Source organism: Ligilactobacillus sp. LYQ135 (assembly GCF_053711055.1).
On the sequence record NZ_JBSJYT010000002.1, the window covers coordinates 57,672 to 115,342 of the forward strand.

General features: G+C 31.7%; 64 protein-coding genes, 1 tRNA gene, 1 other RNA gene, 1 pseudogene and 1 other annotated feature (2 of these 68 cut by a window edge). Of the genes and pseudogenes, 18 read left to right on the top strand and 49 right to left on the bottom strand.

Features of this window, described 5'->3' with window-relative positions; all coding sequences use genetic code 11:
* From purF to ACWCL1_RS02235, 12 genes are all read right to left on the bottom strand, one after another.
* Nucleotides 1-737, bottom strand: partial view of an amidophosphoribosyltransferase gene (gene purF, locus ACWCL1_RS02180; RefSeq protein WP_454545539.1) — the 5' portion only. 715 nt of this gene lie to the left of the window's left edge; the window shows 737 of its 1,452 coding nt (coding positions 1-737); the start codon lies at nt 735-737; its stop codon lies off the left edge, out of view.
* The gene (purL, locus tag ACWCL1_RS02185) at nt 704-2,929 is read right to left on the bottom strand and encodes a phosphoribosylformylglycinamidine synthase subunit PurL (protein ID WP_454545300.1); all 2,226 of its coding nucleotides are present in this window, start codon (nt 2,927-2,929) and stop codon (nt 704-706) included. Before purL ends, purF begins: the two co-directional genes overlap by 34 nt.
* 11 nt (nt 2,930-2,940) lie before the next feature.
* Entirely contained in the window at nt 2,941-3,603 is a 663-nt protein-coding gene (gene purQ, locus ACWCL1_RS02190) for a phosphoribosylformylglycinamidine synthase subunit PurQ (RefSeq protein ID WP_454545301.1), read from the bottom strand.
* A complete protein-coding gene (purS, locus tag ACWCL1_RS02195) occupies nt 3,603-3,848 on the bottom strand; it encodes a phosphoribosylformylglycinamidine synthase subunit PurS (protein ID WP_454545302.1) in 246 nt (81 codons plus the stop codon). Before purS ends, purQ begins: the two co-directional genes overlap by 1 nt.
* A gap of 2 nt (nt 3,849-3,850) precedes the next feature.
* Nucleotides 3,851-4,564, bottom strand: a complete 714-nt coding sequence (gene purC, locus ACWCL1_RS02200) for a phosphoribosylaminoimidazolesuccinocarboxamide synthase (protein WP_454545303.1) — start codon at nt 4,562-4,564, stop codon at nt 3,851-3,853.
* Between the two features lie 241 nt (nt 4,565-4,805).
* A complete protein-coding gene (purK, locus tag ACWCL1_RS02205) occupies nt 4,806-5,945 on the bottom strand; it encodes a 5-(carboxyamino)imidazole ribonucleotide synthase (RefSeq protein WP_454545304.1) in 1,140 nt (379 codons plus the stop codon).
* The gene (gene purE / locus ACWCL1_RS02210; protein WP_454545305.1) at nt 5,929-6,417 is read right to left on the bottom strand and encodes a 5-(carboxyamino)imidazole ribonucleotide mutase; all 489 of its coding nucleotides are present in this window, start codon (nt 6,415-6,417) and stop codon (nt 5,929-5,931) included. Before purE ends, purK begins: the two co-directional genes overlap by 17 nt.
* A gap of 194 nt (nt 6,418-6,611) precedes the next feature.
* A complete protein-coding gene (locus ACWCL1_RS02215; protein ID WP_454545306.1) occupies nt 6,612-6,995 on the bottom strand; it encodes an EbsA family protein in 384 nt (127 codons plus the stop codon).
* Between the two features lie 13 nt (nt 6,996-7,008).
* A complete protein-coding gene (locus ACWCL1_RS02220; protein WP_454545307.1) occupies nt 7,009-8,130 on the bottom strand; it encodes a THUMP domain-containing class I SAM-dependent RNA methyltransferase in 1,122 nt (373 codons plus the stop codon).
* 79 nt (nt 8,131-8,209) lie between these two features.
* Nucleotides 8,210-8,583: RNase P RNA component class B (gene rnpB, locus ACWCL1_RS02225), an RNA gene on the bottom strand.
* A gap of 26 nt (nt 8,584-8,609) precedes the next feature.
* The gene (gene gpsB / locus ACWCL1_RS02230; protein WP_454545308.1) at nt 8,610-8,951 is read right to left on the bottom strand and encodes a cell division regulator GpsB; all 342 of its coding nucleotides are present in this window, start codon (nt 8,949-8,951) and stop codon (nt 8,610-8,612) included.
* Nucleotides 8,952-9,014: 63 nt separating this feature from the next.
* The gene (locus tag ACWCL1_RS02235) at nt 9,015-9,572 is read right to left on the bottom strand and encodes a DUF1273 domain-containing protein (RefSeq protein WP_454545309.1); all 558 of its coding nucleotides are present in this window, start codon (nt 9,570-9,572) and stop codon (nt 9,015-9,017) included.
* A 91-nt stretch (nt 9,573-9,663) separates the two neighbouring features.
* Between ACWCL1_RS02235 and recU the strand changes: the two genes are divergently transcribed.
* The 3 genes from recU to ACWCL1_RS02250 all read left to right on the top strand — a co-directional run bounded on the left by recU (nt 9,664) and on the right by ACWCL1_RS02250 (nt 13,791).
* Nucleotides 9,664-10,308 carry a Holliday junction resolvase RecU gene (gene recU, locus ACWCL1_RS02240; RefSeq protein WP_454545310.1) on the top strand — a complete coding sequence of 215 codons (645 nt, stop codon included), beginning with the start codon at nt 9,664-9,666 and terminating at the stop codon, nt 10,306-10,308.
* Entirely contained in the window at nt 10,289-12,532 is a 2,244-nt protein-coding gene (locus ACWCL1_RS02245; protein WP_454545311.1) for a transglycosylase domain-containing protein, read from the top strand. Before recU ends, ACWCL1_RS02245 begins: the two co-directional genes overlap by 20 nt.
* 146 nt (nt 12,533-12,678) lie before the next feature.
* Entirely contained in the window at nt 12,679-13,791 is a 1,113-nt protein-coding gene (locus tag ACWCL1_RS02250; RefSeq protein WP_454545312.1) for a baeRF6 domain-containing protein, read from the top strand.
* An 82-nt stretch (nt 13,792-13,873) separates the two neighbouring features.
* Here ACWCL1_RS02250 and ACWCL1_RS02255 read toward each other — a convergent pair whose 3' ends face one another.
* The 4 genes from ACWCL1_RS02255 to ACWCL1_RS02270 all read right to left on the bottom strand — a co-directional run bounded on the left by ACWCL1_RS02255 (nt 13,874) and on the right by ACWCL1_RS02270 (nt 19,372).
* Nucleotides 13,874-14,572, bottom strand: a complete 699-nt coding sequence (locus ACWCL1_RS02255; protein WP_454545313.1) for a DnaD domain-containing protein — start codon at nt 14,570-14,572, stop codon at nt 13,874-13,876.
* 53 nt (nt 14,573-14,625) lie between these two features.
* Nucleotides 14,626-15,927 carry an asparagine--tRNA ligase gene (gene asnS, locus ACWCL1_RS02260; RefSeq protein WP_454545314.1) on the bottom strand — a complete coding sequence of 434 codons (1,302 nt, stop codon included), beginning with the start codon at nt 15,925-15,927 and terminating at the stop codon, nt 14,626-14,628.
* A gap of 79 nt (nt 15,928-16,006) precedes the next feature.
* Complete coding sequence (locus ACWCL1_RS02265; protein WP_454545315.1) at nt 16,007-16,507, bottom strand: cell wall elongation regulator TseB-like domain-containing protein; 501 nt, start codon at nt 16,505-16,507, stop codon at nt 16,007-16,009.
* Nucleotides 16,508-16,576: 69 nt separating this feature from the next.
* Nucleotides 16,577-19,372: a helicase C-terminal domain-containing protein gene (locus ACWCL1_RS02270; protein WP_454545316.1), complete on the bottom strand. Its 2,796-nt coding sequence runs from the start codon at nt 19,370-19,372 to the stop codon at nt 16,577-16,579.
* Between the two features lie 222 nt (nt 19,373-19,594).
* On the opposite strand from ACWCL1_RS02270, the gene mvk reads away from it, so the two are divergent.
* From mvk to fni, 4 genes are read left to right on the top strand one after another with little or no spacing between them, the layout of a single operon-like run.
* Complete coding sequence (gene mvk, locus ACWCL1_RS02275; RefSeq protein ID WP_454545317.1) at nt 19,595-20,545, top strand: mevalonate kinase; 951 nt, start codon at nt 19,595-19,597, stop codon at nt 20,543-20,545.
* A gap of 2 nt (nt 20,546-20,547) precedes the next feature.
* Entirely contained in the window at nt 20,548-21,522 is a 975-nt protein-coding gene (gene mvaD / locus ACWCL1_RS02280; protein WP_454545318.1) for a diphosphomevalonate decarboxylase, read from the top strand.
* Between the two features lie 24 nt (nt 21,523-21,546).
* The gene (locus tag ACWCL1_RS02285) at nt 21,547-22,611 is read left to right on the top strand and encodes a phosphomevalonate kinase (protein ID WP_454545319.1); all 1,065 of its coding nucleotides are present in this window, start codon (nt 21,547-21,549) and stop codon (nt 22,609-22,611) included.
* A gap of 2 nt (nt 22,612-22,613) precedes the next feature.
* Nucleotides 22,614-23,642, top strand: a complete 1,029-nt coding sequence (fni, locus tag ACWCL1_RS02290; protein ID WP_454545320.1) for a type 2 isopentenyl-diphosphate Delta-isomerase — start codon at nt 22,614-22,616, stop codon at nt 23,640-23,642.
* A 108-nt stretch (nt 23,643-23,750) separates the two neighbouring features.
* Here the strand turns inward: fni and ACWCL1_RS02295 are convergent, their stop codons facing one another.
* The 3 genes from ACWCL1_RS02295 to ACWCL1_RS02305 are packed head-to-tail and all read right to left on the bottom strand — an operon-like array spanning nt 23,751 to nt 26,949.
* The gene (locus tag ACWCL1_RS02295) at nt 23,751-25,118 is read right to left on the bottom strand and encodes an RsmF rRNA methyltransferase first C-terminal domain-containing protein (RefSeq protein ID WP_454545321.1); all 1,368 of its coding nucleotides are present in this window, start codon (nt 25,116-25,118) and stop codon (nt 23,751-23,753) included.
* 45 nt (nt 25,119-25,163) lie between these two features.
* Nucleotides 25,164-26,144, bottom strand: a complete 981-nt coding sequence (locus ACWCL1_RS02300; protein ID WP_454545322.1) for an ABC transporter permease — start codon at nt 26,142-26,144, stop codon at nt 25,164-25,166.
* 46 nt (nt 26,145-26,190) lie between these two features.
* Nucleotides 26,191-26,949 carry an alpha/beta fold hydrolase gene (locus ACWCL1_RS02305; RefSeq protein WP_454545323.1) on the bottom strand — a complete coding sequence of 253 codons (759 nt, stop codon included), beginning with the start codon at nt 26,947-26,949 and terminating at the stop codon, nt 26,191-26,193.
* Nucleotides 26,950-27,079: 130 nt separating this feature from the next.
* On the opposite strand from ACWCL1_RS02305, the gene ACWCL1_RS02310 reads away from it, so the two are divergent.
* Entirely contained in the window at nt 27,080-27,889 is an 810-nt protein-coding gene (locus ACWCL1_RS02310; protein ID WP_454545324.1) for a Cof-type HAD-IIB family hydrolase, read from the top strand.
* A 38-nt stretch (nt 27,890-27,927) separates the two neighbouring features.
* On the opposite strand, the gene ACWCL1_RS02315 is transcribed toward ACWCL1_RS02310, so the two are convergent.
* Nucleotides 27,928-28,116: a 2-hydroxymuconate tautomerase gene (locus ACWCL1_RS02315; RefSeq protein ID WP_454545325.1), complete on the bottom strand. Its 189-nt coding sequence runs from the start codon at nt 28,114-28,116 to the stop codon at nt 27,928-27,930.
* Between the two features lie 172 nt (nt 28,117-28,288).
* Here ACWCL1_RS02315 and ACWCL1_RS02320 point away from each other — a divergent pair, with 172 nt between their 5' ends.
* The 4 genes from ACWCL1_RS02320 to ACWCL1_RS02335 all read left to right on the top strand — a co-directional run bounded on the left by ACWCL1_RS02320 (nt 28,289) and on the right by ACWCL1_RS02335 (nt 32,845).
* Entirely contained in the window at nt 28,289-29,041 is a 753-nt protein-coding gene (locus ACWCL1_RS02320) for a gamma-glutamyl-gamma-aminobutyrate hydrolase family protein (protein ID WP_454545326.1), read from the top strand.
* On the top strand, nt 29,031-30,308 hold the full coding sequence (locus ACWCL1_RS02325; protein WP_454545327.1) for an APC family permease: 1,278 nt from the start codon (nt 29,031-29,033) through the stop codon (nt 30,306-30,308). The genes ACWCL1_RS02320 and ACWCL1_RS02325 overlap by 11 nt, the downstream gene beginning before the upstream one ends.
* 128 nt (nt 30,309-30,436) lie before the next feature.
* Nucleotides 30,437-31,873, top strand: coding sequence for a C69 family dipeptidase (locus tag ACWCL1_RS02330; RefSeq protein ID WP_454545328.1), 1,437 nt, complete (start codon nt 30,437-30,439; stop codon nt 31,871-31,873).
* Between the two features lie 15 nt (nt 31,874-31,888).
* A complete protein-coding gene (locus ACWCL1_RS02335; protein ID WP_454545329.1) occupies nt 31,889-32,845 on the top strand; it encodes a hypothetical protein in 957 nt (318 codons plus the stop codon).
* 650 nt (nt 32,846-33,495) lie between these two features.
* Here the strand turns inward: ACWCL1_RS02335 and ACWCL1_RS02340 are convergent.
* The 5 genes and pseudogenes from ACWCL1_RS02340 to ACWCL1_RS02360 all read right to left on the bottom strand — a co-directional run bounded on the left by ACWCL1_RS02340 (nt 33,496) and on the right by ACWCL1_RS02360 (nt 35,948).
* Nucleotides 33,496-33,678, bottom strand: coding sequence for a LysM peptidoglycan-binding domain-containing protein (locus tag ACWCL1_RS02340; RefSeq protein WP_454545330.1), 183 nt, complete (start codon nt 33,676-33,678; stop codon nt 33,496-33,498).
* A gap of 234 nt (nt 33,679-33,912) precedes the next feature.
* Nucleotides 33,913-34,233: a hypothetical protein gene (locus tag ACWCL1_RS02345; protein WP_454545331.1), complete on the bottom strand. Its 321-nt coding sequence runs from the start codon at nt 34,231-34,233 to the stop codon at nt 33,913-33,915.
* A gap of 666 nt (nt 34,234-34,899) precedes the next feature.
* Nucleotides 34,900-35,088: pseudogene (locus ACWCL1_RS02350) on the bottom strand (hypothetical protein); the annotation flags it as partial.
* Between the two features lie 45 nt (nt 35,089-35,133).
* The gene (locus tag ACWCL1_RS02355) at nt 35,134-35,352 is read right to left on the bottom strand and encodes a hypothetical protein (RefSeq protein ID WP_454545332.1); all 219 of its coding nucleotides are present in this window, start codon (nt 35,350-35,352) and stop codon (nt 35,134-35,136) included.
* A 26-nt stretch (nt 35,353-35,378) separates the two neighbouring features.
* A complete protein-coding gene (locus ACWCL1_RS02360) occupies nt 35,379-35,948 on the bottom strand; it encodes a phage tail domain-containing protein (RefSeq protein ID WP_454545333.1) in 570 nt (189 codons plus the stop codon).
* 835 nt (nt 35,949-36,783) lie between these two features.
* Here ACWCL1_RS02360 and ACWCL1_RS02365 point away from each other — a divergent pair.
* Nucleotides 36,784-37,158, top strand: coding sequence for a tyrosine-type recombinase/integrase (locus tag ACWCL1_RS02365; protein WP_454545540.1), 375 nt, complete (start codon nt 36,784-36,786; stop codon nt 37,156-37,158).
* 74 nt (nt 37,159-37,232) lie between these two features.
* On the opposite strand, the gene tsf is transcribed toward ACWCL1_RS02365, so the two are convergent.
* The 5 genes from tsf to ACWCL1_RS02390 form a co-directional block, all read right to left on the bottom strand.
* On the bottom strand, nt 37,233-38,108 hold the full coding sequence (gene tsf / locus ACWCL1_RS02370; RefSeq protein WP_454545334.1) for a translation elongation factor Ts: 876 nt from the start codon (nt 38,106-38,108) through the stop codon (nt 37,233-37,235).
* A gap of 107 nt (nt 38,109-38,215) precedes the next feature.
* Nucleotides 38,216-39,010 (bottom strand): 30S ribosomal protein S2, encoded by a 795-nt coding sequence (gene rpsB, locus ACWCL1_RS02375; protein WP_454545335.1) that lies wholly within the window; start codon nt 39,008-39,010, stop codon nt 38,216-38,218.
* Nucleotides 39,011-39,156: 146 nt separating this feature from the next.
* Nucleotides 39,157-40,155 (bottom strand): D-2-hydroxyacid dehydrogenase, encoded by a 999-nt coding sequence (locus tag ACWCL1_RS02380; RefSeq protein WP_454545336.1) that lies wholly within the window; start codon nt 40,153-40,155, stop codon nt 39,157-39,159.
* A gap of 36 nt (nt 40,156-40,191) precedes the next feature.
* A complete protein-coding gene (locus ACWCL1_RS02385) occupies nt 40,192-40,476 on the bottom strand; it encodes a GIY-YIG nuclease family protein (RefSeq protein ID WP_454545337.1) in 285 nt (94 codons plus the stop codon).
* The gene (locus ACWCL1_RS02390) at nt 40,466-41,215 is read right to left on the bottom strand and encodes a tRNA1(Val) (adenine(37)-N6)-methyltransferase (RefSeq protein ID WP_454545338.1); all 750 of its coding nucleotides are present in this window, start codon (nt 41,213-41,215) and stop codon (nt 40,466-40,468) included. Before ACWCL1_RS02390 ends, ACWCL1_RS02385 begins: the two co-directional genes overlap by 11 nt.
* Nucleotides 41,216-41,318: 103 nt before the next feature.
* Here ACWCL1_RS02390 and ACWCL1_RS02395 point away from each other — a divergent pair, with 103 nt between their 5' ends.
* Nucleotides 41,319-41,954, top strand: a complete 636-nt coding sequence (locus ACWCL1_RS02395; RefSeq protein ID WP_454545339.1) for a lysophospholipid acyltransferase family protein — start codon at nt 41,319-41,321, stop codon at nt 41,952-41,954.
* A 60-nt stretch (nt 41,955-42,014) separates the two neighbouring features.
* Here ACWCL1_RS02395 and ACWCL1_RS02400 read toward each other — a convergent pair whose 3' ends face one another.
* A complete protein-coding gene (locus tag ACWCL1_RS02400; protein ID WP_454545340.1) occupies nt 42,015-42,254 on the bottom strand; it encodes a YneF family protein in 240 nt (79 codons plus the stop codon).
* Nucleotides 42,255-42,333: 79 nt separating this feature from the next.
* A complete protein-coding gene (locus tag ACWCL1_RS02405) occupies nt 42,334-42,591 on the bottom strand; it encodes a DUF896 domain-containing protein (RefSeq protein ID WP_454545341.1) in 258 nt (85 codons plus the stop codon).
* A gap of 146 nt (nt 42,592-42,737) precedes the next feature.
* On the opposite strand from ACWCL1_RS02405, the gene lexA reads away from it, so the two are divergent.
* Nucleotides 42,738-43,361, top strand: a complete 624-nt coding sequence (gene lexA, locus ACWCL1_RS02410; RefSeq protein WP_454545342.1) for a transcriptional repressor LexA — start codon at nt 42,738-42,740, stop codon at nt 43,359-43,361.
* Between the two features lie 44 nt (nt 43,362-43,405).
* On the opposite strand, the gene recN is transcribed toward lexA, so the two are convergent.
* The 13 genes from recN to rplU all read right to left on the bottom strand — a co-directional run bounded on the left by recN (nt 43,406) and on the right by rplU (nt 52,952).
* Nucleotides 43,406-45,097: a DNA repair protein RecN gene (gene recN, locus ACWCL1_RS02415; protein WP_454545343.1), complete on the bottom strand. Its 1,692-nt coding sequence runs from the start codon at nt 45,095-45,097 to the stop codon at nt 43,406-43,408.
* Between the two features lie 24 nt (nt 45,098-45,121).
* The gene (locus ACWCL1_RS02420) at nt 45,122-45,940 is read right to left on the bottom strand and encodes a TlyA family RNA methyltransferase (RefSeq protein WP_454545344.1); all 819 of its coding nucleotides are present in this window, start codon (nt 45,938-45,940) and stop codon (nt 45,122-45,124) included.
* Nucleotides 45,941-45,943: 3 nt separating this feature from the next.
* Nucleotides 45,944-46,837: a polyprenyl synthetase family protein gene (locus tag ACWCL1_RS02425; protein ID WP_454545345.1), complete on the bottom strand. Its 894-nt coding sequence runs from the start codon at nt 46,835-46,837 to the stop codon at nt 45,944-45,946.
* The gene (locus ACWCL1_RS02430; RefSeq protein WP_454545346.1) at nt 46,830-47,060 is read right to left on the bottom strand and encodes an exodeoxyribonuclease VII small subunit; all 231 of its coding nucleotides are present in this window, start codon (nt 47,058-47,060) and stop codon (nt 46,830-46,832) included. Before ACWCL1_RS02430 ends, ACWCL1_RS02425 begins: the two co-directional genes overlap by 8 nt.
* On the bottom strand, nt 47,060-48,400 hold the full coding sequence (xseA, locus tag ACWCL1_RS02435; RefSeq protein ID WP_454545347.1) for an exodeoxyribonuclease VII large subunit: 1,341 nt from the start codon (nt 48,398-48,400) through the stop codon (nt 47,060-47,062). The genes ACWCL1_RS02430 and xseA overlap by 1 nt, the downstream gene beginning before the upstream one ends.
* Nucleotides 48,387-49,247 (bottom strand): bifunctional methylenetetrahydrofolate dehydrogenase/methenyltetrahydrofolate cyclohydrolase FolD, encoded by an 861-nt coding sequence (gene folD, locus ACWCL1_RS02440; RefSeq protein ID WP_454545348.1) that lies wholly within the window; start codon nt 49,245-49,247, stop codon nt 48,387-48,389. The genes xseA and folD overlap by 14 nt, the downstream gene beginning before the upstream one ends.
* Before the next feature lie 121 nt (nt 49,248-49,368).
* Nucleotides 49,369-49,767, bottom strand: coding sequence for a transcription antitermination factor NusB (nusB, locus tag ACWCL1_RS02445; RefSeq protein ID WP_454545349.1), 399 nt, complete (start codon nt 49,765-49,767; stop codon nt 49,369-49,371).
* Nucleotides 49,764-50,195, bottom strand: coding sequence for an Asp23/Gls24 family envelope stress response protein (locus ACWCL1_RS02450; RefSeq protein WP_454545350.1), 432 nt, complete (start codon nt 50,193-50,195; stop codon nt 49,764-49,766). Before ACWCL1_RS02450 ends, nusB begins: the two co-directional genes overlap by 4 nt.
* A 19-nt stretch (nt 50,196-50,214) precedes the next feature.
* Complete coding sequence (gene efp / locus ACWCL1_RS02455; protein ID WP_454545351.1) at nt 50,215-50,772, bottom strand: elongation factor P; 558 nt, start codon at nt 50,770-50,772, stop codon at nt 50,215-50,217.
* A gap of 108 nt (nt 50,773-50,880) precedes the next feature.
* Entirely contained in the window at nt 50,881-51,939 is a 1,059-nt protein-coding gene (locus tag ACWCL1_RS02460; protein ID WP_454545352.1) for a M24 family metallopeptidase, read from the bottom strand.
* A gap of 60 nt (nt 51,940-51,999) precedes the next feature.
* Nucleotides 52,000-52,281, bottom strand: coding sequence for a 50S ribosomal protein L27 (gene rpmA / locus ACWCL1_RS02465; protein ID WP_057827775.1), 282 nt, complete (start codon nt 52,279-52,281; stop codon nt 52,000-52,002).
* Nucleotides 52,282-52,303: 22 nt separating this feature from the next.
* Nucleotides 52,304-52,624 (bottom strand): ribosomal-processing cysteine protease Prp, encoded by a 321-nt coding sequence (locus tag ACWCL1_RS02470; RefSeq protein ID WP_454545353.1) that lies wholly within the window; start codon nt 52,622-52,624, stop codon nt 52,304-52,306.
* A 19-nt stretch (nt 52,625-52,643) separates the two neighbouring features.
* Complete coding sequence (gene rplU / locus ACWCL1_RS02475; protein WP_454545354.1) at nt 52,644-52,952, bottom strand: 50S ribosomal protein L21; 309 nt, start codon at nt 52,950-52,952, stop codon at nt 52,644-52,646.
* A 15-nt stretch (nt 52,953-52,967) separates the two neighbouring features.
* Nucleotides 52,968-53,042: a sequence feature (ribosomal protein L21 leader region), on the bottom strand.
* A 132-nt stretch (nt 53,043-53,174) separates the two neighbouring features.
* Between rplU and ACWCL1_RS02480 the strand changes: the two genes are divergently transcribed.
* Nucleotides 53,175-53,251 (top strand) — tRNA-Arg (locus ACWCL1_RS02480).
* An 80-nt stretch (nt 53,252-53,331) separates the two neighbouring features.
* On the opposite strand, the gene ACWCL1_RS02485 is transcribed toward ACWCL1_RS02480, so the two are convergent.
* The 4 genes from ACWCL1_RS02485 to ACWCL1_RS02500 all read right to left on the bottom strand — a co-directional run bounded on the left by ACWCL1_RS02485 (nt 53,332) and on the right by ACWCL1_RS02500 (nt 56,942).
* Nucleotides 53,332-53,793: a hypothetical protein gene (locus ACWCL1_RS02485; RefSeq protein ID WP_454545355.1), complete on the bottom strand. Its 462-nt coding sequence runs from the start codon at nt 53,791-53,793 to the stop codon at nt 53,332-53,334.
* A gap of 19 nt (nt 53,794-53,812) precedes the next feature.
* Complete coding sequence (locus ACWCL1_RS02490) at nt 53,813-54,784, bottom strand: hypothetical protein (RefSeq protein ID WP_454545356.1); 972 nt, start codon at nt 54,782-54,784, stop codon at nt 53,813-53,815.
* Nucleotides 54,785-54,794: 10 nt separating this feature from the next.
* Nucleotides 54,795-55,667: an exonuclease SbcC gene (locus tag ACWCL1_RS02495; protein ID WP_454545357.1), complete on the bottom strand. Its 873-nt coding sequence runs from the start codon at nt 55,665-55,667 to the stop codon at nt 54,795-54,797.
* Nucleotides 55,668-55,778: 111 nt separating this feature from the next.
* Nucleotides 55,779-56,942 carry a hydroxymethylglutaryl-CoA synthase gene (locus tag ACWCL1_RS02500; RefSeq protein ID WP_454545358.1) on the bottom strand — a complete coding sequence of 388 codons (1,164 nt, stop codon included), beginning with the start codon at nt 56,940-56,942 and terminating at the stop codon, nt 55,779-55,781.
* Nucleotides 56,943-57,059: 117 nt separating this feature from the next.
* On the opposite strand from ACWCL1_RS02500, the gene ACWCL1_RS02505 reads away from it, so the two are divergent.
* Together ACWCL1_RS02505 and yidC are read left to right on the top strand one after the other, a co-directional pair.
* Nucleotides 57,060-57,335 carry an acylphosphatase gene (locus tag ACWCL1_RS02505; protein ID WP_454545359.1) on the top strand — a complete coding sequence of 92 codons (276 nt, stop codon included), beginning with the start codon at nt 57,060-57,062 and terminating at the stop codon, nt 57,333-57,335.
* Nucleotides 57,336-57,414: 79 nt separating this feature from the next.
* A protein-coding gene (gene yidC / locus ACWCL1_RS02510; RefSeq protein WP_454545360.1) for a membrane protein insertase YidC crosses the window boundary here: on the top strand, nt 57,415-57,671 show its 5' portion. The gene runs 667 nt beyond the window's last position; the window shows 257 of its 924 coding nt (coding positions 1-257); it begins with the start codon at nt 57,415-57,417; its stop codon lies off the right edge, out of view.

The following is a 57,671-nucleotide window of genomic DNA, read 5'->3' on the forward strand; positions in this document are numbered from 1 at the left end:
GTTTGTTCAGTAAAATGATCAATCTGCAATCCTGATTGATCAATTTTAATTAACTCCCCTGGTTGTACGTCTCGAATAAACTTAGCTTCAACTGCATCTAAAGCACACGTTTCACTCGCAATTACATAAGCGCCACTTTTTCTTTGCCCAATACAAAGTGGTCTAAACCCGTTTGGATCAAGTGCTGCAATTACACAGTCAGATTTTAATAATACATATGCAAAACCACCATGAATTTCATTTAAACTTGCTTTTAATGCTGCCATAAAATCCATCTTTTTCTTTTGCCGAAGCAAATGAATTAAAACCTCAGAATCAGAATCTGATTGAAAAACCGCTCCATTTTCTTCAAGTTTTGCCCTAAGTGTTTGTGCGTTTGTTAAATTTCCATTATGTGCAAATGCAATATCGCCATCTTGAAAATGAAATAAAAATGGTTGAATATTTGTAATTGAATCACTTCCACTAGTTCCGTATCTCACATGCCCAATTGCATTTTTTCCTTTCAATTTTTTCAAATCATTAGCATTGGAAAAAACTTTTGATAGAAGACCTTGATCTTTATGTTCAATCAATTCATTTTCATTACTACTAACAATTCCCGCTCCTTGTTGTCCCCGATGTTGAAGTGCATTTAATCCAATATAAGCTAAGCTACTTGCATTTTCTTCCCCAAAAATAGCAAATACTCCGCATTTTTCATTTAATTCTTCATCTCCATTAAATTCGGAAGTGATTCTTGCCAAGTCTGGTGTGCCTCCTTTACATCAAAATTTAATTCTCCATTGCTGCAATTAATTTTTACAATTGACTTATTTGTGACTATTCCTAATTTATGTGCCTTACCTTGGAAAAGTTTTTCAAAATCAATACATTTTTCGTTTGGAACACATGCAACCATTCTTCCTGGAGTTTCGCTAAATAAATAAGAAAGTGGGAATGACACATTTAAATTAATTCCAAAAGAAGTATCAAATAACATTTCAGCCAAAGTTACCGCTAAGCCACCTTCACTAACATCATGTGCTGCACTAATCAATTCTGCTTTAGTTGCCTGTTTAATCAAATTAATTTCTGCTAACTTTTCATCCCAGTTGATTTCACTTAAAGAACCTTTAATTTTACCAGTTAGCATCTTTTGAATTTCGCTTCCACTAAAGTCTGCATCAGTATTTCCAATTAGGTACAAAATGCTGTTTAAATCACTAATTTTGTTATGAATTCGTTTATTGACATTCTCCATAAGTCCTACCATTCCAACCATTGGCGTAGGATAAATTGCTTTACCATTGTTTTCGTTATAAAGTGAAACATTTCCTGAAACAACTGGTGTATTTAACTTTTTACAAGCCTTTGCCATTCCTAAAATTGATTGGTGTAATTCCCAATAAACTTCTGGATTATGCGGATCACCATAGTTTAAGCAATCAGTAATTCCAAGTGGTTCAGCTCCAACTGATAAAATATTCATTGCGGCTTCAAGTACGGCAATCTCACCTCCAATTCGTGGATTTAAATATACAAAACGACCGTTACCATCAGTTGTCGCTGCAAGTGCTTTTTGACTATTCCGAATTTTAATTACGCCTGCATCTGCTATTTGATTTGGTCCAAAAACGGTTGCTGCTCGTACTTGTGAATCATAAGTCTGAGTAAACATTTTTTTAGACGCAATGGTTGGTTGTTTTAAAAGTTCATAAAACGTTTTTTGAGGATCTGCGATTTGAATTTGGGATTTATTTTGATCATGGATTAGATGTTTAGGTTTTTCTTCTTTGCCCTTTTCCTGTAAAACATCGGTTGTTAATGATGAAACTGGTATATTTGCTACTAATTCATTATTATGCATTAATTTATATTGAGCATCATCTGTAACATAACCAATTTTTACTGCATCTAAGTTATATTTTTTAAAAAGTTGAATAACTTCATTGACATGTTCTTTTTGCACACATAATAGCATTCTCTCTTGAGATTCACTTAGCATAATTTCATATGCATTCATTTGTTCTTCGCGTTGAGGAACTAAATCTAAATTTAAAACTACTCCGGTTTTAGCTTTTGAAGCCATTTCACAACTAGACGAAACTAATCCAGCTGCCCCCATATCTTGAATTCCTACAAGCCAATTTGGATGCTTTTGAATCAATTCTAAGCATGCTTCCATTAAAAGTTTTTCCATAAATGGATCGCCGACTTGAACTGCCGAACGTTGCGTTTCATTTTCATCACTAAAATCATTAGAAGCAAAAGTTGCTCCATGAATGCCATCACGACCTGTTTTAGCTCCAACATAAATGATTGCATTGTCTAATCCTTGAGCTTTGCCATGTTGAATATCATTTATTTTTAATAACCCTATACTCATAGCATTAACTAAAGGATTTCCTTGATAGCATTCATCAAATGTAGTTTCGCCAGCAATTGTTGGTACCCCAATACAATTTCCATAACCACCGATTCCTGCTATAACTTGATTAATTAAATGCTTAGTTTGTGCATCTTTGATTTCACCAAAATGTAACGAATCAAGGGAAGCGATTGGACGAGCTCCCATACTAAAAATATCTCTTAAAATGCCACCAACACCTGTGGCTGCTCCTTCGTAAGGTTCAATAGCTGATGGGTGATTATGACTTTCAGCTTTAAAAGTAACTGCTAGTCCATCTCCAATGTCAATAATACCTGCACCCTCACCCGGTCCTTCTAAAACCTTGTCATTTTTATTAGGAAATAATTTTAAAAGTGGTTTTGACATCTTATATGAACAATGTTCACTCCACATAACTGCAAATAAACCTGTTTCAGTATAATTAGGTAATCTTTGCAAAAGTTTATTACAAATATACTCATATTCTTTTTCTGATAGTCCCCATTCTAAATATGGTTTCTTATTTTTAATTTCCTGTGGACTCATTACTTGATCCATTTCAATTCTCCTTATCCTTGATGTAATAAAGACTTAAACATATTTAGTCCTGCAACGCTTCCAGTATTTTTGTCAGATGCACGTTCTGGATGAGGCATCATCCCAATTACATTCCCACGTTCGTTACAAATTCCGGCAATATTATTTAAACTCCCATTTGGATTTTCACTTGAATATCTCAGTACAATTTGATTGTTTTTTTCAAGTTTTTCAATTACATCATTTGAAGCAAAATAATTTCCATCCATATGTGCAATTGGTAATAAAATTTTTTGTCCGTGTTCATATTTATTTGTAAATGGTGTTTGACAATTCTCGACTGTCAATTCAACATCTTTACATACAAACTTTAAATGGTCATTTTTCTTTAATACTCCTGGAAGTAACTGTGCTTCAGTTAAAATTTGAAATCCATTACAAATCCCAATTACAGGTTTTCCTTCATAAGCAAATTGTTTTACTGCTTTCATAATTGGTGACAAGCTTGCAATTGCTCCACATCGCAAATAATCTCCATATGAAAAGCCCCCAGGAAGGATAACTGCATCATATTCAGATAAACTTGTTTCTGTATACGCAACATAGTTAACATTTGTATGACAAATTTCTTGCAATACATAATGCAAATCTGAATCACAATTTGAACCAGGAAATACAATTACTGCAACTTTCATTAACGTTCCTCCATAATTTCATATCGATATGTTTCCAGATTGAAATTTACTAATAATTCTTGAGCTAAGTCAGTAATTGTTTTTTCGACATTTTGGTCATTCTTCAACTCAACATCAAAAAATTTCCCCATTATAATATCTGAAATTGTTTGATAACCTAGATTTTTAGCTGCCATTGTAATCACTTCACTTTGAGGATCATAAACAGATGGTTTTATATTCACAAATAAGCGTACTTTTATCATTTCTATTCTCCTAATACATTTTTTAATCGTGTTAATACATTTTGATACGTACTTACCAAGTCACCGATATTTTTTCGATATACATCTTTATCAAAACATTGTTGAGTTGTCTTATCCCATAAACGACAATTGTCAGGCGAAAATTCATCAGCTAAAATAATTTTGTCGTTTGAAGTTCGACCAAATTCAAGTTTAAAATCAACTAGTTGAAAATTAGCTTGATCAAATAATTCCGTAAGTAATTTATTTACCTTTCTTGAAAGTCTCCACATTTCTTGAAGCTCTTCATGAGTAACAATATTTAATGCAACTGCTTGCGACTCATTGATTGCGGGATCGTCTAATTGATCATTTTTATAGCACATTTCTTCAACTGCTGGAGTTAATTTTATTCCTTCAGCAATATTAAATTTACTTGTAAAGTGACCGGCACTGTAATTGCGCGTAATCATTTCAAGCGGAATAATCTCCACTTTCTTGACTAACTCTTCTGTTGGCGAAAGTGTTTTTAAATAGTGTGTTGGAATATTATGCGCATTTAAAAATTCAAAAATTAGTGTTGAAATTTCATTATTAATTTTTCCTTTATCTTTCATTTCAGTTTTTTGTTTACCATTTAAGGCAGTTACTTGATCTAAATATACAATTTTTACAATTTCAGGATCCGAAGTACTCCAAACTTCTTTTGCTTTTCCTGTATATAATCTATTCTGCATGTTATCCACCTCCAACAATAATATATTTCACATTAAAACGAACGTTATAAGCTGAAATCACTTTATACATTCATGATATAATGCTCACAACCATTCGTCAACACATTTTATGGATGTTTATACTAAAAACATCCATAAAGTACATACATTAACTATTAATCAACGCTTTAAAAAAAGATAAATTAATTTAAAGTGATAAAACACGAACAAAAAAAGGATTGTGATTTAAATCACAATCCTTTTAATCTTCATTCCAAATATTCGTCTGTTCAAGTTGCACTAATTCTTCTTCAATATTATCCGTTAAGATTGTTATATGACCCATTTTACGATTTTTTCTAATCTCATCTTTTCTATAATCATGGAAGTGCCAATTACTATGTTCAGGGAGAACTTGACGAACCTTATTTAAATGTTGTCCTAAAACATTAACCATAATCACCTTACTTAACAAATCAATTCGAGGCATTTTCCAACCACAAATCGCTTTATTATGAATATCAAATTGTGAAAAATTGCATGCCTCAATTGAATAGTGTCCTGAATTATGAGGCCGCGGTGCAAGTTCATTAATGTAAATTTGATCATCAATTCCAACAAACATTTCAATTCCTAAAATGCCATAAAGATTGATTTTGTTAGCAACATCAACTGCAATTGTTTGTATCTTCTTTTGAATCTTTGGCTCAATTCTTGCAGGCACAATACTTTCATGTAAAATTTGATTTTGATGAATATTTTCACTAACCGGAAAAACGCTCACATCTCCTGTCAAACTACGTCCTACCATTACAGAACATTCTAATTTGAAATCAATTTTCTTTTCTAAAATACATGGTTTATGTTTTAAAATCTGAGTTCCTGCTTTAAAATCTTGTTTCGACTTTATTTGAATTTGTCCTTTACCATCATAACCACCTTTACAAGTTTTTAAAAAGCATGGCATCCCAATTTCCTTAATTGACTTTTTTAAATCTTCTTGTGAATTTATAATCCTAAAAGCAGTAGTAAAAAAACCATTTTGATTTAAAAAAGTTTTCTCTTTAATGCGATCCCTAGTTATTTCCAATAAATCTGTTCCTTGAGGAATTTCAACTTTATTGGCCACTTGTTTTAAAGCATCCACGTCTACATTTTCAAATTCATACGTTAAAACATCTGCTTGAGTTGCAAGTTGATCAATTGCATTAAAATCTGAATATGAAGCAACAATTTGGTCATCTGCAAAATATGCAGCTGGACATTCCTTATTCGGATCTAATATAATTACTCGCATTCCTAAAATCCTTGCCGATTGTGCAAGCATTTGTCCTAACTGTCCACCACCAATAATTCCAATTGTACCTTGAACTTGAATTTTTTTCTTATTTAAGTTTTGCATTACTTTCTACCGCCTGATCATGTTGTTTTTTTCTAAAGCCATTAACTGCTTTTTGAATTTTGACATCATTCAATCCTAAAATTTGCGCAGCTAAAAGTGCTGCGTTTTTCGCACCAGCTTTACCAATTGCTGTAGTTGCTACGGGAATTCCTGCTGGCATTTGCACAATTGACAACAAAGAATCCATTCCATTTAATGAACTTGTCTTGATCGGAACGCCAATCACTGGTACTAAAGTATTTGCAGCAATCATCCCAGGCAAGTGAGCCGCTCCACCAGCTCCTGCAATAATTACTTTTATATCCTCCTTACTTGCATTTTGTGCATATTCGATCATTTCTGCAGACATTCGATGAGCAGAAATAATCCTTTTTTCATAACTGACATTTAATTCATCTAATATTTGAGTCGCATTCTTCATTGTTTCCCAATCCGAAATGCTTCCCATAACAACGCTAACCTTACTATCCATAATTTCATCTCCAATCCACTTAAATCTTAACAGTTGCATCAAACGATGTAAACCCAACTCTGTTATATAATTCGTTTTTTAATAAATAAAAAGATAAAAACGAACTATAAAAACAACCATCAATATACAAAACGAACATTAAAGTAAATTGCATAAAAAAAGATCATGAAATTTCATGATCTTTTCCATTTATATTATTCGTTTTCAAGTCGAACATTTAATTTACGAGCAACTTTAGGCATTGTTAAAAATTCATAATCCCGATCAGTCGTTTTAATCTTTATAACTCCCCATTTGTTTACTTCAACATCCTTCACTTTACTTCGTTCAATTTCTTGACTATTAAAAACAATTAACGCATGATAGTAAATTTTTTGCGAATCAACTATAATATATCTTCCTTTAATTTCAATAAAAGTAACAATTAAAAATATAATCAATGTTATTAACGTCCAAACTTGAAATACTGTAATTTCTAACCATAATAACATGCTAAACAAGAAAATCATTCCCGTAAATGACCAACAAGTAATTGATGTGGGAACATCGGGTTGAATATAAAATTTCTTATTTTTCATTTTTCCGCCTCCATTACTTAATCCGCTTGCCCCAATATTGGAACAAATCAGTTCGTAAAGCCCCATTATACAATTTACGCTTTTTAGTAGCTATTTGCCCATAATATTGTTCAAATTTTAAGTCACTTGTTAAAATGTACTTACTCCAGCTTGTTAGCGGACGATAAACTTCTCCCATTTGCTTATATAATAAACGCACATTATTTTGATCGCTTAATCGTTGTCCATAAGGTGGATTAGCAATAATTACCCCATTAATTTTATCAGTGTGAAAATCTTTAACGGCCATTTGCTTAAATTTTATTTTATTTAAAACACCTGCTGCTTTAGCATTAACTTGTGCAATATTAACCATTCTTCCATCAATATCATATCCACTAATATCTAAGTCAGCATCAGTTTTAGTAGCACTCAAAGCTTCTTCTTTTACATCTAAAATTTGTTTTGGAGTAACTTGTAACCATTTATCAAATGCAAATTCACGTTTTAACCCTGGAGCAATGTTCAATCCAAATAGTGCTGCTTCAATCGGAATAGTTCCTGATCCACATACTGGATCAACAAATGGGTATTCGGGATACCAATTAGAAAGTAATACTAATGCCGCAGCCATATTTTCTTTTAAAGGAGCTCCTCCTTTATCAACCCGATATCCACGTTTAAATAAACTTGATCCAGTCGTATCCAACATTACAATTGCCATATCCTTATTTATTGCAACTTCAATTGAATATAAGGAACCTGTTTCTGGGTATTTTGTTCTCCGATGATAAATTTGATTCATCCGTTCAACAATTGCTTTTTTACTAATAGATTGAATACTAGGAACATTATGTAATTTTGATTTCTGTGACTTAGCATTTACAGGGAAAGCTGAGTCTAAAGCTAACCAATCTTCCCAAGGAATACCCTTAACATTTTCAAATAGTTCTTCAAAAGTATTAGCTTTAAATCTAGCTAATTCTATTTTGATGCGGTCAGCTGTTCGCAACCATAAATTAGTTTTAATCACATCATTAAAAGAGCCTTCAAAAGATACTTTGCCATTTTCAACATTTACTTCATATCCTAAGTGTCTTAACTCTTTTCCTAAAATTCCTTCAATTCCAGCAGCACAAGTAGCAATTAATTTCATTTCTTATCATCCTCATTAACTAAAAATAAAAAAAGAGGTTACGACTTGCGTCACAACCTCCAACCTGTCATATGCAGTGCTCTATAAGCCACGTTCCGTACGTCATCCAACCAGGAATTGGAATCAGTGGTAATCATCTATCTGCGAGTTAAAACTCGCCCCCATGATTAGTTCATTTCCGTCATGAAGCGCCCCTACCAAAATTTGGGTTACCTGCTCGAGGGGTTTACCGCGTTCCACTAGTAATGTTTCCATTACTACTTCGTCACTGTGGCACTTTTCAAGACTACTCAGACATGGTATTAAAACTTTAGCCTTTTTGTCTGCCGTTACTCATTATTAGTGAGTACCTTGCCTTATTTTTTCAGCAAGCACGATCACTACAGGCATCGCAGCCTGTGCAAGCTTGGACTTTCCTCAGACTGCAAAAGCAGCCCGCGATTACCCGAACACTACACGATTTTATTAACCTTATTTAACTAAAAACGACTACTTTGGTCATCATCACTATTAAGTTGAGCACCAAAAACCCGCCGTTCCAAATTAGAAAGACGCTTCAAAATATCCATATTTGTCATATTTGAAGTTGGTCTTGCAGTTTGACCAGACTTACCAACAGCAACTTGTTTTGTTAGTTCATCGACCTTACTTACAAGACGATCGTTTTCCATTTGTAACCGTTGATTTTCCTTAGTAAAGGTCTCATAATCTTTGATTACCTTATCTAAAAATTCATCAACATCTGCTGGGTCATATCCCCGCATCTTAGGTTTGAAATGTTTATTTACGATTTCTTTAGGCGTAAGATTGACTTTCTCCATAAAATTACACCTCATCTCCGTTAGGTACTTAACTCATAACATTTAAAATTATATCACAACTATTTAAGATTGCCAATATTTTTTATCATTTAATTCAATTGATTTATCTTGCAAATCTTGCATGTTAAAAATTGTCAGAGAATATTCATTACTTTCTTTAAACTTTTGAATAGCTTCATAGTCATACTTAGACTTTCCGGGATATTCAAAGTCATATATCATTAAAGCCGCATCTGTATGCGTTAACATAAATTGCTGATAATTTTTTAATTGTTTTGGTGATTGGTATGCTTGCTTGCTAGTACTTGCAACAAAATCCACCTTATTTTCTAGTTCAGTTAACTTTTGTTGATTATTTTGGTTCCACTGTTTTCCAAATCCACTGTAAGGATACATTAATGAAGTCTTCAACTCAGGATAATCTTTTTTCAATTCTAATGCTTCCTCAATAGCCCATTGTTCAATGCCTAATTGGCCACTTGAAATTATCCATTCTAATCTATTATTAAATTGTTGTTCAATAAACTGTCTTAAAGTGTATTTAATAACTTCTATTTTGGGATCATTGTCATTAAATATTCCTAGTTCATAACTTCGATATCCAGTAACCCATAATCGCATATTATTCTCCTTAAATTTTAGTTATTTTTTAATTCATTTTGCCATGAAACCAGATAAATGGTAAAATACCGGGATAGGAGTGTGGTTTCACATGACTTTAAATTATCCTAACGGAAAATCTTACTCTCAAAAGCAGAGTAACATATATCATAAAAAACATGCACAAAAACAAAATATTATTTATGGAAATCGTGGGATGTCACTTGAAGAAGAAATTAATGCTAGTAATGCCTTTTACCTTGCAAGTAACCTTGCTGTAGTCCATAAAAAACCGATTCCAATTCAAATTGTTGATGTTGATTATCCTAAAAGGAGTGCTGCAGTAATTAAAAAAGCGTACTTTAAAACACCATCTACAACAGATTATAATGGTATTTATAAAGGATATTATCTTGATTTTGAAGCAAAGGAAACTAAAAACAAAACGGCTTTTCCTTTAAAAAACTTTCATCCACATCAAATTGAACACTTTAAAGCTTGCGTAAAGCAAGATGGAATTTGTTTCACAATTGTTCGATTTGTACAACAAGATGAACTCTTTTTAATGCCTGTTTCACTTTTGTTTAAGTATTGGGATAATCAAGAAAATAGAAGAAAATCAATTCCTAAAAAAGACATTGAGTCTTATGGATATCGTATTCAATATGGACTACAGCCTCACATCCCATATTTAAAATATGTAGATTTATTAATAAAGCAAATTGAAGGAGAAAATAATGAGCGAACAAGATCCTAAATACTCTCGTGTAGCACGTAGAAAAAAAGGGCCTGGTCATGTTATTAAACGTATTTTGATCACTCTACTTGTATTAATTGTGATCGTCCTTGCTGCTGGTGCCACCCTCTTCTTTTACTATGTACAAAGTGCACCTAAATTAGATGAAGATAAATTATCCAGCCCAGGTTCAACGATTATTTATGATGCTAACAATAAAAAAATTACATCTTTGGGCTCTGATAATCGTATTACAGTTTCAACTAAAGATGTTCCACAACAATTAAAAGATGCCGTCGTCTCAATTGAAGATCGCCGTTTTTATCAACAAAATGGAATCGATCCGGAACGAATTGTAGGTGCCTTTATTAATAACTTAAACCCTAATTCAGGATTACAAGGTGGAAGTACAATTGATCAACAATTAATTAAACTTTCGTACTTCTCAACAGCTAAGTCTGACCAAACATTAAAACGAAAAGCTCAAGAAGCATGGTTAGCAATTCAATTAAATAAAAAGTATTCTAAAGACCAAATTTTAGATTTCTATATTAATAAAGTGTTTATGGGAAATGGAACATATGGAATGGAAACTGCTGCTAAATTCTATTATGGCAAATCACTTAAGCAGTTAGATCTAGCTCAAACTGCCCTAATTGCCGGAATTCCAAATGCACCATCTTCATATAATCCTTATGCGAATAAAAAGCTTGCTTTAAAACGGAGAAATGACGTTTTACAAGCAATGTATGAAAATAAAAAGATTTCTGCTAAACAACTGAAACAAGCTAAAGTTGAAAGTATTGATACTGGTTTATTACCAGTTCATGAAAATAATGCAGAATATACTGAAAATGCTAAAATTGCTGATCCATATATTAAACAAGTCATTCAAGCTACTAAAGATAAAGGCTATGATCCATTTACCCAAAGTTTGAAAATTTATACTAACTTAGATATGGATACACAAAAAATGTTATATGACATTGCCAACACTGATGATTACATCGCATTCCCTAATAACGAAATTCAAATTGCTTCAACCGTTATTAATCCTAATAATGGTAAAGTTGTCGCGATGATTGGTGGACGTAAGGTTGGTGATGTTACTTACGGATTAAACCGTGCTGTACAAACTGATCGAACAGATGGTTCAACTGCTAAGCCGTTAATGGATTATGCTCCTGCAATTGAATATAATAGTTGGGCAACTTATCACTTACTAAAAGATACAGCCTATAACTATCCTGGAACTAATACTCCATTGTATGATTTCGATCATAAATACGAAGGTAACATGACTATGCGTCAAGCTTTGATTGAATCACGAAATATCCCTGCTATTCGTACTTTAGAAAAAGTTGGATTAACTAAAGCAACTAAATTTGTTAATGGCCTTGGCTTTAACTATAAGTCTTTAAATTATGCTAACGGGATTGGATTACCATCTTCAACATTGCAAAATGCTGCTGCCTATGCAGCCTTTGCTAATGGAGGAATTTATTATAAGCCACAATATATCAACGCAATTGAAACTCCTGATGGTACTGTTAAGAAGTATGATTCAAAAGGAAAACGTGCAATGCAACCTTCTACTGCCTACATGATTACTGACATGCTTAAACAAGTCATTACCTCTTCAAAAGGAACCGGGACAAGAGCAAACATCAGTGGTTTATACCAAGCTGGTAAGACCGGAACAAACGCTTATCCTACTGATGTTGCCAATAATTTTCCATCAAATGCGATTATGGATTCATGGTTCAATGGTTATACGAAGAATTACTCAATTTCGGTTTGGTTAGGTTATGATAAGCAATATGAAGCTGGTCATTACATGACTCAATCAACTGCTAATATTGCTCAAGAATTTTATAAATATGCAATGTCATATCTTTCTGAAGATGTTGCAAATTCAGATTGGACTAAGCCAAGTAATGTTTATGTAAAATATATTAATGGTGTTCGTCAGCTTTACTTAGCTGGCTCAGAGCCGCCTTCAAGTTCACTGTATTCATCAAGTGCGAATAAAAATTCATTATCATCTTATAATACAAGTGTATTTTCAAGTATCGAAAGTACCTCTTCTTCTACTGAAGTTTCAAGTTCTTCAGCAGAAAATTCTAGTGAGCAAAAGGAAAGTCAATCAAGTGCTCCTACAGCAAGTAGTGCTCAACAATCAAATAATACATCACAGCAAAACACCAATTCTCAGCAACAAAGTCAAGCAAATAAAAGTCAATAATCTGGCTTAAATATAGTAAAAAACGAAAGTTATTTGTTTCCAAATAACTTTCGTTTTTTTATAATTTCTTCTTCAAGGCTTATTGAACCCTTTTTTATAAAATTTATTATATAATAAGAATGTAGATTTAAAGGAGGTTGTTCGTTATGTCATTAAAGAACGATTTAAAAAATATTGTAATTAATGAAGAAGTTTCTGGACCTTTTATTTCATTGTTTTTACCACTTTATCCTGGTAAAGATGATTTTAAGTTAGATGATACTGAATTTAATAGTCTACTTTCAAAGGCTAAAAAATTATATATTACTAAATTTGGGGAGAAAGGCTGGGAAAAATACGAAAAGAAAATCTTAGATATCAAAAATGACATCATTTTTGACTATGCACAATCAAAATCATTAGCAGTAATTATTGGTAAAGAAGTTTCTTATCACTATTATTTGCCACGAAAAGTTTCTTTACAAGTTCATGTAAGTGAACGTCCTTATATTCTTCCAATCATCAGTGGATATGAATTTATGCCTACCTATAACATTGTTAAAATCAGTCGTGCAGATTTTAAGATGTTCACTGTAAAAAATGGACTTGTTTTCAATAAACATCTTGATGATGATGCTCCTACTTCTGCAGCAGTAGCATTAAATATTGATACTCCACGTCAAAAAATTAGAATGGAAGAACAAGCTGGCCAACGTGGTGGCGGTTCATATGATCAATTTAGAGGAACAGATGTTAAATCAGAGGCTCAACAAGCAAATATGGATAGATATTTCCGGATTGTTGATGAATATGTAATCAAGCATATTAGTTTAAGAGATCATCTCAACGTTATTTTAATGGCTACAGAAGATGATGCCGGTGAATTTAAGAAGATTTCTCACAATCAATATCTTGATAAAAAACAAGTAATTACCGTTCCATCAATCATTAATCATGAATCACTTGAAAAGGTAACTGCACCAATTACTCAAAATTACATTGATAGTTGTTATCAAAATGTTAAGGATGCAATTGATACCGCACATTCAAAGAAGCGTTATCTTGAAGGAATGGAAACAGTCCAACAAGCTGCAATCGAAGGCCGTTTAGATAACTTGATCGTTGCACGTGAATTAGTCGAAAATGAAACCGAAACTGAAGAACAAACTCAAGCAAATGAAATCGCAATTTATACTCTTGTATATGGCGGTCAAATTACTGTAATCGATCCTGAAGTTATTAATAATAAACAAATTATTGGAATTTTACGTGGAATCTAACTAAATTTATAACTAAGTAAAGTAGCGAAATTCAATGTTTTAAATTGAATCTCGCTATTTTTTTTACAACTATTATTCAGTTTTAATCTGAGCTAGACCATTTAGAAAGCGGGATGATTGGCTTATTTAAATTTCCCTTTTGACGCTTTTTTTCATTTTGTTGGCGTTGATCACGGATTCTTTGAATATCTGCCGGTTGTTTAATTCCTTTTTTCTCCCACTCTAGTAAAATTTTATCAATATACTTTAGATTATAAACATTGCTTAATACAGCTTCTTTAAGTGCTGCAATTATTAATTCTGGATCATAATGATCTTGATTTAGCCAACTATCAATTAATTCAATATCAAATGAAGAAAGCGTCCTTCCGAAAGATTGTTCAATTTTATCAAAAACTTGCTTGCGAGCAGTTGCTTTCTTATCTTTTTTCCCTTGTTGATTTTCTTCTTTTAAAATTTTAACAATTTTATGATATAGCGGTTCAAAGCTATATTGATCATAATTACGCCCATTTTCATCAACAGTAGAAGTTAAACTAACAATCCCATTTTCAATCAAATTATGCAACATTTTATAAATTTCTGCTTGGTCCTTTTCCATTAACTGAGCGACCATTTCAAAGTCAAAATCACAATTATCATCTTTTAAAACGATCATCATTTGTAAAAGAAGAGTTAACTCAGTTTCATTCATTCCCAATTGATGATAATTTTTCAAAATAATAGTTGGAATTGATAATGTTCCTTCTTTTAAAAGTTTAATCATTATTTCATCATCCATTAGCTTTACCTCCATAAAAAAAGAGATTAACAAAAGTCAATCTCTAATATCCATTAAGGATAAATCCGGTTCAATAAGCGTGGGAATGGAATTGCTTCACGAATGTGATCTTCACCTGTAATCCAAGTAACTGCACGTTCTAATCCTAAGCCAAATCCAGAATGCGGAACACTTCCATAACGGCGTAAATCAATATACCACTCATAATCTTTTAAATCTAAGCCCGCATTTTTAATTTGTTCTTCAAGATATTGAGCATCAGTAGCACGTTCTGAACCACCAATAATTTCGCCATATCCTTCAGGAGCAAGTAAATCTGCACAAATTACAACATCATCACGCGTTGGATGAGGTTTCATGTAAAATGGTTTAATTGCTTTAGGATAATTCATCACAAAGACTGGCTTACTAAATTGTTCAGCTAAATATGTTTCTTCTGGTGAACCAAAATCCTTTCCCCATTCAACATCTGGGAATTGACCAGAGTCTTGTAAAATTTTAACAGCTTCATCATATGAAATCCGTGGATAAGGAAGTTGAGTATACCGTTTCAAAACTTCTTTATCACGTTCTAAAATATCTAATTCATAATCACAATGGTCTAAAACATTTTGAACTAAATATGCAATATAACGTTCTTGAATTTCTAAACTCTCTTCTTGATGCATAAATGCCATTTCAGGTTCAATCATCCAAAATTCAATCAAATGACGCCGTGTTTTAGATTTTTCTGCACGGAAAGTTGGCCCAAATGAAAATACTTTACCATAAGCCATTGCACCAGCTTCTTCATATAATTGACCTGATTGTGATAAATATGCATCGCGATCAAAATATTTTGTATGAAATAATTCAGTTGTTCCTTCTGGAGCACTTCCAGTCAAAATTGGGGCATCAATTTTAGTAAATCCTTCTTTATTGAAAAATTCATAGGTTGCCCGAATCATTTCATTACGAACTTTCATAATTGCAAATTGTCGTTTAGAACGAAGCCATAAATGGCGATGATCCATTAAAAAGTCTGTTCCATGTTCCTTAGGAGTAATTGGATAATTATCACTTTCACCAACGATTTCGATATCTTCAATTTCAATTTCATATCCAAAGTGTGACCGTGAATCTTCATGAATTGTCCCTGTCACATACATGCTTGTTTCTTGTTTTACTTCTTTAGCAAGTTTAAACACTTCTTCGGAAACATTATTTTTAACAACTACTCCTTGAAAATATGCTGAACCATCACGTAGTTGTAAAAATGCAATCTTTCCGCTTGAACGTTTATTTGTTAGCCAAACCCCGATTTTTACTTTTTCGTTTACGTGGTTTTTAGAATCAATAATGCTAATTGTTTCCACAAGCTTTTTCCTCCTTAATTAGATTCCCTTGTTTCTAAGAGTTCTTTATTCATTATAAACTATCTTTATTTACGTGTCATTATAAATTAGCGATATTTTGCAATACTTTTCCGCTCTTGAAGCCAACTTGAGCAAAGCATAATTCGCCATTTTTATTTTGATATGTTACTTCCCAAATTGGTGTTTTTCCATCCTTCATTCCAAAAACAGTCTTTTCTATTTTTTTAGGTGCATATTTGTTAGTAACAACTTTTTCTGCTTTCTTTAAAGTAATGCCTTTATTTGTTTGGTAAATATTTACCCGATTTCCCTTTTTAGGAATTACGACATATACATTTTGATTATCATTATTTTTACCTTCAACCGTATAGTAAGTACTATTGCGATTATAAATATAAAAATTATCAACATTTGATACTTTAGCATATTTTTCGGCCATTTGAGCAGCTTCATTTTTAGCCTCTCTATATGGTGCTTGAGCAATCATATATATGGCCCAAATAATTACTAAAATCAATAAAATGATCGATAAAATAATCATTCTTTTATTTCTTTTAATATTTCGTTGAACTCGACCCATAATCGACCTCTTCTCTACTTTTTCATAACAAACATTATAACAATAGCATGTTAAATAAGTAAAATCATTCTAACCATTTTCATCAAGATCCTTTGTGAAAAATTTTTGTACCGTATCAAATAGATCTTTTGCCTTAATATTCTTCACTGGCATTTTATCAGGAATTGAAGTAATAAAATCTTTACCATAGGTGCGCCTTGCAATCCTTGAATCGAGCACAATTGCAATTCCATAATCTTTCTTAGTCCGAATTAAGCGTCCAATTCCTTGGGAAAATTGCATAATTGCTTCAGGCAAGACAATATCATTAAATGCATTTCCTCCCATTTGCTCATCTTTTCGATAACGAATTTGATTATAGGAACTTTGAAAAGCTTGAAATGGCAATTTAGTAATTACTAATGTTTGCAACTCCTCTTTAGGCAAGTCGATTCCTTCCCAAAATGTCCCAGTTGCAAGTAACATTTGAGGTAATACCGTTTTAGAACTAAATTTTTTCTTTAGTTTTCCTGCTCCACCAGTTACTCCTTGCGCTAAAATTTCCCACTTATTAGGTAATGACGTTTCTTGAAGTGCCTCATATGTTTTTTCTAATACTTCATTTGAACTAAACAAAATTAAGGTTTGCTTAGTTTGAGCGTTTCCAATCTTTTGAATCATTTCAACTAAGTAATCGACATATTGATCATTCATTATTTTACTTACATCAGGTCCATTATCAATAACTACCATTTGTGAATTTTCAGCAAAATTGAACTCTGAAGCATACTTAAAATAACGCGTATTTTGATTAATTCCGAGTTGTTTACAAAAATATGTAAAGGTTTTGCTTGTGAAATTACTTCCACTAAAAAACATAATCTTATCAAAGACTGGATAAATATTTTGTAATAAATAGTTTTGCGCTTCTAGTAATCCAAAATGCATTCTTAAATGTGCATTTTCTTGCTGTTGTGGAAAACTAAGCCAAACTAATAAATCATCATAGTTTTTTTCTAGATATTCTAAAGACAAATAATGCCACTGTTCTAATTCATTTAATAAGTCATTACTTAATTTAAAATAGCTTTTAAATAAATTAAATGAATGAGAATCTAAGCAACCATCATCTAAATGCTTAATGAATTGCTGATAAATTTTGGTATTTTTATTTTTTAAATATTCAGTCGCATTATTAATTTTATTCCAAAGATTATAGAAGTTTTTAACAAATCCAAATAAACGTGGAATTTTCATGGGAACTTCTACAATTCCAAGTTGATCTTGTTTTTTGATAAATTGATTGAACAATTCTGTTCGTAAAAGCGGAACTTGATGATCAATCACTTGAATTTTTTGTAATAACTGATGGTACAACCCTTTAGTAATTAATTTTTGCTCTACTAAATTCTTAAATGAGTATGATATTTGTGACTCCATTTTAACTAATAAGGTATCACTTAATATTTTTATTTTATCAAAATCTAATGTCTCATTATTATTTGTTAATACTGCAGAAATTAATTGTTGTGCTTCATCAACAATTAATGTACGTTTAGTTTCTTTAAATTCATCAATATGATGGAGTAAATACATATGATTTGTAACTACAAAATCAGCTTCTAAAATTTCTTTTTGATGCCGTTTTACAAAATCATACTCATAGTAATTACTATCTTGATTTAATCCGCTGATACCATGATGGATAATTTCATCAAATAGTGGCAAGTTTTGAACTGTAAATTGTAATTCGTCTAAATCACCCGTTTGTGTTTCTGATAACCACACCAAAATCCTCATTTGAATTAATTTAGTAAAATCATTTTGAGATCGTTCTAAAGTATGTGCAAATTTATCTAAATCAATATAGTGTTGACTCCCCTTTAATGAAATTACAGAAATGCTAAATGGTAACACTTCCTGTAATTTTTTTAATTCATTTTCAACTAATTGGTTTTGGAGTGCATTAGTTGCGGTTGTAATCAAAAATTGATGTCCAAATTGAGTTTCTAAACTACATGGAATCAAATATCCAAGTGTTTTTCCACTTCCAGTTGGGGCTTCAAAAAATGTTTTAGTCTGTAAGCCATCTTGAAGTGAATGCTGAACATCATGCATTAGTTTGAGTTGCTCACTTCTTTTTTCAAGTTTTTGTAATCCAATTTCTTCAATCGAAAATTTGGGGTTAATTTCATTTTGTTTATCACCGTGACTTACTTTTCTTAAAACTAAGTTTCCAATCTGTACCCACTTTGGTTCGAGTTTACTTTCGTGTTTTTGAATAAGAGCGTCTTCTAAAAGAATTCCTGTTTCGTAAGTCAATGCTGAACTTAATTTTACAAGTTGAGTAAGTAATGCATGTGGTAAGGAGTTTGCTTTTTTCATTAACTTAATAAGGAGTTTTGCGGTTACATATGCATCACTATCAGCATGGTGCGGATGCTCATGCTTAATTTTTAAAAATTCTGCAATATCACTTAATCGGTAAGACGAAAGCGTTGGATATAAAATTTGACTTAATTCAACAGTATCAATTCCCTTTAAGTCAAGTTCAGGGTAACCTACGCGAACTAATTCCTCGTTTAAAAAGCGATAATCAAACTTAATATTATGTGCAACAAATATCGTATCTTGTAATAATCCATAAATTACGCTTGCAATATCTTCAAATAATGGTGCGTTCCTTAATTGACTTTGCTTAATTCCTGTTAGTTGTTGAACTTCATATGGTACTTCCATTAATGGATTGATTAATGAACTAAAACTATTCACTATTTGATGATTTTCAACAAAAACACAACTAAACTGAATAATTCGATTTGTTCCATCCATTTTAGTACCAGTTGTTTCTAAATCTACAACTGCATATGTTTTTCCATTTTTCATTAAACTTCATTTCCTTTAATTTCTACTTTAATTTTACAATATTTTCACTCTTAAATTCAAAGTCCATTCAGTTAAAGTAATATTTTATTTTTATTAAAAGTTGATTTAATCTAGTTTTAACAAAAAATATTGTTACATTTCCATAAACTAATGTATAATTAGAATGATTTTATTTTACTTTATTTAAATTGATCGGAATTAATAATGAAAGGAAGCTTAGCCTTGACGAATGAAAAAAAGATTTTAGCTCAAGGGATAAGTAACGCCAAAATTATTTTAATCGGTGAACATTCAGTTGTTTATGGGCAACCAGCAATTGCTCTTCCACTTACAACTGTAAATGTTAACGTTACTATTAAAGAAAATGATGTTTCATCAACAATACTTGAAAGTAGCTACTATACAGGTAATTTATCTACATTGCCTGCTTCAATGACTGGCTTTAAACATTTAATCAATTATTTGATTACTAAAAACAATATTACAAAACCACTTACTATAAAAATAACTAGTGACTTACCAGCTGAACGGGGCATGGGATCTTCAGCTGCAGTTGCAATTGCGATTATTCGTGCTTTTTATAATTACATGAATAAGCCACTTACGAAAACACATTTGTTAAATTTAGCAAATATTTCAGAAAAAGACACTCATAAAAATCCTAGTGGCTTAGATGCTGCTACAAGTGCAAGTGAAGAACCGATTTGGCTTATTCGCAATCAAGAACTTAAAAATATTCCTATTAATTTGCATGGGTATCTAGTTATTTGTGATAGTGGCATTAAAGGCAAAACAAGTGAAGCCATTTCTGTGGTTAAAGAGCATTTAATACAACACCCCAATGAAACTCAACATCTCATTGAGACCCTTGGCCAATTAACTTATAATGCCAAAGATGCTTTAGCAAATAATCAAATTACTGTTTTAGGTGATATTTTTAATGATGCTCAAAAAGCATTGGTTAGTTTAGGAGTTAGTTGTCCTCAATTAGATAAACTTATTTCAATTAGTCTTTCTAATGGATCACTTGGAAGTAAACTAACTGGTGGTGGAAAAGGTGGTTGTTTTATTAACCTTGTAAAAACTCGTAAAGAGGCTACTCATCTTTCAGAAGTATTACTTAATGCAGGTGCAACCAAAACCTGGATTGAACCACTATTTAAGGAGGGTTAATAATGCAATCCAAGCGCATAACGGCACGCGCGCACACAAATATTGCTCTTGTTAAATATTGGGGAAAAAAGAATCAAGATTTAATAATTCCTATGAATGGATCTTTATCCTTAACTTTAGATCACTACTATACAGATACTACTGTGCAATTTGATGACCAATTAAAGCATGATGTTTTTGTTTTAGATGGACACCTTCAAGAAAATGCTAAAGTAATTAGATTCATGAATATTATGCGTGAAAAATATAATATTAATCAATTTGCTCACATTGAATCTATTAACCATGTTCCCTCTACAGCGGGATTAGCTTCATCGGCTTCTGCCTTCGCTGCATTAGCAGCTGCTGCAAGTCAAAGTGCTGAATTAAATCTTTCACGCCAAGAATTATCAAGGCTAGCTCGTCGAGGATCTGGTTCGGCCAGTCGATCTATTTATGGAGGCTTTGTTGAATGGATTCAAGGAACAAGTGATGATACATCATATGCAGTTCCAATTGAAGAAAATTTGAATTGGGATATTGGAATGCTTGTAGCAGTGGTCAATTCCCAAGAAAAGAAGATTTCTTCAAGTACAGGAATGCAAAATGTAGTAGAAACATCTCCCTACTACTCTGCTTGGGTTGAAAGTGTAAATCAGGATTTAATTAACATTAAACAAGCGATTCAAGAACGCGATTTTAAATCTTTAGGTGAAATTACTGAAAGTAATGCATTGAAAATGCATGCTTTAAATTTAAGTGCAACTCCCCATTTTAACTATTTCGAGCCTCTAAGTTTAGCAATAATGCAAGCAGTTGAAGCATTACGTGATGAAGAACAGCTTCCTTGTTACTATACTTTAGATGCTGGACCAAATGTTAAAATTCTTTGCGAACAAAAAAATGTAGCAAAAATAAAAACAAAGTTACAACAAAAATTCCCTCAAGTTGCATTTGCCTTTACCAAACCTGGTGAAGGAGTTAAATTTTTAAATTAACTTTGTTAGTTAGGAAGTGATTGATTGATTAATTTAAAAGTTCCCGGAAAATTATATATTGCTGGTGAGTACGCCGTAGTAGAAAATGGTTTTCCCTCAATCTTAACAACAGTTGATCGCTTTGTTAAATTTCAAATTTCAAAAGCTCAAAACATAAATTTTGGAACACTTTATTCAAAACAATATGCTGCTCCTTTAAAGTGGCAACGAATTAATAATCAAATAAACTTATTAGAACATACTCAAAATACTTTTGAATATGTTATAGAAGCAATTACGATTACAGAAAAGTATCTTCAAGAACTGGGCTATTCACTTTCTTATTTTGATCTAGTAATTGATAGTGAACTAGATAGTGAGAATGGTAAAAAATTTGGCTTAGGTTCTTCTGCTGCCGTCACTGTAGGTGTAGTTAAAGCATTGCTTAAATACTATCATGTTGATGCTAGTAAAGAACTTATTTTTAAATTAGCTGCACTTGCACACTATAATGTTCAAGGAAATGGTTCTTTAGGTGATATTGCAGCGATTGCTTATACTGGATGGTTAGCTTATTATTCTGTTGATCGCACTTGGCTAGCTGAACAGTCTCAAAACTCTATTTTAAATTTAGTTGAATCTTCTTGGCCTGATTTAAAAATTATTCCATTAAAAGCTCCATTAAATTTAAAACTTTTAGTTGGATGGTCAGGATCCCCTGCTTCAACTAAAAACTTAATAACAAAAGCTAAGCAACATGACTTACGCCAATATGATTGTTTTTTAAAAAAAAGCAAAGAGTGCGTTGAAAAAATGATCACTGCTTTTAAAGATGCAAATTTAAAAGCAATCAAAAATCAAATCAGTATTAACCGCCATGAATTACAAACATTAAGTAACATTAGCCAAGTTAATATTGAAACTCCTCAATTAACTAAATTAATTGAGATTGCTAATCACTTTAAAGGCGCAGCCAAAACATCCGGTGCTGGTGGTGGTGATTGCGGAATTGCAATTTTTGATCATAAGCAAGATACTACTCCTGTATTTGAACGCTGGCGTAGTAATCAAATTTTGCCATTAGAAATCAAAGTATATCAAGAGGAGTAACCATGAATATTCAAGCACACCGTAAAGATGAACATGTTATTATTGCAGAAAAACTTTATTCTCAAAATAGTTTTAATCAATTAGATCAAATTCAATTACTTGTTAATAATCTTCCTGAAATTTCAAAAGATGAAGTTTCTTTAGATACAACTATTATGGGATATAATACTTCTTCCCCTTTTTTTATCAATGCAATTACAGGTGGAAGTGCTCAAACTGATAAAATTAATTTGCAACTTGCGTCAGTTGCAAACCAATGTCATATTCCATTTGCAACTGGTTCAGCAAGCATTGCACTAAAAAATAGTGAAAGTGCAAATGGATTTAAAAAACTCCGAAAACTAACAGCTGATACTTTATTATTTACCAATCTAGGTGCTGGCAATGACTCAAATGCAGCTAAGGCAATCATGCAGTTAACCAATGCAGATGGATTACAAATTCATTTAAACGTTGCTCAAGAATTGGTTATGCCTGAAGGAGATCGATCATTTTATTGGCAAAAAAATATTGCCCAAATTGTTCAAAATCTTAATAAACCTGTAATGGTTAAAGAAGTTGGACAAGGTCTTTCCAGTCAAACACTTGATGCTTTAAAAACTCTTAATGTTAAGTATATTGACTTAGCTGCTAAAGGTGGAACTAATTTTGTTAAAATTGAAAATGAACGGCGTCATCCCCATGATTATTCATTTTTATCGGAAATTGGACTATCATTAGCACAAAATTTAATTATTGCTCAAAACTATCGTACTAATTATTCAATAACCGCATCTGGTGGTATTCGCAATGCTTTAGAAATAATTAAGTGCTTAATCTTAGGTGTTGATAATGTTGGTATTTCTGGGATGTTTTTACATACTTTGATCCAACATGGAACAGAAGGACTCCTTTTTGAAATTGAATCTTTAACTGATAAAATTAAAGATACCATGACTCTTTTAGGATGCAAAACAATTTCAGAATTACGAAATGTTCCTTATGTATTGAGTACAGACTTAATGAACTTTAAAAATCAAATTACAAAATAAAAGAAGTTGTGACAAAACACTAGAAACGGGTATGCTGTAAGTTTGGGAGCACGATTATATGGATATAGAAATAGAGGCTGGACTTACGTCACAGCCTCTTTTATTTGTCTATTTTCTAAAGCGAAGTCCTTTAGGTATGAAATTCTTAATAGTATTCCCTACTAGTTTTCCAAATGAGAAGCCTTTCTCTTCACAAATTAACAAATACCATCCATTTGGTAATGATTGTTCAATTTGAAGCGTTTGCCCTGTCATATAAATTTCCCATTGCTCCTTAGAAATCGTAATTTTCCGTTCAACTTCTAGTGGACTTAACGCTAATGCCAAGGCATAACTAGGTTCAAACCGTTTTTTCTTAAATTCTCCTAAATAAATTCCAGGACGCATAAACTTCAGTTTAGAAATATCTGGCCAGTCTTGTTTATATAAATACAAATGATTATCATATACTTTTAAGTCTTTTTTTGAAATATTAGGCCATGTTGTTCCTAATTCATTAGTTAATTTTTTTAAATATTGCAGTTGCTCATTTGTAATGTTTAAACTATTTTTCCCCTTTTTCTTTGCTTTTTTCGTTCCAATAATTTTTTCTTTTAGCTTCAACTTAGCAACAAATTGTCCTTCTCCCTTAAAGTGATGTGGCATTAGCCGAACTGTTTTAGTTAATTCTAAATTTCCATTACCAAAATCTGGATTTCCTGCATCCATTCCTGCATATTTCGAAATATCAACTAACTCAAATTCTGGATAATTTTTCAAAATCCACTCGACCACCTGTTCATCTTCTTCCGGAGCAAATGTGCAGGTTGAATAAATCAATTCTCCTCCTGGTTTTAACGTCTTAATTGCTTCTGTCAAAATTTGCTTTTGACGAATTGCACATTCAGTTGGATAATTTTTATGCCAATACTTAACTGCATTATGATCTTTACGAAACATTCCTTCACCTGAACAAGGTGCATCTACCACTACTTTATCAAAAAAACTAGTAAATGTTTTTGCAATATTTACAGGTTCCTCGTTTAATATAATGACATTATGTGCCCCAAAACGTTCCAAATTTTCTACTAAAATTTCTGCTCTTTTATGATTAATTTCATTACTTACTAATAAGCCACTGTTTTTCAATTGTTGAGCAATATGCGTTGATTTTCCTCCAGGAGCGGCACATAAATCAAGAACTTTATCGCCTTCTTGAGCATTAACAACTTCTCCTACATACATCGCACTAATATCTTGACTATAGACATATCCGCTTTGATGTTCTAATGAATTTCCTTGGATTGCTCCATAGTATCCATTTTTTATAAATGGAATTGGGTTATCTAAAGAATACTTAACATTTTTAAACTCATATTTTAATGAATTTAATCGAAATCCTTTTTCAACATCGTGATCTAAGCTTTTAAAAAAATCATTAGCTTGATCTTTCAGTAAAATTTTGTACTTATTGATAAAATCTTCTGGTAACTTCAAAATAAAATAGAAGTGACAAATGTCACTTCTGCTCCTTTCTTAATTTTACATCTTAATATTAATTTTATTGACCTTATTCTTAACTGTAAAGTAGAAAGTTATACTTGTTGCGCCAAATAAAATTAGAATGAATGGAATTAATTGCGAGTAAGTTGTTAATGTAAATGCCATTGTTCCAATCAATATTCCTACAATCGATCCTATACCCGTATAAGTAGTATATGAACGCCATTCGTTAAAAATTACTCTCCGTTTATCCCGCGTTGCAAATATTTCTGCACGGTAATCTTTTGTACCAGCAATTGACCACAAAAGAATTCCTGAGAATTCAAGAATAATCAAACCAATTAAACCAATAAATTGCATTGGGTGATTTGTAATCCATGATCCGCTTTGAACAAATGTATTTTGCTTAGCAATTTTCTTAACACTTGCAGCATTGAATGTTTTCTTTAATACTTTAGCTGATAAATTTTCACGACCATCAATTTTGATAATAAAGTCATTAGAATATAAATTCTCCATTACTTTACGTCCACCCGCAATAAAAATTTGATCATCTAATTTTGTATTGGTTTCATCTCCCATTATTCCCACTACCGGAATGTAATAATCATCAAAATGCAAGTATGCTTGATCTTTAGGCTTATACAATTTTTTTTGTAAATTTTGACCTACTACTGCAATATTTACAATTGAATCAAAATCATTTTTTGAGAAAAATGAACCTGAAACCATTGGTGGTACCGGAAAGTTACCTTTCCCATAAAAATATGTAACATTTTGATCTTTTTTAGATTGAAAATGAACCTGAACATCATTAATTTTTGAACTATTATTAAGTTCATCAGTAAACTTACTTAACTTCTCATTGGTTTTTAAATTAATTTGATATGCATTTGCAGTTAAGTTGTGATTATCAAGTTGTAATACCAAATCTCGTTGATTAATTTTTGAAAAAATAAACACACAAAAAAAGGCTAGTAATGCAGTATATAGTATCGTTATCAAATTCTTTTTTGCCATTTAGCTTTTACTTCCTAACTGATTAAAATATCCCCATAACCCCCCTTTAATCTTCAAAATATTCACCAAATTTATTTGCCATTTCAACTGTTTTTTCATATGGAACTTTATGCCCAGCTCCATCAGTTGTTGTCATCGTAACATTTTTAGCATAATCTTTTCCTTGAATATGATCAAAGAATTCTTTAGTTAAATTATATGGCACCATCTTGTCAGCAGTTCCATGCCAAAAATGAAGTGGACGTTGCGCAATTTTTTCTGGATTTAAAGATAAATCAATTTGATTTAATCCTGCTAATTGCTCATGAATATAATCTTCTGGAATTTCTTCTATTCCAGGTAAATTATCGACTAACATTTTAGCAAATTTTACAGGGCTTGGCGTACCTTCTAAGCATACAGCTGCTTTGATCCATGGATAAACTGTAAATAATGCGCATGTAGTAATTCCACCCATCGAAAGACCTGCAGCACCAATTTTTTGTTCTTTAATCAATCCTTGATCTGCATACCATTTAACTAAAGTTGGAAATTCTTCAATTGATTTTTCAATAATTTGCCAAAATTGCAATTGATGCTCTTTAGCAGGACCATTTTCTTCACGTTCGCCATGAAACAATGCATCTGGCATTACGATCCGAAATCCTTTTTTAGCTAACTCATATCCTTGAGTTAAATTATTTTCCTTTCTTCCCATCCATCCATGATAAAAAATGATTAAAGGTAAGGCCTCATTTTGTTTTTCATCTTCTACTAATTCTAAAAATGGAAGTTTTTGATACATTTTATGTGAAATAGTAATCATTGAAAACGCTCCTTTAAGTTAGTTGATTATATATTATTATAACCCAAATTTGTAAATAAACTCTAGTAATTCCTTGAACTTTGTGGTAGTTTTAAATTAATTAACTAATAAAGATGATCGGAGAATAAATATGGAAAGAAAATTAATTGCCTTAGATCTTGATGGTACTACGCTTAATAAAAATTCTGAAATCAACTATAAAACTAAAGAAGTGCTCCAAAAAGCTCAACAAGCTGGTCATATTGTTACAATTGTTACTGGTAGACCTAATCGTAATTCTGTAAATTACTATGATGAACTTCAGTTAAAAACTCCCATGATTAATTTCAATGGCTCCTTAGGCCATATCCCCCATCAAACCTGGGATAAAGAATATGAATTAACATTTAATCGTAAAATTGCATTTGATATTCTAAGTGAAAAAGATAATTTAGGAATTAAAGTAATTGCTGCTGAAGGCAAACATCTTGCTTTAGCTGATGTTCCTAATCATATTTTAGATGGGTACTTTCCAAATGCATTAAAATCAACGGATATATTAAATCAAATTAATTTACAACAAGATCCAACTTCAATGATGCTTTTAGTTGATACTGATAAGAAAGACAATATCGTTCATCAATTAGAATCTAGCTTTGGTGATCGCATTACAGTTGACGTTTGGGGTGGTCCTAACCCTATCTTGGAACTTTCTCCTCGAGGTGTAAATAAGACATATGGTGTTCGCTATTTGGCACAACATTATAATATTGACAAGAAAAATATTGTAGCCTTTGGCGATGAACATAATGATGCTGAAATGCTTAGTTATGCTGGGTGGGGGGTTGCCATGAAAAATGGTACAAATCAAATTCGAAGTCTTGCAAATGATGTGACTTCACTTGATAATGATCATGATGGAATGGCATATTACCTAGAAGATTACTTAGGTTTAGCATAAATAAAAAACAGACTGAAATTCAGTCTGTTTTTTATTTATTATTTTTCATCGCTCTTTAAAACACCACCAACAGCGTAACGATCTTTTCTCATTTCATTAAGAACAACATGAACATGTTCGGCTGGTGCTCCTGTATTCTTAGTTACGGCAGTTGTAACATCTGCTACTAATTGCTTAAGTTGTTCTTGAGAGCGACCTTCAATCAATTCAATATGTACTAACGGCAATTTTTGTGCTCCTTTCCTTTATGCTACAGTTTATCTTAACGAATTCAATCAAATTTTGCAATTTGATTCTAACAAATTACATTTGTTAACATAAAATTTTTTCATATCTATTGCACTTATTTTTTGTAAGTTGTAAAATTAATGTATTATTTTTTAGAAAGGACTGTTATTAATGGAAAGAAAACCAATCATTGGAATTTCTGGAAGCGTTATTGTTGACTCTGGTGCTCCTTTCCCTGGATACCATCGCTCATATGTTAATGATGATTACATTGATTCTGTAGTTCAAGCAGACGGAATTCCTTTTATTATTCCGTTTAATACTGATGAAAAGGTTATTGCAGATCAAATTAATCAAATTGACGGCTTAATTTTAAGTGGTGGCCATGATGTTGACCCATTGAATTATCATCAAGAACCACGCCAAAAATTAACAGAAACTTTTCCTCAACGTGATTTTTTTGATCTCAAATTAATTGAATTTGCTGAAAAACGAAATTTACCCATTCTCGGAATTTGTCGTGGAGCACAAATTTTAAATGTATATCATGGTGGTACAATTCTTCAAGATTTAAGTTATGCTGACCATGAATTAATTCAACATACTCAACCTGGAAATCCTACTAATCAGACTCATACAGTTAAAGTTCAACCAGATTCTTTATTTGCTCATTTATTTGATAATGTGACAATTACAGTTAATTCATTCCATCATCAAGTCATTGATCAACTAGCTGATGAGTTTAAAGTTGGTTTAGTTGCTTCCGATGGTGTCATCGAAGGATTTCAAAATCAAAAATATTCTAATTTAGAATTTGCAGTTCAATTTCATCCTGAGATGCTTCATCGCATTAATGAAAATGCCAAAAATATTTTTGATTTAATTATTCAAAAAGCGAAAGAGAGTTTAAGTGATGAAAAATAAATTAGGCTTACTTAGTATTATTTTATTAGGAGTTAATGCCATTATTGGATCTGGAATTTTCCTTTTACCTAATCAAGCATACTCATTAGTAGGAACTTCTAGTTTGTTCGTTTTTCTTTTTGATGCCTTGTTGGTTATTACAATTGCTCTTTGTTTTGCTGAAGCTGCTGGATTATTTACAAAAGATGGAGGACCTTATGTTTACGCTAAAGAAGCATTTGGTAATTTTATTGGATTTGAAGTTGGCTTTATTAAATGGATTATTAGTATGATTGCATGGGCAACCATGGCCAATGGATTTGCGACTGCCCTATCGCAAATTTTTCCAGCTTTAAATAATCGCTTTGCTCAAATTATGGTAATGTCCACTGTGATTATTGGATTATCATTAATTAATTTATTAGGTGTAAGTTTTTCTAAAATTATTAATAATCTTGCAACCATTGGCAAAATTATTCCATTAGTGCTATTTATTGTGATTGGAATCTTTTTCATTAAAGGTAGTCATTTCCAACCAATTGTTCCTGCTAATTTTAATAGCACAAATTTTGGCGCTGCTGCCCTTCTAATTTTTTATGCTTTTACTGGATTTGAATCAATTGCAGTGGCTTCTGAAGATATGGAAAATCCACAAAAAACATTGCCAAAAGCAATTATTTTGGTAATGACAGTTGTATCTATTTTCTATCTTTTAATTCAAATAGTTTCAATTGGTGTTTTAGGTACTAAATTAGCTTCCTTCACTACTCCAATTCAGGCTGCAATGACACAATTTATGGGAAATGGCGGAATGATCATTGTTGCATGTGGTGAATTGATTTCAATTGGTGGTATTAACATTGCTTCATCATTTATTACTCCTCGTTCAGCTATAGCATTAGCCGACGATGGGTTGCTACCTAAATTTATGAAGAAACGTTCTCAAAACAATGTTCCTTTCTGGGCCATTATTGTAACGGCAGCAATTACTTTACCAATTGCACTTTCTGGATCATTTACTACATTAGCTGCAATTAGTGTTGTTTCTCGTTTTGCACAATACTTGCCAACATGTCTTTCGATTTTAGTATTTCGTAAAACTAAAAAAGATGCTGAAAGACCATTTAAAATTCCATTTGGCCCAGTCATTCCAATCATTGCTATTTTAGTTAGTATTTGGCTACTTTCAAAAGCAAGTTTGCATAACTTAATTTGGGGATTTGGTGGCTTAATTATTGCAATTCCATTCTACTTTATAATGAAATTTTTAAATCGAAAAACAAATTAAATTAATTAAAGGTGTTTAAAGATAAATTATTCTTAAACACCTTTTTCTTTGTCAGATTAAAATTTTTAATTTAAATCAAGAATTGATATAATTATTAGTAAGAAATTACTTAGAAATGGGGTTTTAAAATGTTTAGTAATCGTCAAACTTTATCTGCTTGTACCAGCATTTTAGTTGGAAAAAAAGCAACCGCTGATGGTTCTACTATGATTGGACGAAATGAAGATTGTCGTAGTGCTTGGCCTAAACATATGATCGTTCATCCTCATCTGGAAAATATTGAAAACAATCACTATTCTTCACCTGATAAAGATAATCATTTTTCTATTTCACTGCCTGCTACTCGTTTTAAATATACTGCTACCCCCGAGTGGACGAGTGAATTTGGTTCTTTTGAAGAAGATGGTATTAATGAATATAATGTCGCAATGAGTGCTACTGAAAGTGCATATGCTAATCGTCGTGTTTTAGGGTTTGATCCATTAACTGATCATGGAATTGCCGAAGAAGCAATGATCAATGTAGTTTTACCTTACATTAAATCTGCGCGTGAAGGAGTGAAACGCTTAGGTGAAATCATTTCTTCTCATGGAGCCGCTGAAGCCAATGGGATTTTATTTTCTGACAAAGATGAAGTCTGGTATATGGAAATTGGTTCTGGGCATCATTGGGTTGCACAAAGAATTCCAGATGATTGCTATGCAGTTGTTGCTAATCAATTAGCTATTCAAGAAGTTAATTTTAATGACCATGACAATTTCATATACTCAAAAGGAATTCAAAGTTTTGTTAATAAAAATCACTTAAATACTGCTAAAAAAGGATTCAACTTTAGAAATATATTTGGAACTCACTCATACTCTGATGAAATTTACAATACTCCACGCGTTTGGGACGGTCAACGCATTTTAAATCCTGAAATCAAACAAGATCCAATGAGTGAAAACTTGCCGTTCATTCGAAAAGCAAGCCGACTCATTCATCGTGATGATGTTGAAGCTGTTTTATCTTCTCATTTTAAAGAAACAAAGTATGATCCACTTGGAAATGGTTCTGAAGAAGATAAGAAGAAATTTCGGCCTGTTAGTTTAGCCAAAACACAGGAATCACATATTTTACAAATTCGACCAAATGTTCCACATAATCTTGCTGGGATTCATTGGCTTGCTTTAGGAGTAACTGCTCAAAGTGTATTTGTTCCATTTTATGCTGCAGCTACCGATGTACATCCTGCCTATAAAGTTGGTACTAAGAATTATTCACCAGATTCTGCTTACTGGATTTATAAACTAGTCGGCGTTTTAGTTGATCCGCACTACTTGGAATTTGGTAAATTATTATCTGATGCTCAAGATGACTTGTATGCTCAATATACTAACCTAATTCAGGAAACTGATAACCAAGCACGTCAATTAGATAATAAAGAACAAGTTAGTTTCTTAACTAAGCGAAGCATTCAGTTTCAACAAATTGGAATCGATCGCATGCATCAATTAACAAGCCAATTAATTACACAAGCTACTGATATGTCGCTTTTAAACTTTAAAACAGATCTAAATTTATAAGGAGTTTGTTATTAAATGAAAGTTACGCAAATTAATGGTGCACGTGGATTAATTTTAAAATCATCGATTAAAAAAGTTATTATTGATTCTGATGTAGAAAATGCTAGTGCATTTAAAGACGTTGTTATTACACACTTATCTTTAGACACTTTAAATATTATTCAAAGTAATGCATCGAAATATCGCCGGATTAATCTTAGTTATGATTTAATGCTGTTACTTCAAAAACTATGGCGTAATCATATTATTAAAAAACCAAATGTAATGCCTAAATTCAGAATTTTGCCAACGGGTTATTCTACTACTTTAGGATTAGAATTTAAAATTACTGCTTTTGACAGTGATGATGGTTTAACGGGATCGATTGCAGTTTTAATTGAAGATTTATCGACAGGTGAAAAATTAGGTTATGTTCCTAATTTTATTACTCAAGGACAACATAAAAATCGCATCAAAAAATGGAAACGAATTTTTAAAGAAGAGCAATTAAGCCAATTTGTTTCATTTAATTCTAATATCAATCAAAATGCAACTAAAGTTACTTGCACTGAAAAAAATATTCAAGATCAAATTGAACAATCGATCAATTCTGATCACCAGGATCTACAAAAATGGTTAAAGCCTTTTAATCCTGCAAGATTGTTAAAAATCAATGAATTAGCAACCGCTAATAATCAAAGAATGATCTGGATTAAAAAATATGCAACATTTTTAAATTACTACTATTCAGATACGGCATTTTCATTTGTTGCTGAAGAATCGTCTGAATTGAATCCTGAGCAAATTGATTCTAATTTAATTGCAATTCCAGAAACTGATTTTACTGCCGATGATATTATTCAACAAAAAGATCCTTATCCTTTAGCTGACCAACTTGAAAAATATCAAAGTCAGTTTTTAAACTCATTACCTAAAAATGATTTTCTTGAAATCATTCGTCTAATTGGTGCTCAAGAATCGTACTTAATTTAAAATACTAAAGAGGTTGTGATAACTGATCACAGCCTCTTTTTTAATTCATTTGTATATTCCTTTTTAACTTGTCACCTAATTTCCTTATCAATTAAATTAGTTGGAACATAAATTGTTCCACTAAACTCTGAAAAATTATTTTTACTAAAATTTTCAGCTATTTTCTTAAAAATAAACCGTTTAATATGGGTATTATCATTTAGATATGAGTTATTAGCATAGATTTCCTGAGTTGTTCTCCAACAAATATAGATTTCATTTTGATTCAAGTGTGTCCATTCAGTACAAAATTTATGATTCTTAAAATTCATAGTTATATACATTATTCTCACTTACTTTATTAACTTACAAATTAACTGTATCAAAACTGCCAATTCATGTAAAAGTTTACAGAATTGACGCAAAAAAGAGCAGTAAAATAAAGTAACAAAGCTTAACACACTTTCAATAATTTTATAAAAAACAAAAAAACTCCCACCTTTATAGTGAGAGTAAAAAGTAAGTAATTAATTTATTAAAATAATTCTGCTATATAGTATAGGTTTTGTCATTCACAGTCAATTAAAAAATCCACATATTTTATCTAAGTAAAATACATGGATTATGCTGATAGAAAGTAAGGTTTTGTAAAAATTTTAAGTGTACTCTAATTATACATAGTGCATTAACAAGTTATCGTTACTAATTCTATTATTCTTTGCTAAGTAACTTGTTGATACACCCAATTTACTAGCAATTCCACTTAAAGTATCGCCAAACTTAACAGTATATGTTCTAGTGTTTGAGCATGCTTGACGAGTACCATATTCTTCTCCACCTACTTGCACAAACATAACGATAATTACCACTATAACTCATGTATCTTAACCATAGTATTCCCACGTATTTATATTTTTTGACTTAATCTAAAATACTCATATTTTATTACCTCCTTTATAAAACATAATTAAAGTTCGCTGTGCCCGAGATAGTGCCACTTGGTTTGTTTGATATACATTAATTACTATCTCAAAGGTAGCATTCTGAATAAGTTATCCAAGTTGTTGTATCAAATAGCATCAAGGGCCTCACATACCTCCTGCTATTATTTTAGGTTCAAAAACTTCTGGAATAAAGAAACCGTATGACTCATTAGGATTTAGATTAATAAAATTACATTCAACCTGTACTATTCCGTTACTTTTTATCAGTTTTATTGTACTATTACCATTCTGTAGTAATTGAGTTTGAGGTTTAAGACTTTCATTAATTTTATTAATTTCGTCTTGATTATTTTGGATACCGTTATTGATTACTGTATTAAAACTACTAGATAAATCTTTATTTTCATTTAAATAATTATGTAAAGAATTATTATAGTCTAAAATGGGTTTAGCGGTATTGTCCAACTTTGCTTGACTTTATTGAGTGTCAGACAAAGGATAAGTGGCTGTCTGTGTACTCTTAACTTGAGTAGTGAGGTCTAATTCAGGTATGTATTATAAGTGTTCTTATCTCTCCAATATCTATATCCTCATTACTAGGATTAAATTATACCTGTATACTGGGTGTCTGCATTATTAAACCTGTTATCTGATACAGGATACTTATTAATAGAGTCGTCATCAGTAACATAAAATGGATTAAAGGCAGGTTTACTATCACCGCTACTACCTGTGTCTGCAATACAATAAAGTTTATTAACCAAATTAGTAGAGTCATAGGTAAGTTTATTTGATTTGTATTTCCTAAATAAGTAATGACCTTACCATTATCAGTGTAATAATCATTTGAATTGTATACCTTTATCTTCTTGTTATCAAAAGTAATAATCACATTACTCCAAGTACTAGTTATTTTAGAAAGCATGTCTTGATCGTTGCTATTACCCAAGTTTTCGATTTGTTAATTATTAAAATTTTCATGAACTTACCAAGTGTAACCAAAACCATTGCTACTCAGATAAAAAGAAAGTATATCATTAACAGAACCTATTTTAGTACCTGTGTTTGATTTGTGTTGGAATACTCTTTGTACTTCATAACCAATGTGAGTTGCGGTTACTTGCGTTGTATTCAGTGAGTTAGTATAAGTAGTAGATTAATTTGTTTAATAATAAACTCTTGACTTCGCCACATAACACTGTTTTGAGATTTAGGCAGTGAAAAAGCAACACTCTTATCGTCATAAGCGTTGAATTGTGATTGCCACTGATTTATAGTTTTAGTCTCTTGGAAAGTGTCAGAAAGCACATTGTTTAAAAGTTCAGAATGATCTTTCTTTTAAATTCATCTAATTACATCTCCCTATTAAGCGATATAAACGAAAGGAAAGCTAAATGTAATATCGCTACCATCTGCACCCGTAATAGCAATATCATTTGCTCCCTTATCAAGTTGAATATGTCCAAAATTAGTGTCTTTACTGTAAGGATTACTATTAATTAACAAAGTATTATTACCATTACCACTCTTTTTATATGTCCAATTTGAATTATTTATATTGTTTAATTGTGATATTATTTCCACTAAATTTAACCTGAATAGAAAGTTTATCATTCTGCAAATAAGAGAATACCAATGTTTAATGAATTGTATATCGTAAAATTATTAGTATTAGAAAAATGATATTGTAATGGATAGTTATTAGAGATATTCATTCCATAGCTCCATTCAGATCCTTTATCAAGATTACTAATCTCATCACTATTACAGATTGAGTAAGCTAAGCCACTAGGATTCGTAAAGACAGTCCTTGCACTTCCTACTTTTGTTGGAGCAATTTGAAAAAATATAGCTCTGTAATAATAGACCTTATTAGGTGCAGTATTACATCTTATTCTAATAATTTCTTTTGTCATAAAAAATCTGTATATATCATGCTTTGCTAAGTCAAAGTCTTTCCAATCGTTAAATCTGATTAAAAACTTCAAATTAACTGTAGTTTTATCAAATTGAGATGTAGTATAAATCCTTCCATTTACTCTTGTTATGCTTTGGTAGGAGTTAGTGAAAGCTGATTGCGTTGTCAATTTCACGAAATGTAAATCTGGTGTAGTTGTATTAATATTAATCTCATCTTGATTACAAACTTTAGCCTTTAACCAATATTCATTAAGACTCATATTCCTGCCTCCTTTATTGATTTTATAACGAATTTTTTTAAAAGAGCACAAAAAAAGACAGCCATTAAATGACTATCACAAGTGTAAAACGATATACTTTCGTACAATCTTCGTTAAAAAAGGAGTAGTAATGTGCACTTATTAAAGTGCATTTATAGTATATCATTTATAGCATGGAAAATCAGCATAATAAAAACAGTTACTTAATTACAAGCAACTGCTAAAATTATAGTTTACTTACTATATATAATAATGAACCATAATCATGACTACAGTTACAGTATAACACAAAAAAAGACAGCCATTAAATGACTGTCTGGAAAAGCTTAGTATAATCTTACCTAAACCGTAGGGTCTACTACTATGTTTAAGGTGTAAGACAATTAAATTGCCTTGAGTGTAAAAACAACAGATAAACGACTAAATATCTCGTAAAGAGGTAATTTGTACTATAAATTAAATAGTACACTTTTAGTGTAACAAAGGATTAAAACGTTTGATAGTTATTTATTGACTGGTTTCTTTGCATTTATTTATAGAAAGCGTTGAAATTATCGCCACCACTAGCTTTGTTTAGTTGTTCCTGATTAACGCCAAGAATATTTGCGACTAATCCAATTAGGATATCTAATTTAGCCTCTACATTACTTTCAGAAAGTATTTGATTATCTTGGACTAGATTTATATGGTAAAGCAGTAAGGATGCACAAAAAAGTTTCAAATCAAGAGCAGATGCAAAAAAGTATCTAAAAGAAAAGCAAATACTGCTTTTGATAAATTAACACGATACAATAGAGTATTTAAATCTAATTTAAGTCATGTTAAAGTAACAAGAATAATTAACATTGACGATATTACCCTAAAGGCAATTCATGATTATAAGGAATATCAGATTAATCAAAATAAAACAATTAATGATAGTTATTTTATCTTTATAACTGACAAAGGTAATTTATATAACTCAACCAACTTAATAAGTTGGTTAAAAACTATTTATAACCATTGTCCTGAGGATTTACCAAGACTTACTAACCATAATTTTAGAAAAACTCATGCAAGTTTATTATTACAGTCAGGAGTAAGCGTAAAATATATACAAAAAAGGTTAGGTCATAAAGATATTAAAACTACTCTTAATATCTATACACACCTAACCTCTGATATGGAAAGCCTTAACCTACAAGAGTTTATGGATTATCTAAAATTTTAAAATAGTCCAACTTTTAGTCCAATATTTGAAAGTTGGTACTCTAAACCCTTGATACTACTGGGTTTAAAGTCGTCTTACTTAATTTGTGACATAACTTCATCAACAAAGTTATTTTCTTGTTTTTCGATACCTTCGCCAACTTCATAGCGGTAGAATGCTTTCACTTTGCCACCTTTTGAAGCAACAAATTGACTTACTGTTTGGTCACCATCTTTAACGAATGATTGGTCATCTAATGAAATTTCTGAGAAGAACTTCTTCAAACGACCTTCAACCATTTTTTCAATGATTTTTTCTGGTTTACCTTCATTTTTAGCTTCTTCTGTTAGAACTTCTTTTTCATGAGCAACTTCTTCAGCAGGAACTTGGTCACGGTTTACATATTTAGGATTAATTGCAGCTACGTGCATTGCAACATCTTTAGCAGTTGCTTCATCAGCACCTTCTAAAACAGTTAATACAGCAATCCGACCACCGTCGTGTAAGTATGCACCAAAATTATCGCTATCTTCTTTTTCAACTACTTTGAAACGACGTAATGTGATTTTTTCACCAATAACTTGTGTTGCTTCAATAAATTCATCATTTAAAGTACCTTTATCTGTACTTATAGCTAAAGCAGCTTCTACATCAGCTGGTTTTGATTCAGCAATTACTTCAGCAGTATGCTTTACTAAGCTTTGGAATTTTTCGTTTTGAGCAACAAAGTCTGTTTCGGCATTAACTTCAACAATTGCAGCAGTGTTACCTTTTACAACTACACTTGCTAAACCTTCAGCAGCAACCCGATCGCTTTTCTTAGCAGCTTTAGCAATTCCTTTTTCACGTAAAAAGTCAATTGCTTTATCCATATCACCATCAACAGCAACTAAAGCTTTTTTAGCGTCCATCATACCAACGCCTGTTTTATCACGTAATTCTTTAACTTGTTGTGCAGAAATCTTTGCCATAGAACTACATCCTCCTAAAATTTCAAAATTATTTATTAACACTTTAAAAAACTGTCTCAAAATAAAAGGCTTTGCGCCCACATTTTGAGACAGCCAATTATTATAAACTATTCAGCATCTGTATCGTTGTCGCCTTCAACTGCTTCAACAATATCTTCAATTGAATCTACTTGTTCGTCATCATTTTTAAATGATTCCTCTGTAACGTCTTCTTGATCTTCACCTTGACGACCTTCAATAATAGCATCTGCCATCTTAGAAGTGATTAAACGAACGGCACGAATAGCGTCGTCGTTTGATGGAATCTTAACGTCAATTTCGTCTGGATCAGCGTTTGTATCAACCATTGCAACGATTGGAATATTTAATTTTTGAGCTTCCTTAACGGCAATGCGTTCTTTACGTGGATCTACGATAAAGATTACATCTGGAATCCGTGGCATATCTTCGATTCCACCAAGGAATTTTTGAAGACGATCGCGTTCCTTAACTAATAAGGCAACTTCTTTCTTTGGAAGACGTTCAAATGTACCGTCTTCTTCCATCTTCTTAATATCTTTCAAGCGTTTGATCCGTGTTTGGATTGTGTTCCAGTTTGTCAATGTACCACCTAACCAACGATGGTTGACATAGTATTGACCTGCACGTTTTGCTTCTTCTTCGATTGCATCTTGAGCTTGTTTCTTTGTACCAACAAATAAAACAACGCCATCATCAGCTGCAACATCTTTCATGAAGTCATATGCTTGATCGATTAACTTAACAGTTTTTTGTAAGTCAATGATATAAATTCCATTCCGTTCTGTGAAGATATACTTCTTCATCTTAGGATTCCAACGACGTGTTTGGTGACCAAAATGTACACCAGCTTCAAGTAATTGTTTCATTGTAATTACTGACATTACAATACCTCCAAAATAGTTTTTTTCCTCCCCCATGTTCAATTGATTTGGCACTTAATAAGCACTTCCAAATCTATCGCATGAGGTGTGAATTGTGCTCACAGCACTTCTTTAAGTATAGACAATAATTAAAACAATTGCAATAACTATTTTACAGTAATTACTGGATTTTGTTGTTTTCCCGTTTCAATATATGTCTTAGCGCAATTTAATGCCACTTCTACCATATTTTTAACTGCCATATCAGTATAAAAAGCAATATGTGGTGTAATCAAAACATTATCACGTACATTTAAATTATTAAAAATTGGATCATCAATTTCCTTTCCATGTAAATCATGATCAAAAATTGGTAACTCATGTTCATAAGTATCTAAAGCTGCACCTGCAACTTGTTGATTATCCAATGCATGAATTAACGCCTTTGAATCAATTAATGTTCCCCTTGCAGTATTGATAATTAGCACGCCTTTATTCATTTTGTTAAAAGCATCTGCATCAAGCAAATGAAAATTGTCTTTTGCCGCTGGCATATGTAATGTAATCACATCTGCTTTGCGATATAGCTCATCATACGAATCAACATAAATTCCCTGTTTTTCAAGTTCTTGATTATGATATGGATCAACTGCTACTACTTTAGCGCCAAATCCTTGAACAAGTTTCACCACTTCTCGTCCAATTCTTCCAGTTCCCATCACGCCAACCGTCATTTCATTTAGTTGCCGACTAATATATGGTTCCCATCGAAAATCTTGTCGACTCATCTTTTCATTAAATTGCTTGATATGGCGAATCAACTGCAACATTTGCGTTAATGTAAACTCAGCAATTGCACTTGGTGAATATGCTGGTACATTCGTAATTGCAATTTGATTATCCTTAGCAGCTTGCAAATCAATATTATCAATTCCTACATTGCGAATTGAAAGTATCTTCACTCCAAAATCCTTTAAAGTTTTAAAGTACTCACGAATATATGGAGTTGTTTGTAAGCCAATGACTCCATCAAATCCTTTGATTTGACCAATATTTTGTTCTGATAGTAACTCATGTATCAATTTTACCTGACACTTATTTTGATTACTCCATTCTTTAAAAAAGGGAACCTCATCTTTTCGAACACCAAATGCAATTAATTTCATCTCAAATTCCTTCTTTCATAAAAATACTCATCTTTATTATAAATATTGCCACTTTTGAATGGAAACCCCATGTTCAATTAAATATTTTTCTTTTGCTTTTCTAGACTGATGTTTAAAGGCATATTCTGCCTTCAATGCCTCTGATTTAGTTTGATATGCTTCTTGGTACAATAATTTTACTGGACGTCTTAATTTGGTATATTTAGCGCCTTTTCCGGCATTATGAGTTTCCACTCTTTTACTTACATTCGTAGTAAATCCACCATAAAAAGATCCATCTGAACAAAGTAAAACATACATAAAGTACTTTTTATTTTCCATATATTAATTCCTTAACTTGTTGAGTATATTCATTTTCATCAGTGTAGGTAATAATCGGTGGTAAATATTTAATTCCACCCTTTTTACCATCTTTAATTGCTTCAATTAAAATCATATTAGCTTCCTTATTTGCTTTAGGGTAAACTAATTTAATTTTTTTAGGTGCCAAACGATTTTGCATCATCATTTCCATGATTTCCAAGCTTCTTTCTGGACGATGGACTAAGTATAATTTCCCCCCAGTTTTTAATAGTCCACTTGAAACTTCAATAACTTGCTTTAAAGTGACTTTAATTTCATGACGTGCAATTGCTAAATATTCATTTGGATTTTTTTTACTATGTGGTAAAGTTTCAAAATATGGTGGATTACACGTTACTACATCATAGTTGTCTTTTTTCAAAAATGATGCTGCCTCATTTAAATCACGATTATAAACTTTGATTCGATTTTCAAGGTGATTCAATTTGACACTTCGTTGAGCCATATCAGCTAAACGTGGCTGAATTTCAACTTCATCAATTTGGCCTTTAAATTTTTTACTAATAAACAATCCTACTGCTCCATTGCCTGCACATAAATCAACTGCTTTTTTATTTGGACGCGAATCTGCTTTTATGAAGCTGGCTAATAATACCGCATCTAAAGAAAATGAGAAAACCTCGGAACTTTGGATGATTTGAACATCCTGAGAATAAAGTTGATCAATGCGTTCATTTTCTTCTAAATTTATATTCATATAAAACTTCCTTATTTCTTCGTTTATTTATTAAAATTTACTTGCATATTATTATTTTTTTTTGCATACTAAAGCATGGACATCGTTTGAAAGGAGTTAAATTATGTTTTATAACTTTATGCGTAGAATCGTTAACTTTCTTGTCCATTTATTTAATGGAAAAATTACAATTTTAAATAAGAATAATCTTCCAAAAGGTAATTACATTCTTGTAGGGCCTCATCGTACTTGGTTTGATCCTTTATTTTTTGCTTTGGCAGCTTCACCAAAGCAATTCGCTTTTATGGCCAAACAAGAACTATTTAAAAATTCGATCCTAAGATTTATTTTAACACATGCTAATGCCTTCCCAGTTGATCGCAAAAATCCAGGACCTTCAGTCATTAAAACCCCAGTTAAATGGCTCAAAAATAAAGATATGTCATTAATCATGTTTCCTTCTGGAACACGTCATTCACAGGCAATGAAAGGCGGAGTTACTTTAATTGCGAAAATGGCAAATGTCCCAATTGTTCCTGCAGTTTACCAAGGCCCTTTAACTTTTAAAGGATTACTTTCACGCAAAAAAACAACCGTTGCTTTTGGGAAACCAATTTACGTTGACCGCAAAGAAAAATTAAATGATAAAAATCAACAAAAAATTATTAAACAAATGGAAACACAATTTAAACAATTGGATCAACAAATTGACCCTAAATTTGTATACATTGATCCTGCTTCAAAAAAACAAAGTAATTAATTTATCAAATTTAAAATAAAAAACAGGCTTATGATTTTATCAAGCCTGTTTTTTTTATAATTATTTCTTTTTGTTATTTTCTTTAGCGTAACTTGCTTTCATAGAAGTCATCATTTGGTTAATTTTACGTTGTGATGGCTTTTGTCCCATTTGAAGCATCATTGTACGAAGCATTTGTTCGTTAAATGGTGGATTCTTTTTCAAGTAGTTTTCTAAATATCTTCTTGCAACAAAAAAGCCGATTACAAAACCAGCAATTAATGCAATAATAACCAATAAAATTACTATTCCTGTTGACAAAGTCCGATCCTCCTTACAAATAACATAACTATAATTTTAAGCGAAAAATCTAAAAAAATAAAGAGGACTTTTAAAAAAATTAATCATCACGTAAACCACGTTCACGTTGGATTTTTTTTACTTTTTCAGGAGTAACTTCTTTTCCGTTTTTATCATAAACTTGAAGCATTTCAATATGACTTCTAAAGTTTTCACGAAACATTGACAAGTATGTTTCACGTAATCGCTTTTGTTCAGCTTGTTCTTCCTTAGTTAAACCTTCTTCTTTTTTCTTTTTAGCTAGCTCATTAATTCGATCAATTAAATCTTGAGGAATCCCATTATTTTCTTTAGCCAAATTTCTCCGCTCCCTTCTCAAATATTCTTTTTTTATTTTATCGAATTTCAATACTAATTTCAATTAAAGCGAACTTTTGTTTGTACTTAATAAAAATATATGCTACTATCGAGTTAATATATTATAAGTTTTCACGAGGTATTATTATGACGAAATCATCTGAGGAACGTCAATTAAGAGTTTTACGCTTTATTTATAATTCTGTTCAGGAAAAAGGTTATCCTCCAACTGTGCGTGAAATTGGTGAAGCTGTTGACTTATCTTCAACATCAACTGTCCATGGACATTTAAATCGTTTAGAAAAGCGTGGTTTTTTAGTTAAAGATGCAACTAAACCACGTGCCATTGAAGTTACTCCAGCTGGAATGGAGGCTTTAGGTATCACTTTTAAGGCTGATGCTATTCCAATGGTAGGGACTGTGACTGCGGGACAACCGATTCTAACAGTCGAAGAAACCACTGATTTCTTTCCTCTTCCACCTAATTTTGAATCAGCTGATAATTTATTTATGCTTACAATTCGGGGAGAAAGTATGATTAACGCTGGAATTTTAAATGGCGATAAAGTCATTATACGCAAACAAAATAGTGCTGATAACGGTGATATTGTGATTGCGATGAACGATCAAGATGAAGCTACTTGCAAACGATTCTACAAAGAAAAAGATCATTACCGACTTCAACCTGAAAATGATACAATGGCTCCTATTATTTTGAATCAAGTAACTATTTTAGGAAAAGTAATTGGTTTATATCGAGATAATATTTAAATTAATAAAAGGACTGTGATTGAATCACAGTCCTTTTATTAATTTTACTGTTCAATTTTTTGCTTAATTTGATGAGCCATTTTAATCAATTCTTCAGCATGTTCCATTGTTAGTTCCGTAATTTCAGATCCTGAAAGCATACGTGCAATCTCCTTAACTCTCGTTTTAGCATTTAATTTTTCGACTCGAGTTTCTGTCCGCCCATCTACCACTTTTTTAGAAATATAATAGTGATGATCAGCAATTGCAGCGACTTGTGGTAAGTGCGAAATGCATAGTACTTGTGAAGTTTGGGCAATTTGCGAAATTTTTTCAGCAATCGCTTGAGCAACTCGTCCACTTACTCCAGTATCAACTTCATCAAAGATAATACTTGTAACTCCTTGCTTTTGTGAAAAAATTGTTTTTAATGCAAGCATTATCCGTGACAGTTCTCCTCCAGAAGCAATTTTAGCTAGCGGTCCCATGGATTCGCCAGGGTTAGTTTGAATATAAAATTCAACATCATCTAATCCATTTTCAGTCAATTCCTTATTTTCTTTGAACTTAACTTTAAAAATCGCCTTATCCATATATAATGCACTTAACTGTTTATGAATTGCTTTTTCTAATTCATGTGCTGTCTGTCGCCGTTTATTAGATAAATGTTGGGCTAACTTAAATGCATCTTGATATGTTTTTTCCACTTCTTTAGCCTGTTCTGCTGAACTTTGAGCACTACCTTGCATTTCATTTAACTCTTTTTTTATTTTTTGACCATATTCAATAATTTGTTCAACTGAATCGCCATATTTCCGTTTCAATTGATGAATTTCCTCTAATCGTTGTTCAATTTGGTTTAGGCGTTCTTCATCCCATTCCATTGAATCTAATTCATTTGAAATTTCATGCGAAACATCTTGCAAATTGTAAAATGCATCTGAAACTTTTTCATAAATATTATTCAAATCTGTTGAAAAATCAGAAACCTTACCTAATTCATTCATTGAAATTCCTAATTGACCTATTAAGTCAAAATTATCTCCCATTAATGCTTGATAGCTATTTTCTAATGCATCATGAATTACTTGATAATTATCTAATTGATCTTTTTCTTCTGTCAATTCCTCTTCTTCATGCGGTTTTAAATTGGCATTAGTAATTTCATCAAGTTGAAATTGTAAAGTATCTAATCGCTGAGCCCATTCTTTTTCATTAGCTTCACGCTTTTCAAGTGCTGTTTTCAATTTTCGGTATTTATGATACGCAACTTGATAACTTTCAACATCTTTTTTTAGGGAATGATCATATTCATCAAGGAGTTCTAAGTGTGTTTCTGGTTGCATTAAACTTTGATGTTCATTTTGGCCATGAATATCAATCAGCATTTCTCCAACTTGTCTAAGAGTTGTTAAATTTACTAAAGTTCCATTTATCCGACAAACATTTCTCCCAGTTTTATATAAATCTCTTTGTAAAATTAATGTTTCATCCTCATGATCTATGCCAAACTGATCAAGTAAATTAAATAATGGTGCATTTTTTGGCAAAACAAACTGTCCTTGTAAACAGGATTTACTTGTTCCCTTCCGAATAAAATCAGTAGAACCACGTCCTCCTGCTAATAATCCAAGAGCATCAATTATAATTGACTTCCCTGCTCCAGTTTCTCCAGTTAAAACCGTCATCTTAGCTTGAAAATCAATATCTGTTTTTTCAATGATCGCAAAATCTTTAATCGATAATTCTTGTAGCATCTAAATACACCTCCTCTTGATTAATTACTGATTTTCTAAAGTTGCATGCGCTTTTTTAACAATTTCAACTGGATTTACGTCAGGACTAATTTGGCCCTCATTTGAGCTCTTCTTTAAATGAATTAAAAATTCAATATTGCCATGTCCACCTGTAATTGGTGAGAAATCTAAGTTACATACATCAAATTTATTTTCAACTGCAAATTGAATAATTGTATTAATTACTTCTGTATGTGTAGCTGCATCCTTAACAATTCCATGCTTTCCTACTTTATCGCGTCCAGCTTCAAATTGAGGTTTAATTAAAGCAACTAAATCCCCACTATCTTTTAAAATGGGATAAAGAGGTGGCAAAATTAACTTTAGTGAAATAAATGATACATCAGTGGTGGCAAAGCTGGGTTGTCCTTGAGTAAAATCTTCTGGTTTGCTATATCTAAAATTGGTATTTTCCATTACAACAACACGAGGATCTTGTCGTAACTTCCACACTAACTGATTGGTTCCCACATCTAGAGCATAAACTTGCTTTGCTCCTTTTTGAAGAGAAACATCAGTAAATCCTCCTGTAGAAGAGCCAATATCAAGTACAATCTTATCTTTTACTGATAAATTAAATGTCTGTAAAGCTTTTTCTAATTTTAGGCCTCCACGACTTACATATGGCATCTTCGTTCCTTTGAAATGTAACTTAACATTTGGGTCAACTTTCATTCCAGGTTTATCTAGCCGTTCTTCATTTTCTCCTAAAATTTCGCCAGCCATTACTGCCCGTTTAGCTTGTTCACGGCTTTCAAATAATCCTTGTTGGACTAATAGTACATCTATGCGTTCTTTTTTCATTTTCTATCCTTCATTTATTTTGAAATAATTTAAAAATTCAGCTAGTAAATCAACTTTAACATTTAAATCATTCAAGTTAGTTAAAATTGAATTCATTTGATCAATTATCTTTTGAAGTTCATTTTTTGCACCGCTTAACCCTAATAATACGGTATAAGTATTTTTGTGTTCTACTTGATCTTTGTGCACTTTTTTCCCTAATTCTTCTTGGGAACCTACTTCATCTAAAATATCGTCATAAATCTGAAATGCTAAGCCAAAATTTTTGCCAAATTCTATTAGTAACTGTTGTTGTTTTACATTGGCTTTTCCAAGCGTTGCTCCTGCCAAACATGCATATTCTAAAAGTGCTGCCGTTTTCCCAAAATGAACTTGCTTTAATTGATTTAAGGTTAATTTTTTCTTCTCACCTTGAATATCACCAACTTGTCCATTTACCATTCCTTCTGCACCAGCAAACCGTGCTAAGTTACTAATCAAGATTACTTTAAACTCAGCTTTAATATTAGTTTGAGTAACTAACTCAAATGCATTAGTTAAAAGTGCATCTCCGGCAAGAACTGCAATTGCTTGACCATAAACTTTATGATTAGTTGGTTTTCCTCGTCTTAAATCATCATTATCCATTTCAGGTAAATCATCATGAATTAATGAATAAGTATGAATCATTTCTAAACTAGCCGCCACTTTTAAATCGTCTTGAGTAATTCTTTTTCCTAAACCTTCAATAACTGCAAGTAAAAAAAGCGGGCGAATTCTTTTTCCACCGGCATCAACCGAATACCGCATCGCTTCATTTAAAATTGGATAACTTTTTAATCCTGATAAATATTCATCAAGAGTCGCATTTATTTTAGGAATATACTCATTCATAAACTTTGGTAAGTTATTATTCATTTGAATCCTCTTTTTCAAAAATAGTTTCATTGCCTTGATCATCAATTACATGAGCTAATGTAGTTTCTGCATTTTCAAGCTTATCTTGGAGTTTTTTACTTAATTGGATTCCTTTTTGAAATTGACTTAAGGCTTCTTCTAAAGGAATATCACCTTGTTCTAGTTTGTTTACAATTCCTTCTAATTCATCCATTTGTTGTTCAAATGTTTTTTCTTCACTCATTAATTTGATTCCTTTCTGATTGATTTTACTTTCACATTTGCAGTACCGTCTTTTAAGTGTAAAATCAACTCATCTTCTGGTTTAATATCTTTAGTTGAGCGAATCACACTTTCATTTTTAGTTACGTAAGAAAATCCTCGTCCCATTACACTTAATGGATTTAAAATTTCTAATGCATGTATCAATTGCTGATATTTTTGCTCTTTAGTTCCCAGCGTATTTTTAATATTTTGAAATAATTGTTGCTCAAGTTGTTGGCTTTTATTTTGTAATAAATTAAGTCGGTTTTGCGGAGAATTCGCACTTAATGCACTGTCTAACTGGTTTAAATGCTGGCGATATTCATGTAATTGATTAGCAAAATTTTGACGTAATTTTGTTTCTAATAAATCTACTTTTTGAAGATAACCATCATATAAACGTTGTGGCTGTGTAAAGACAAATGATGTTTGTAATTTCTCCAATTGTTCTTTTTTTACCTCAATAATTCGCTTCATGGCTTTCTTTAATCGCATTTGATAGTCATTTAACGTTAATAAAACATCAGCCAAAACAGGAGTAGCCAATTCAGCAGCTGCTGTTGGAGTAGCTGCACGTACGTCTGCTACTAAATCAGACAATGTTGTATCAGTCTCATGTCCAACTGAAGAAATTACTGGAATTTTACTAGCAGCAATTTGGCGAGCAACTTCTTCTTCATTGAAAGGCCATAAATCTTCAATTGAACCGCCTCCTCTACCAATAATAATGGTATCAAAATCATTGCGTTCATTAATTTCTTTTAACCTTCCAACTAATGAGTTTTTAGCATATTCTCCTTGTACTTCTGCTGGAAACAATACTAATTGAACAATTGGATATCTTCTTCGTGTGGTTGTTATAATATCACGAATAACTGCTCCAGATGAACTTGTAATTACTGCAATTCTTTTAGGATACTTAACCAATGGGCGTTTCGGACGGCTAAATAATCCTTCCTTCGCTAATTTTTCTTTAAGTTGCTCATATGCTTGATATAAGGCTCCAATTCCATCAGGTTGCATTGAATCAATATTGATTTGATATTTTCCCGTTTGTTCATAAACTTCAATTCTACCAATCACCAGAACCTTCATTCCGTCTTTAGGTTCAAATTTTATTCTTTTGAAGTTAGATTGAAACATTACTGCTTCGATTTTGGCATTCTCATCTTTTAAACTAAAATATTGGTGCCGTGCACGTAATCTAAAATTAGAAATTTCACCAACAAGATAAACTTTTTCTAAATATGGATCAAATGCAAATTTTTTACCAATATATTTAGTTAGTGCTGTAACTGTTAAATATTTATCGTGTTCCATCTTTTAATTTTTCCTCAGCAATTTGAACTGTTTGTTCTAATAACATCGTAATTGTCATTGGTCCCACTCCTCCAGGAACTGGAGATAAGTAGGCAACTTTATTAGCAACCTTGCTACTATCAACATCGCCAACCAATTGACCATTTTCATTGCGATTTGTTCCTACATCAACAATAACGGCATTTTCATTAAAATAACTATCATCAAAAAACTGTCCCTTGCCAATTGCAGCAATCACTACATCAGCTTTTTTAGTTAGTTCTTTTAAATTTTTAGTATAGCTATGTGCTACTGTTACCGTTGCATTTTCCTTCATCATCATTGCAATTAATGGCATTCCGACAATTTTACTGCGACCAACAATGACAACATTTTTCCCTGCTAAATCAATTTGATATTCTTTTAGTAATCTAATGATGCCATGAGGAGTACAAGGAACTAAAGTTGCTTTATCTAAAAATAAATTACCAATATTTACTGGATGAAAACCATCAGCATCTTTTTTCGGATCAATTGCATCAATTACGTGATTTTCATCAATTGACTTTGGTAGTGGCAATTGAATCAAGATTCCATGAACTGACTCATCTTGGTTTAACTGCTCAATCATTTCAATTAACTTTGCTTCACTAATTGAAGCAGGTAAAGTTTTATCAAATGTTTTAATTCCTAATTTTGCAGCCGCTCTTTTTTTATTTCGAATATATACTTGACTTGCTGGATCATTCCCAACTAGAACTACTGCTAAACATGGAGTGATCCCATGTTCTTTTAAAATATCAACTTTTTTCTTAATTTCTCCTCTAATTTTACTAGAAAGTTGCTTACCATCTAATTTAGTTGTCACAATTACCATCCCTTAAAATTCCATAATTCAAATATAATTTTAGCATAGGATCAACTTCAGAGAAAAGTTGAATTGTGTTATATAAAATAAAAGGCCCGACAAAATTTGTCGTAGCCTTTTACTAAATAAAGTTTGAAAGTACGCCATTAATAAAACTGCGTTCTTTTTCATCACTAAATTCATTTGCCAACTGTAAAGCTTCATTCAAAGCAACTTTTGCTGGAATATCATTAACATACTTAATCTCATATAAACCAAGCCGTAAAATAATCAAATCCGTTTTACTTAAACGACTTAATGTCCACTTAGCATTTAATTTAGACGAAATCATCTCATCTAAATCAGCTTGTCTAGCTAGTACACCATCAACTAAAGTTGCTAAATATTCTGGTTGTTTTGTAACATGCCTTTCTTCTAGTAAAGAATCAATTACAGTTTGAACATTTGCATCGGGATTGCTGTTAATTGCAAATAAGGTTTGGAAAGCAATCTCTCTGACTTGATGTCTAGTAATACTCACTTTTCTTCACCATTTTCTTCAGCGAATGGATTATTTGGATCGATTGTAGGTTCTTGTTTTTCAGGAACAATTCCTTGAACATGAACATCAACTTTATCCAAATTTAAACCTGTCATAAATAAAACTTGTTGTTTTACTTTTTCTTGAATTTCAAATGCAACATTTGGCACAGATACACCATAGTTTAAAAGAGCATAGACATCAACTTTTAATTCTGAGTCTTTTTGGTCTAATTTAACTCCTTTAGTCCGATCTTCCTTGCCAAATAACTTAGATACGCTATTAGCCAATGAACCACGCATGGAATAAACACCATCAACTTGGCTTGCTGCAATTCCAATAATAATTTCCACGACTTCAGGAGCAATCCTAATTTCTCCTAAACTTGGTTCTTGACTTGCTAAAATAATGTTATTATCTTCAGCCATTGTCATAGCCTCCTTTGTATTATGCACGTGAAATATATGTTCCATCTGTAGTGTTAATTGTTAAAGTTTCACCTTCATTAATGAAGAATGGTACTTGAACTACTAATCCAGTTTCCATGATTGCTGGTTTAGAACCCCCTGATGAAGTATCACCTTTAATATTTGGTTCAGTTTCTGCTACTACAAGATCAACTGTGTTTGGTAATTCAAGTCCAAGAGTTTCTGACCCATACATGATTACCTTAACAAGCATGTTTTCTTTTAAATATTTAATCTCATCTTGAATTTGTGCCTTATTTAATTCAAGTTGTTCATAAGTAGATGTATCCATAAATACATAATTATCGCCATCAGCATATAAATATTGCATCTCTTTGCGATTAATTTGTGCTTGATTTACTTTTTCACCTGCACGAAATGTTTTTTCTTGGACTGCTCCTGTACGTAAATTTTTTAATTTTGAACGAACAAAAGCTGAGCCTTTACCTGGCTTAACATGTTGAAATTCTACTACACGCCATAATTCACCATCAACTTCAATTGTTAAACCATTTTTAAAATCATTTACAGAAATCATTTATTTTTCCTCCTACAGGGTTGAATTCCGTCTTTCTTAAAGAAATCACTATATTGAATATTTTCACGTGAATTATAGGATTTGTCAAGCAGATTATTCTTTAGTTATTTAAATTTCTATAAACTTTGTTGCAAAACCAGACAAATTTTTAAATCCATCATTAGTAATTAAAATATCATTTTCAATTCGAATTCCACCAATTTCAGGAACATATAATCCTGGTTCAATAGTAATAACTTCCCCTGACTTTAATTGCTCATCACTTTGACTACCTAATGCTGGTAATTCATGAATAGATAAGCCAATTCCATGACCGATCCCATGTGTAAAATATTGTTCTAACTGATACTTTTTAAAAACATTAATTGTTTGTTGATAAATTTGTGCAATTTGCAAGCCCGGTTTTAAAATCTCAGTTGTTTCATTAAGTGCTTCTAAAACGATTTGATAAAGTTCCTTCACTTTAGAAGAAGCTTTTCCTACATATACCGTGCGGGTAATATCAAATGTATAATTTTGGTAATAGTATCCAAAATCTAATAAAACTAATTCATTAACTTGGATTTTGCGTTTTGAAACCGTACTATGAGGTGCAAGTGTGTTTTGCCCACTTGCAATAATCGTGTCAAAGGATGCTTTAGTAGCATCCTTTGTTTTCATAAAATAATCTAACTGATTTGCTAATTGTCTTTCACTTAATCCTTGATTGAGATGATCTAAAAAAAATTCAAATCCCAATTGTGCTATTTGAATTGCTTGTTGTATTTTTTGAATCTCCGTTGATGATTTAATCGCACGTAATGATTCAATTACATTTTCAGTTGGGACAATATCTGCTGGACTTAATTCATCTAATTGATCATACATTTGATATGAAATTGACTCCTCAAATCCTAAGGCAACTAAATTTTCTTTTTTTAAAATCTCACATGCACTTTCTAAATAGTTTCTTGTAATAACTGGAATCGCATTTTTTTGCTCATTTAATTCAATTTCAAACCGCTGATCGCTAATTAAATATGTTTCATTTTCAGTTACTAAAAGAAGGCCTTCATCTCCCGTAAATCCAGACAAATAGTATATATTAGTTGGAGATGTTACTAAAAAAGAATCTAAACGATGTTCTTGAAGTTGTTTTTTTAACTGATTAATTCTTGCATTACTCATAATTACTGAAGATTATGTTAAAAAAAAGAGATTGGACATAAAGTCACAACCTCTAAAATATTAATCTGCAACAGGATATACAGATACTTGACGCTTATCACGGCCTTTGCGTTCAAAGCGTACTACACCTTCAACTTTAGCGAATAATGTGTTATCGCCACCCATACCAACATTTACCCCTGGATAAATGTGTGTACCACGTTGACGATAAATGATTGATCCACCTTTAACTAATTGACCATCGGCACTCTTAGCACCTAAACGCTTTGAGCGTGAGTCACGACCGTTAGCAGTTGAACCGCCACCTTTTTTGTGAGCGAAGAATTGCAAATTCATTAACATAACCTATTGCACCTCCTCAAGATTATTTAATTTCGATGTATTTATCATAATTCTTTTCAATATCTTGAAGTCCCAACTCAAAACTTTTAAGTAATAGTTGTACTTCAGAATATTGAAATTGATCATTGGTCAGCTTCATCTCCATATAACCGCCTTCTTCATCATCGGCAATGACATAAGGCTTAACATGAACAAGCTGTTCAAGACAATTGACTGTATTGATTGCTAATGCAGAAATAGCCGCACAAACAATATCTTGCCCATATGGCCCCGATTCCGCATGTCCTTTTAACTTAAAACCAGTAATTTGGTCATTTCTATAGTTAAAATGTACTTGAATCAAACTATCAACTCACTTTCAATTAAGCGTTGATTTCGTCAATAACAACCTTTGTATATGGTTGACGATGACCTTGTTTTGTGTGTTGGTGTTTCTTTGGTTTGTACTTGAAAGTAACTACCTTCTTAGCACGACCTTGCTTTTCAACAGTACCTGTAACTGTAGCACCTTCAACTAATGGTGTACCAATAACTGTTTTTTCACCACCAACTAAAACAACTTGATCAAAAGTTACTTTATCGCCAGCATTTACGTCTAATTTTTCAACGTAGATTGCTTGGCCTTTTTCAACTTTTAATTGTTTGCCACCTGTTTTAATGATTGCGTACATCTTGTGCACCTCCTTAAAATTCCTTAGACTCGCCGTAATTTAGTGGTTCATTTGAACACTTTAACTTAAAACGTGCGGTTGCAGTTGTACTATGCACAAGTACAACAGTTGTATTTTATCAAATTTTATTGTTACCGTCAAATATTGATTGATCATCAACATTATTAAATTTGTAATTGACAAACATTAACATTCCTCTTATAATAATAATGTTGCAAAAATGGTTCGGTAGCTCAGCTGGATAGAGCATCCGCCTTCTAAGCGGATTGTCGAGAGTTCGAATCTCTCCCGAATCACCATATTTTAGAAGACTGTAACTTTATGTTACAGTCTTTTTCGTAATAAAAAAGGCGACACTTAAATGCCGCCTTTTATTAAATTAAAATTGTTTTTTAAATTGATCTTCAATCTCATTAATTTCAAAATTTAAGTCAATCAATCCAAGTTTTAAAAACATATGCCATGCATGAACTAAACTTTGAGGTTGACGATGAAAATAACATTGATTTAATTGTTGCTGGATACTTAAATATACTACTGCTAATGAATCACTTTTCCATTTTTGAACTAAAGCATTTAAATCTTCATCTGATATTAGCATGATATATGCCCATTCTTTAAAGTTAGCAATTTCAAGAAAATCACGCATTGCATCACAATACTTAACTAGTATTTCATTTCTTTCCATTCCCACTTGAATTCCACTAAATAATTTAGCCAAACTAATATTGGCATTAGCAATTAAATTACTATACTTTTCATCTAAATTGTTTTGCTTAGCTGGCAACATCTTAGGAAATTTACTTTGACGTGTAATTGATAATAATTCATTTACATTCATACATTATAACCTTCGATCATTAATAATAACGCGGATCATTTTTAATTTCTAAACTATCAAGATTTTCAAGATACCAATCTCTTAAAAAATCATACGTATTCAATATATCAAACCATGAAATTCGATTGTCTGGATCTGTAATTTTAATTACCCATTGACCATTACTTTGCATTTCAACTTTCATTTCAATCCCATGATTCAATTTTAAAATCGCTTCATTTTGCATTCCAGTAACGAGCATATACCCTGCATTAGATGCAGCAATAAATAGCTTATCAAGTGCTTCTTTAGGCATTTGATCATCCATAATAGCATATACTGCGTAATTTGATGGGTCTAAAATATTAAAGTCAACATCAAAGCCATAATCTTCTTTCATAAACTTTCCAATTGCAAGCAACTGAAGTTCAAATTTACGTAAAGTGTCTTGAGAAATTTCATTTCGATATTTAGTAATTAATAAACTTGTAATTGCCTCACTATTAAATAATAATAAATGTTTATTGAAATCAATAAAGAACAAAGCTTCATTATGGTTGTGTTCTACATAGTAGGCACTTCCATCTGGATTTTCCTGAAATGTAAAATATCCTAAGTTATCAATTCCTGGAAATTGGTGATACAATTCATCCGTTTGTTCATTAGCTTGTAAGACTAATTTTTCAGCTTGATGCAATCCTAAAAGTCGACTTAAGAAAATTAAGTAAAAATCTTGCCGACTATATTGTTGTGGATATATTAAGTATGCCGAATCCAACTGATATGTAGATAGCTTTTGAATTGAACTTAATAACACTTGTGCATCGTTAGTCGTAATTAGTTCATTTAAAATTTCAGTAAAATTAATTCCATTTTCAAGATTTTTCTTTAATTCATCGCGATAAGCCATGAGCCGTCCAGTTGTACTTAATGAACGCACATCTTTAGGTTGAGGCTTACTTTTGCCATTTGGAAGAAACGTAATTGTTTGCATATTTTTTTGTTCGTTCATTGAATCTCACCTATTCTTTTGACGCAATTAAGTTAGCAATATAATCACGGTATAGTGTTTTATTCTTAGCTTCAAAATTCTCAAACGTTCCAAATTTAGAGACAATACTTTGTTTTTCATAACCAATTAGAGTGTCTTCTTTTGATAAAGCTAAAATAGTTTCTTCATTGTCTCTAATTGTCCGATAAGCGTCATTAGCCTGTTCATCTAGTTCAGTCAAATGACTTAATTTGTCTACTAATTTTTGCTTAGATTCCTTTTGTTTTGAACTCCCCCAAGGCATCACTTTTTCTTGCGATACTTCTTTAATTTGTACACGTAACTCTTCTTTTTGTTGATCACGTTCATCTTGTGAATCAATTAAAATTTGTAATTTTTCATTTTCTTGTGATAAACGTTCAATACTATCACTATTTAAGCGCTTATTTTCATATTCTAATTCAAAGGCCTTAGATAATTTTTCATATTCACGCTTATCAAAATGAAACTCAACATTTAAAATGTCAAATGTCCCAAATAATCTTCGTCCCCACCAATTTCCGAAATAAAATTGAAAGTTGCCAGGAGTGGTTTCTTCAAAATAGAAAAAAGGATAAATTTTATTCAAATAATTAATCAATTTTTTACTTAAAAAATCACTAATTTGTGGTTGAATATCTTCTACTAATTTTTCATTTTCAAAATCGTTTACACCATGCCGTGCTTGTAAAATTTCTTCAGCATATCGTTTAGAATCGATTAATTCATACACTTGCCGATCATCTTGATTAGTAACTGCCTTTTCTAATGTTTGCAGATATTGAATCTTATTTGTGACCGCACTTGTTAATGTTTTTGTTGCTTCATCATGATCTGATAAAGTAAATTGATTTTCAACTGTCATAAGAATCTCCTCTTATTACCTAAAATAAAAAACATTGCTTTATCTATATTTTGTCAAAAAAATTCATTAAAAGCAATGTTTGACCATTAATTTTATTTGATTAAATTTAAATTATTTTTCTACATACTGTCTTTGATAATCTTTTACTCCAGTAAAGACAAATTTTGCAGGATCATCACTATAATCTAACATTCGTGTTTTTTCGTCTTTAATACGCGAATTGTAAATTTTTTCATATTGATCAACTGTTAATTGTTGCCGTTGATCTAATACATGTTGAAATGCTTCTTTTTCAATCATCTTTTCAAATCCAGGTTGCAAAATTCCAGAGTAAAATTCACCTTGAGCACCAGAACCATAACTGTATAAACCAAGACGCATTCCAGCACTTAAGTCGGTTGAATTTTCTAATAAAGAAAGTAATCCCAAATATAATGATCCCGTATATAAATTTCCAATTTGATTACTATATTGGCGCACACTTTCAAATTGACGTGTCAATTTAGCTGCAATTTGGGGATCAGCATCTTCAATTGCAATTTTTAATGCTTTGAAGCCTTCTTTTGTATATGGCAAATGGAATAATAGTGCATCAAATTTAGAAACATCAAAACCATTTTTTTCTTGATATTCACTAAAAACATGCTTAAAGAAATCCAAATATACATTTGTTGAATACTTTCCATCCACTAATGCTTCATCCATTCCTAATGGTCTCCAAAAATCCATTAAGTCTTCAGCCCAATATGTTGCATCATCTTGAACTGCTAATATTCTTGGATTACGTGTAATTAGCATTGCAACTGCTCCGCCTCCTTGAGTAACTTCCCCCTTGGTTTTTAAACCATAGCGTGCATTATCAGCACCAATTACAAGTACCTTAGAATCTGGATTTGATGCAATATGTCCTTGTGCAAAGTGAATAGCTGCAGTTGCCGCATAACATGCTTGTTTTAATTCAACCATTCTAATTTGATTTTTTAAACCTAATAAATGTTGTAGGTATGCAGCTCCTGATTTAGAATTATCTACTCCTGATTCGGTTGCAAATAAAACCATATCAATTTGATCTTTATCTTCAGCAGTTAAAATTTTATCTGCTGCATTAGCTGCCATTGAAATTACATCTTGAGTTGGCGGAATCACTGCCATTTTACTTTGACCAATGCCAATTAAAAACTTATTTGGATCCACATTACGTGCTTGTGCTAAATCTTTCATGTCTAAATATAAATGAGGAGTAAAGAAACCAATTTTATCAATTCCAATATTCACGATAATCCCTCCGTTTAAAATACTATATTAGATTTTATCATACTCAATTATAAAATAAAAAAAAGATCACTTATTTATGTTAAAATAAAGTTAATTTCAAAGAAAGAACGTGTTTTCATGAAAACAATCGCAATTCAAGTATTTGGCTTAGTTCAAGGCGTCGGCTTTAGATATACAACTAAGCAATTAGCAGATTCAATGGGAGTTAAAGGAATTGTTATGAATCGTTCAAATGGATCTGTGTACATTGAAGCACAAGCAGCTCCTCTAATATTACAAAAATTTTTAAGTCAAATTAAATTATCTCCAACTCCAAGTGGCCGTGTAGATGATATTAAAGTTACAGAAATTTCTAATAAAAATTATTCTAATTTTTCAATAACTTATGAATAAATAGGTTAATCCGTATTGAAATTCCTTTTGTTTTTGCTTATCATTAAGTCTGTATATTTAAAATGAAAGGAATTGAACATTGAAAAAGAAAAAAATCGCTGTTTTAGCGGGAGCATTCTTGACTATTTCTCTTTTTCTTGGTGGATGTGTTCAAAGAACCAGTTCTGGTAAACCTTATGGATTTATCTATGATTATTTAGCTGTTCCAACACAACATTTACTTGAATGGTTATCTGGTTTACTTGGCGGCAGTTACGGTTGGGCAATCGTGGTTATCACTTTAGTTGTTCGCCTACTTTTAATGCCTTTAATGCTAAGCCAAATGAAAAAATCAAC

Bases quoted from the DNA above. Each gene is read 5' to 3' on its own strand.
- tsf (WP_454545334.1), bottom strand. From the start codon at position 38,108: ATGGCAAAGATTTCTGCACAACAAGTTAAAGAATTACGTGATAAAACA.
- ACWCL1_RS02305 (WP_454545323.1), bottom strand. From the start codon at position 26,949: ATGATTACTATTTCACATAAAATGTATCAAAAACTTCCATTTTTAGAA.
- purK (WP_454545304.1), bottom strand. From the start codon at position 5,945: ATGCAAAACTTAAATAAGAAAAAAATTCAAGTTCAAGGTACAATTGGA.
- ACWCL1_RS02235 (WP_454545309.1), bottom strand. From the start codon at position 9,572: ATGCGATTATGGGTTACTGGATATCGAAGTTATGAACTAGGAATATTT.
- lexA (WP_454545342.1), top strand. From the start codon at position 42,738: ATGACGAAATCATCTGAGGAACGTCAATTAAGAGTTTTACGCTTTATT.
- ACWCL1_RS02360 (WP_454545333.1), bottom strand. From the start codon at position 35,948: ATGAGTCTTAATGAATATTGGTTAAAGGCTAAAGTTTGTAATCAAGAT.
- ACWCL1_RS02385 (WP_454545337.1), bottom strand. From the start codon at position 40,476: ATGGAAAATAAAAAGTACTTTATGTATGTTTTACTTTGTTCAGATGGA.
- ACWCL1_RS02325 (WP_454545327.1), top strand. From the start codon at position 29,031: ATGAAAAATAAATTAGGCTTACTTAGTATTATTTTATTAGGAGTTAAT.
- purL (WP_454545300.1), bottom strand. From the start codon at position 2,929: ATGGATCAAGTAATGAGTCCACAGGAAATTAAAAATAAGAAACCATAT.
- rplU (WP_454545354.1), bottom strand. From the start codon at position 52,952: ATGTACGCAATCATTAAAACAGGTGGCAAACAATTAAAAGTTGAAAAA.
- fni (WP_454545320.1), top strand. From the start codon at position 22,614: ATGAATATTCAAGCACACCGTAAAGATGAACATGTTATTATTGCAGAA.
- ACWCL1_RS02490 (WP_454545356.1), bottom strand. From the start codon at position 54,784: ATGAACGAACAAAAAAATATGCAAACAATTACGTTTCTTCCAAATGGC.
- ACWCL1_RS02245 (WP_454545311.1), top strand. From the start codon at position 10,289: ATGAGCGAACAAGATCCTAAATACTCTCGTGTAGCACGTAGAAAAAAA.
- ACWCL1_RS02425 (WP_454545345.1), bottom strand. From the start codon at position 46,837: ATGAATAATAACTTACCAAAGTTTATGAATGAGTATATTCCTAAAATA.
- rpsB (WP_454545335.1), bottom strand. From the start codon at position 39,010: ATGTCAGTAATTACAATGAAACAATTACTTGAAGCTGGTGTACATTTT.
- ACWCL1_RS02335 (WP_454545329.1), top strand. From the start codon at position 31,889: ATGAAAGTTACGCAAATTAATGGTGCACGTGGATTAATTTTAAAATCA.
- purE (WP_454545305.1), bottom strand. From the start codon at position 6,417: ATGGATAGTAAGGTTAGCGTTGTTATGGGAAGCATTTCGGATTGGGAA.
- gpsB (WP_454545308.1), bottom strand. From the start codon at position 8,951: ATGGAGAAAGTCAATCTTACGCCTAAAGAAATCGTAAATAAACATTTC.
- purQ (WP_454545301.1), bottom strand. From the start codon at position 3,603: ATGAAAGTTGCAGTAATTGTATTTCCTGGTTCAAATTGTGATTCAGAT.
- ACWCL1_RS02340 (WP_454545330.1), bottom strand. From the start codon at position 33,678: ATGTTTGTGCAAGTAGGTGGAGAAGAATATGGTACTCGTCAAGCATGC.
- purC (WP_454545303.1), bottom strand. From the start codon at position 4,564: ATGCAGAATAGATTATATACAGGAAAAGCAAAAGAAGTTTGGAGTACT.
- ACWCL1_RS02430 (WP_454545346.1), bottom strand. From the start codon at position 47,060: ATGAGTGAAGAAAAAACATTTGAACAACAAATGGATGAATTAGAAGGA.
- rpmA (WP_057827775.1), bottom strand. From the start codon at position 52,281: ATGTTAATGAATTTGCAATTCTTCGCTCACAAAAAAGGTGGCGGTTCA.
- ACWCL1_RS02310 (WP_454545324.1), top strand. From the start codon at position 27,080: ATGGAAAGAAAATTAATTGCCTTAGATCTTGATGGTACTACGCTTAAT.
- recN (WP_454545343.1), bottom strand. From the start codon at position 45,097: ATGCTACAAGAATTATCGATTAAAGATTTTGCGATCATTGAAAAAACA.
- ACWCL1_RS02330 (WP_454545328.1), top strand. From the start codon at position 30,437: ATGTTTAGTAATCGTCAAACTTTATCTGCTTGTACCAGCATTTTAGTT.
- recU (WP_454545310.1), top strand. From the start codon at position 9,664: ATGACTTTAAATTATCCTAACGGAAAATCTTACTCTCAAAAGCAGAGT.
- ACWCL1_RS02215 (WP_454545306.1), bottom strand. From the start codon at position 6,995: ATGAAAAATAAGAAATTTTATATTCAACCCGATGTTCCCACATCAATT.
- ACWCL1_RS02380 (WP_454545336.1), bottom strand. From the start codon at position 40,155: ATGAAATTAATTGCATTTGGTGTTCGAAAAGATGAGGTTCCCTTTTTT.
- ACWCL1_RS02505 (WP_454545359.1), top strand. From the start codon at position 57,060: ATGAAAACAATCGCAATTCAAGTATTTGGCTTAGTTCAAGGCGTCGGC.
- ACWCL1_RS02220 (WP_454545307.1), bottom strand. From the start codon at position 8,130: ATGAAATTAATTGCTACTTGTGCTGCTGGAATTGAAGGAATTTTAGGA.
- ACWCL1_RS02300 (WP_454545322.1), bottom strand. From the start codon at position 26,144: ATGGCAAAAAAGAATTTGATAACGATACTATATACTGCATTACTAGCC.
- xseA (WP_454545347.1), bottom strand. From the start codon at position 48,400: ATGGAACACGATAAATATTTAACAGTTACAGCACTAACTAAATATATT.
- efp (WP_454545351.1), bottom strand. From the start codon at position 50,772: ATGATTTCTGTAAATGATTTTAAAAATGGTTTAACAATTGAAGTTGAT.
- ACWCL1_RS02270 (WP_454545316.1), bottom strand. From the start codon at position 19,372: ATGAAAAATGGAAAAACATATGCAGTTGTAGATTTAGAAACAACTGGT.
- ACWCL1_RS02250 (WP_454545312.1), top strand. From the start codon at position 12,679: ATGTCATTAAAGAACGATTTAAAAAATATTGTAATTAATGAAGAAGTT.
- mvaD (WP_454545318.1), top strand. From the start codon at position 20,548: ATGCAATCCAAGCGCATAACGGCACGCGCGCACACAAATATTGCTCTT.
- ACWCL1_RS02265 (WP_454545315.1), bottom strand. From the start codon at position 16,507: ATGGGTCGAGTTCAACGAAATATTAAAAGAAATAAAAGAATGATTATT.
- purS (WP_454545302.1), bottom strand. From the start codon at position 3,848: ATGATAAAAGTACGCTTATTTGTGAATATAAAACCATCTGTTTATGAT.
- ACWCL1_RS02450 (WP_454545350.1), bottom strand. From the start codon at position 50,195: ATGGCTGAAGATAATAACATTATTTTAGCAAGTCAAGAACCAAGTTTA.
- ACWCL1_RS02320 (WP_454545326.1), top strand. From the start codon at position 28,289: ATGGAAAGAAAACCAATCATTGGAATTTCTGGAAGCGTTATTGTTGAC.
- ACWCL1_RS02390 (WP_454545338.1), bottom strand. From the start codon at position 41,215: ATGAATATAAATTTAGAAGAAAATGAACGCATTGATCAACTTTATTCT.
- ACWCL1_RS02255 (WP_454545313.1), bottom strand. From the start codon at position 14,572: ATGGATGATGAAATAATGATTAAACTTTTAAAAGAAGGAACATTATCA.
- ACWCL1_RS02395 (WP_454545339.1), top strand. From the start codon at position 41,319: ATGTTTTATAACTTTATGCGTAGAATCGTTAACTTTCTTGTCCATTTA.
- ACWCL1_RS02485 (WP_454545355.1), bottom strand. From the start codon at position 53,793: ATGAATGTAAATGAATTATTATCAATTACACGTCAAAGTAAATTTCCT.
- ACWCL1_RS02460 (WP_454545352.1), bottom strand. From the start codon at position 51,939: ATGAGTAATGCAAGAATTAATCAGTTAAAAAAACAACTTCAAGAACAT.
- ACWCL1_RS02420 (WP_454545344.1), bottom strand. From the start codon at position 45,940: ATGAAAAAAGAACGCATAGATGTACTATTAGTCCAACAAGGATTATTT.
- ACWCL1_RS02495 (WP_454545357.1), bottom strand. From the start codon at position 55,667: ATGACAGTTGAAAATCAATTTACTTTATCAGATCATGATGAAGCAACA.